At 72.7% G+C, this 56,634-nt stretch carries 48 protein-coding genes and 1 pseudogene (1 of these 49 only partly in view); 27 read left to right on the top strand and 22 right to left on the bottom strand.

Annotated features, from left to right (window positions below):
- Nucleotides 1-1,257 carry the 5' portion of an AMP-binding protein gene (locus ABZX96_RS26915; RefSeq protein ID WP_355549340.1) on the bottom strand. Its footprint begins 711 nt before the window's first position, so the window shows 1,257 of its 1,968 coding nt (coding positions 1-1,257); its start codon is at nt 1,255-1,257; its stop codon lies beyond the left edge, outside the window.
- A complete protein-coding gene (locus ABZX96_RS26910) occupies nt 1,254-2,144 on the bottom strand; it encodes an SDR family NAD(P)-dependent oxidoreductase (protein ID WP_355549338.1) in 891 nt (296 codons plus the stop codon). Before ABZX96_RS26910 ends, ABZX96_RS26915 begins: the two co-directional genes overlap by 4 nt.
- Before the next feature lie 270 nt (nt 2,145-2,414).
- Here ABZX96_RS26910 and ABZX96_RS26905 point away from each other — a divergent pair, with 270 nt between their 5' ends.
- Nucleotides 2,415-3,743, top strand: a complete 1,329-nt coding sequence (locus tag ABZX96_RS26905; protein ID WP_355549336.1) for a DUF1343 domain-containing protein — start codon at nt 2,415-2,417, stop codon at nt 3,741-3,743.
- Nucleotides 3,744-4,167: 424 nt separating this feature from the next.
- Here the strand turns inward: ABZX96_RS26905 and ABZX96_RS26900 are convergent, their stop codons facing one another.
- Complete coding sequence (locus tag ABZX96_RS26900) at nt 4,168-5,154, bottom strand: helix-turn-helix transcriptional regulator (RefSeq protein ID WP_355549334.1); 987 nt, start codon at nt 5,152-5,154, stop codon at nt 4,168-4,170.
- 542 nt (nt 5,155-5,696) lie between these two features.
- On the opposite strand from ABZX96_RS26900, the gene ABZX96_RS26895 reads away from it, so the two are divergent.
- The 8 genes from ABZX96_RS26895 to ABZX96_RS26860 all read left to right on the top strand — a co-directional run bounded on the left by ABZX96_RS26895 (nt 5,697) and on the right by ABZX96_RS26860 (nt 12,589).
- Entirely contained in the window at nt 5,697-6,029 is a 333-nt protein-coding gene (locus ABZX96_RS26895) for a hypothetical protein (protein WP_355549332.1), read from the top strand.
- Nucleotides 6,022-6,708: an SDR family NAD(P)-dependent oxidoreductase gene (locus ABZX96_RS26890; protein ID WP_355549330.1), complete on the top strand. Its 687-nt coding sequence runs from the start codon at nt 6,022-6,024 to the stop codon at nt 6,706-6,708. The genes ABZX96_RS26895 and ABZX96_RS26890 overlap by 8 nt, the downstream gene beginning before the upstream one ends.
- A 356-nt stretch (nt 6,709-7,064) precedes the next feature.
- On the top strand, nt 7,065-7,928 hold the full coding sequence (locus ABZX96_RS26885; RefSeq protein ID WP_355549328.1) for a helix-turn-helix domain-containing protein: 864 nt from the start codon (nt 7,065-7,067) through the stop codon (nt 7,926-7,928).
- 308 nt (nt 7,929-8,236) lie between these two features.
- Nucleotides 8,237-8,410, top strand: coding sequence for a hypothetical protein (locus tag ABZX96_RS26880; RefSeq protein WP_355549326.1), 174 nt, complete (start codon nt 8,237-8,239; stop codon nt 8,408-8,410).
- Nucleotides 8,411-8,590: 180 nt separating this feature from the next.
- Nucleotides 8,591-9,208 carry a MauE/DoxX family redox-associated membrane protein gene (locus ABZX96_RS26875; RefSeq protein ID WP_355549324.1) on the top strand — a complete coding sequence of 206 codons (618 nt, stop codon included), beginning with the start codon at nt 8,591-8,593 and terminating at the stop codon, nt 9,206-9,208.
- Nucleotides 9,209-9,225: 17 nt separating this feature from the next.
- The gene (locus tag ABZX96_RS26870) at nt 9,226-9,795 is read left to right on the top strand and encodes a hypothetical protein (RefSeq protein WP_355549322.1); all 570 of its coding nucleotides are present in this window, start codon (nt 9,226-9,228) and stop codon (nt 9,793-9,795) included.
- A complete protein-coding gene (locus ABZX96_RS26865; protein ID WP_355549321.1) occupies nt 9,792-11,780 on the top strand; it encodes an ABC transporter ATP-binding protein in 1,989 nt (662 codons plus the stop codon). The genes ABZX96_RS26870 and ABZX96_RS26865 overlap by 4 nt, the downstream gene beginning before the upstream one ends.
- Complete coding sequence (locus ABZX96_RS26860) at nt 11,777-12,589, top strand: S26 family signal peptidase (protein ID WP_355549319.1); 813 nt, start codon at nt 11,777-11,779, stop codon at nt 12,587-12,589. Before ABZX96_RS26865 ends, ABZX96_RS26860 begins: the two co-directional genes overlap by 4 nt.
- A 40-nt stretch (nt 12,590-12,629) precedes the next feature.
- On the opposite strand, the gene ABZX96_RS26855 is transcribed toward ABZX96_RS26860, so the two are convergent.
- Together ABZX96_RS26855 and ABZX96_RS26850 are read right to left on the bottom strand one after the other, a co-directional pair.
- Nucleotides 12,630-13,514, bottom strand: a complete 885-nt coding sequence (locus ABZX96_RS26855) for an NAD(P)-binding domain-containing protein (protein WP_355549318.1) — start codon at nt 13,512-13,514, stop codon at nt 12,630-12,632.
- Between the two features lie 245 nt (nt 13,515-13,759).
- Nucleotides 13,760-14,656: an alpha/beta hydrolase gene (locus tag ABZX96_RS26850; RefSeq protein WP_355549316.1), complete on the bottom strand. Its 897-nt coding sequence runs from the start codon at nt 14,654-14,656 to the stop codon at nt 13,760-13,762.
- A gap of 308 nt (nt 14,657-14,964) precedes the next feature.
- On the opposite strand from ABZX96_RS26850, the gene ABZX96_RS26845 reads away from it, so the two are divergent.
- On the top strand, nt 14,965-15,372 hold the full coding sequence (locus tag ABZX96_RS26845; RefSeq protein WP_355549314.1) for a helix-turn-helix domain-containing protein: 408 nt from the start codon (nt 14,965-14,967) through the stop codon (nt 15,370-15,372).
- Nucleotides 15,373-15,483: 111 nt separating this feature from the next.
- Here the strand turns inward: ABZX96_RS26845 and ABZX96_RS26840 are convergent, their stop codons facing one another.
- Both ABZX96_RS26840 and ABZX96_RS26835 read right to left on the bottom strand, forming a co-directional pair.
- Nucleotides 15,484-16,272, bottom strand: a complete 789-nt coding sequence (locus tag ABZX96_RS26840) for a DJ-1/PfpI family protein (RefSeq protein ID WP_355549372.1) — start codon at nt 16,270-16,272, stop codon at nt 15,484-15,486.
- Nucleotides 16,273-16,328: 56 nt separating this feature from the next.
- On the bottom strand, nt 16,329-17,333 hold the full coding sequence (locus ABZX96_RS26835; RefSeq protein WP_355549312.1) for a DJ-1/PfpI family protein: 1,005 nt from the start codon (nt 17,331-17,333) through the stop codon (nt 16,329-16,331).
- A gap of 161 nt (nt 17,334-17,494) precedes the next feature.
- Between ABZX96_RS26835 and ABZX96_RS26830 the strand changes: the two genes are divergently transcribed.
- The 3 genes from ABZX96_RS26830 (at nt 17,495) to ABZX96_RS26820 (ending at nt 19,593) form a co-directional block, all read left to right on the top strand.
- The gene (locus ABZX96_RS26830; protein WP_355549310.1) at nt 17,495-17,944 is read left to right on the top strand and encodes a nuclear transport factor 2 family protein; all 450 of its coding nucleotides are present in this window, start codon (nt 17,495-17,497) and stop codon (nt 17,942-17,944) included.
- Between the two features lie 118 nt (nt 17,945-18,062).
- Nucleotides 18,063-18,356: a DUF2087 domain-containing protein gene (locus tag ABZX96_RS26825; RefSeq protein WP_355549308.1), complete on the top strand. Its 294-nt coding sequence runs from the start codon at nt 18,063-18,065 to the stop codon at nt 18,354-18,356.
- A gap of 250 nt (nt 18,357-18,606) precedes the next feature.
- On the top strand, nt 18,607-19,593 hold the full coding sequence (locus ABZX96_RS26820) for an alpha/beta hydrolase (protein WP_355549306.1): 987 nt from the start codon (nt 18,607-18,609) through the stop codon (nt 19,591-19,593).
- Between the two features lie 142 nt (nt 19,594-19,735).
- Here ABZX96_RS26820 and ABZX96_RS26815 read toward each other — a convergent pair whose 3' ends face one another.
- The 4 genes from ABZX96_RS26815 to ABZX96_RS26800 form a co-directional block, all read right to left on the bottom strand.
- Nucleotides 19,736-20,875: a methyltransferase domain-containing protein gene (locus tag ABZX96_RS26815; RefSeq protein ID WP_355549304.1), complete on the bottom strand. Its 1,140-nt coding sequence runs from the start codon at nt 20,873-20,875 to the stop codon at nt 19,736-19,738.
- Nucleotides 20,876-21,920: 1,045 nt separating this feature from the next.
- Nucleotides 21,921-22,673: a hypothetical protein gene (locus ABZX96_RS26810; protein WP_355549302.1), complete on the bottom strand. Its 753-nt coding sequence runs from the start codon at nt 22,671-22,673 to the stop codon at nt 21,921-21,923.
- Between the two features lie 165 nt (nt 22,674-22,838).
- Nucleotides 22,839-24,116, bottom strand: a complete 1,278-nt coding sequence (locus ABZX96_RS26805; protein ID WP_355549300.1) for a helix-turn-helix transcriptional regulator — start codon at nt 24,114-24,116, stop codon at nt 22,839-22,841.
- A gap of 104 nt (nt 24,117-24,220) precedes the next feature.
- Entirely contained in the window at nt 24,221-25,474 is a 1,254-nt protein-coding gene (locus ABZX96_RS26800) for an MFS transporter (RefSeq protein WP_355549370.1), read from the bottom strand.
- Between the two features lie 560 nt (nt 25,475-26,034).
- Between ABZX96_RS26800 and ABZX96_RS26795 the strand changes: the two genes are divergently transcribed.
- Together ABZX96_RS26795 and ABZX96_RS26790 are read left to right on the top strand one after the other, a co-directional pair.
- Complete coding sequence (locus ABZX96_RS26795; protein ID WP_355549298.1) at nt 26,035-26,535, top strand: YciI family protein; 501 nt, start codon at nt 26,035-26,037, stop codon at nt 26,533-26,535.
- Between the two features lies 1 nt (nt 26,536).
- Entirely contained in the window at nt 26,537-27,265 is a 729-nt protein-coding gene (locus tag ABZX96_RS26790; RefSeq protein ID WP_355549296.1) for an HAD-IA family hydrolase, read from the top strand.
- Here the strand turns inward: ABZX96_RS26790 and ABZX96_RS26785 are convergent.
- The 4 genes from ABZX96_RS26785 to ABZX96_RS26770 are packed head-to-tail and all read right to left on the bottom strand — an operon-like array spanning nt 27,201 to nt 31,426.
- Nucleotides 27,201-28,370, bottom strand: a complete 1,170-nt coding sequence (locus ABZX96_RS26785; RefSeq protein WP_355549294.1) for an alcohol dehydrogenase catalytic domain-containing protein — start codon at nt 28,368-28,370, stop codon at nt 27,201-27,203. The genes ABZX96_RS26790 and ABZX96_RS26785 overlap by 65 nt on opposite strands.
- Nucleotides 28,363-29,058, bottom strand: a complete 696-nt coding sequence (locus ABZX96_RS26780) for a hypothetical protein (protein WP_355549292.1) — start codon at nt 29,056-29,058, stop codon at nt 28,363-28,365. Before ABZX96_RS26780 ends, ABZX96_RS26785 begins: the two co-directional genes overlap by 8 nt.
- Nucleotides 29,058-29,957 carry an FAD binding domain-containing protein gene (locus tag ABZX96_RS26775; protein ID WP_355549290.1) on the bottom strand — a complete coding sequence of 300 codons (900 nt, stop codon included), beginning with the start codon at nt 29,955-29,957 and terminating at the stop codon, nt 29,058-29,060. Before ABZX96_RS26775 ends, ABZX96_RS26780 begins: the two co-directional genes overlap by 1 nt.
- Before the next feature lie 47 nt (nt 29,958-30,004).
- Complete coding sequence (locus ABZX96_RS26770) at nt 30,005-31,426, bottom strand: MFS transporter (RefSeq protein ID WP_355549288.1); 1,422 nt, start codon at nt 31,424-31,426, stop codon at nt 30,005-30,007.
- Between the two features lie 543 nt (nt 31,427-31,969).
- On the opposite strand from ABZX96_RS26770, the gene ABZX96_RS26765 reads away from it, so the two are divergent.
- The 4 genes from ABZX96_RS26765 (at nt 31,970) to ABZX96_RS26750 (ending at nt 37,750) form a co-directional block, all read left to right on the top strand.
- On the top strand, nt 31,970-34,939 hold the full coding sequence (locus ABZX96_RS26765) for a molybdopterin cofactor-binding domain-containing protein (RefSeq protein WP_355549287.1): 2,970 nt from the start codon (nt 31,970-31,972) through the stop codon (nt 34,937-34,939).
- The gene (locus tag ABZX96_RS26760; protein ID WP_355549285.1) at nt 34,936-35,949 is read left to right on the top strand and encodes a thymidylate synthase; all 1,014 of its coding nucleotides are present in this window, start codon (nt 34,936-34,938) and stop codon (nt 35,947-35,949) included. Before ABZX96_RS26765 ends, ABZX96_RS26760 begins: the two co-directional genes overlap by 4 nt.
- Nucleotides 35,950-36,204: 255 nt before the next feature.
- Nucleotides 36,205-36,717 (top strand): nucleoside 2-deoxyribosyltransferase, encoded by a 513-nt coding sequence (locus ABZX96_RS26755; protein WP_355549283.1) that lies wholly within the window; start codon nt 36,205-36,207, stop codon nt 36,715-36,717.
- Nucleotides 36,718-36,889: 172 nt separating this feature from the next.
- Nucleotides 36,890-37,750 (top strand): PfkB family carbohydrate kinase, encoded by an 861-nt coding sequence (locus tag ABZX96_RS26750; protein WP_355549281.1) that lies wholly within the window; start codon nt 36,890-36,892, stop codon nt 37,748-37,750.
- A 29-nt stretch (nt 37,751-37,779) separates the two neighbouring features.
- Here ABZX96_RS26750 and ABZX96_RS26745 read toward each other — a convergent pair whose 3' ends face one another.
- Complete coding sequence (locus tag ABZX96_RS26745; RefSeq protein WP_355549279.1) at nt 37,780-38,250, bottom strand: MerR family transcriptional regulator; 471 nt, start codon at nt 38,248-38,250, stop codon at nt 37,780-37,782.
- 59 nt (nt 38,251-38,309) lie between these two features.
- On the opposite strand from ABZX96_RS26745, the gene ABZX96_RS26740 reads away from it, so the two are divergent.
- Both ABZX96_RS26740 and ABZX96_RS26735 read left to right on the top strand, forming a co-directional pair.
- Nucleotides 38,310-39,212, top strand: coding sequence for an NAD(P)-binding domain-containing protein (locus ABZX96_RS26740; protein WP_355549278.1), 903 nt, complete (start codon nt 38,310-38,312; stop codon nt 39,210-39,212).
- A 370-nt stretch (nt 39,213-39,582) separates the two neighbouring features.
- On the top strand, nt 39,583-39,948 hold the full coding sequence (locus tag ABZX96_RS26735) for a helix-turn-helix domain-containing protein (RefSeq protein WP_355549276.1): 366 nt from the start codon (nt 39,583-39,585) through the stop codon (nt 39,946-39,948).
- Between the two features lie 497 nt (nt 39,949-40,445).
- Here the strand turns inward: ABZX96_RS26735 and ABZX96_RS26730 are convergent, their stop codons facing one another.
- On the bottom strand, nt 40,446-43,193 hold the full coding sequence (locus tag ABZX96_RS26730; protein ID WP_355549274.1) for a glycosyl hydrolase family 65 protein: 2,748 nt from the start codon (nt 43,191-43,193) through the stop codon (nt 40,446-40,448).
- A gap of 329 nt (nt 43,194-43,522) precedes the next feature.
- Here ABZX96_RS26730 and ABZX96_RS26725 point away from each other — a divergent pair, with 329 nt between their 5' ends.
- The 3 genes from ABZX96_RS26725 (at nt 43,523) to ABZX96_RS26715 (ending at nt 47,722) form a co-directional block, all read left to right on the top strand.
- Entirely contained in the window at nt 43,523-44,827 is a 1,305-nt protein-coding gene (locus tag ABZX96_RS26725; protein ID WP_355549272.1) for a serine-threonine protein kinase, read from the top strand.
- 558 nt (nt 44,828-45,385) lie between these two features.
- A complete protein-coding gene (locus ABZX96_RS26720) occupies nt 45,386-46,000 on the top strand; it encodes a hypothetical protein (RefSeq protein WP_355549270.1) in 615 nt (204 codons plus the stop codon).
- 279 nt (nt 46,001-46,279) lie between these two features.
- The gene (locus tag ABZX96_RS26715; protein WP_355549268.1) at nt 46,280-47,722 is read left to right on the top strand and encodes an amidase; all 1,443 of its coding nucleotides are present in this window, start codon (nt 46,280-46,282) and stop codon (nt 47,720-47,722) included.
- 466 nt (nt 47,723-48,188) lie between these two features.
- On the opposite strand, the pseudogene soxR reads toward ABZX96_RS26715, so the two are convergent.
- Nucleotides 48,189-48,641 (bottom strand): annotated as a pseudogene (gene soxR, locus ABZX96_RS26710) (redox-sensitive transcriptional activator SoxR); the annotation flags it as partial.
- A gap of 175 nt (nt 48,642-48,816) precedes the next feature.
- Here soxR and ABZX96_RS26705 point away from each other — a divergent pair.
- A complete protein-coding gene (locus tag ABZX96_RS26705) occupies nt 48,817-49,278 on the top strand; it encodes a MaoC family dehydratase (RefSeq protein WP_355549266.1) in 462 nt (153 codons plus the stop codon).
- A gap of 207 nt (nt 49,279-49,485) precedes the next feature.
- On the opposite strand, the gene ABZX96_RS26700 is transcribed toward ABZX96_RS26705, so the two are convergent.
- Nucleotides 49,486-49,872, bottom strand: a complete 387-nt coding sequence (locus ABZX96_RS26700; protein ID WP_355549264.1) for a hypothetical protein — start codon at nt 49,870-49,872, stop codon at nt 49,486-49,488.
- 110 nt (nt 49,873-49,982) lie between these two features.
- Nucleotides 49,983-50,627: a TetR/AcrR family transcriptional regulator gene (locus ABZX96_RS26695; protein ID WP_355549262.1), complete on the bottom strand. Its 645-nt coding sequence runs from the start codon at nt 50,625-50,627 to the stop codon at nt 49,983-49,985.
- A 318-nt stretch (nt 50,628-50,945) separates the two neighbouring features.
- Here ABZX96_RS26695 and ABZX96_RS26690 point away from each other — a divergent pair, with 318 nt between their 5' ends.
- Both ABZX96_RS26690 and ABZX96_RS26685 read left to right on the top strand, forming a co-directional pair.
- Nucleotides 50,946-51,590 carry a TetR/AcrR family transcriptional regulator C-terminal domain-containing protein gene (locus ABZX96_RS26690; protein ID WP_355549260.1) on the top strand — a complete coding sequence of 215 codons (645 nt, stop codon included), beginning with the start codon at nt 50,946-50,948 and terminating at the stop codon, nt 51,588-51,590.
- A gap of 783 nt (nt 51,591-52,373) precedes the next feature.
- The gene (locus tag ABZX96_RS26685) at nt 52,374-53,333 is read left to right on the top strand and encodes an urea transporter (RefSeq protein ID WP_355549259.1); all 960 of its coding nucleotides are present in this window, start codon (nt 52,374-52,376) and stop codon (nt 53,331-53,333) included.
- A 155-nt stretch (nt 53,334-53,488) separates the two neighbouring features.
- Here ABZX96_RS26685 and ABZX96_RS26680 read toward each other — a convergent pair whose 3' ends face one another.
- Complete coding sequence (locus tag ABZX96_RS26680; RefSeq protein WP_355549257.1) at nt 53,489-54,571, bottom strand: zinc-binding dehydrogenase; 1,083 nt, start codon at nt 54,569-54,571, stop codon at nt 53,489-53,491.
- A gap of 405 nt (nt 54,572-54,976) precedes the next feature.
- Entirely contained in the window at nt 54,977-56,395 is a 1,419-nt protein-coding gene (locus ABZX96_RS26675) for an aldehyde dehydrogenase family protein (RefSeq protein ID WP_355549255.1), read from the bottom strand.
- Between the last annotated feature and the right edge of the window lie 239 nt (nt 56,396-56,634).

The raw sequence follows: 56,634 nt of genomic DNA, 5'->3' as shown, positions 1-56,634 counted from the left end.
GAAGGACGCGAAGTGGTCGCGGCTCGCCTTGGGGTGGGCCATCAGCGCCATGAAGGCGGTGGACGGGCCGACGGTGTAGGCGGGGCGGTGCTCCAGGAAGGCGTCCAGGACCACGCCCGGCTCGAAGCGGTACGCCAGGGCGAGGGTGCCCGCGTTGGCCAGGCAGGAGCTGAACTCGGAGACCATGCCGGTGATGTGGAACAGCGGTGCCAGCACGAAGTACGTGGACCCGTCCGGCAGCCCGAGCCCCACCCGCTGCCGCTCGGCGTTGTGGGTGAGGTTGCCGAACGTGTTCATGGCGCCCTTGGGCCGGCCGCTGGTGCCGGAGGTGTAGCTGATGAGGGCGATGTCGTCGGCGGTGGGGAGGGGGGTAGCGGGGGGCTGGGCGGCGGGTGCCGTCGCGGCGGCGGCGCGGGCTACGGTGAGCAGGTCTTCGTCACCGGCCTGGGCGCGGGCGCCCTTCCTGGCTCTCGTTTCGTCTCGCGCTCCGGCGTTCGCGCCGGTCCTTGCCCCGGCGTTCGCTCCGGGGTGCGCGCCGGTCATCGTTCCGGGTCGCGCTCCGGCGTTCGCTTCGGTCTCCGTTTCGTCGTGCGTCCCGGCGTTCGCTCCGGGGTGCGCGCTGGTCCTCGTTCCGGGTCGCGCGCCGGCGTTCGCTTCGGTCTCCGTTTCGTCGTGCGCCCCGGCGTTCGATCCTGGGTGCGCGCCGGTCCTCGTCCCGGGTTGCGCTCCGGCGCCCGTTGTGTGCCGCGCGCCGGGGAACACCCGGGTGTCGTCGCGTGTCTGGAGCTCCCGTTCGTCCGTCGTCAGGGCGATCCGCACGGAGGGGACGCCGAACGCGGTCTCCCGCAGGAACGCGTCCCAGGTGTCCCGCGCGCAGATGACGGCGGTGGCCTCGGCGTCGGTGAGCAGGTGCGTCATCTCGCCCGACTTGTACATCGGGTTGGCCGGGACCACGATGCCGCCCGCCTTCCACACGCCGAGCACCGCGATCACGAACTGCGGGGTGTTCTGCAGCATCACCGCCGCCCGGTCCCCCCGGGCGAACCCCCGCGCGGCGAGGTGGGCTGCCAGCCCGTCGGAGAGGGCGTCGGTCTCCGCGTAGGTGAGGCGCCCGTCGAAGTAGGCCAGCGCGACGCGCTCCGGGGCGCGGCGCACGGCGTCCCGGAAGGCGTGCAGCACGGAGGGCGGCGGCTGGACGGGGGCCCGCTGGGCCTCGTTGAGCTGGGCGAGCCACGGCCTGTCCTGGTAGGTGGTCATCGGCGTGCGGCCTTCCTCTCCTGCGTGTCCTGCGTGTCGGGGGCAGCGGACGCGTGGGGCGTGCCGGGGGCGTCGGACGCGTCGGACGTGCCGGAGGCGTCAGCCGGGCCGGTGGTCGTCCCCAAGGCCGCTTCGAGTTGCTGCTGGAGGTTGTTGAGCCGTCCGAGCCACCGGTCGGGATCGGTGGCGCGGGCCGCGTAGAACCCGGCCACCTCGGGGTGCGGCAGTACCAGGAAGCGGCCTTCGGCCATCGCCGCGAAGAGCGCGTCGGCGACCGCGTCGGGCTCGACGGCGGTCGGAGCCAGGACCAGGTCGCCGATCGGCCCAGTGCCGGCCAGCATGTCGGTCCTGACGCCCTGCGGGCAGATGGCGTGCACCTCGACGCCCCGGTGGCGGTAGGTCACCGCGAGCCATTCGGCGAACGCGTACGCCGCGTGCTTGGAGACGCTGTACGGGGCGGAGCCGACCATGGTGAGCAGCCCGGCCGCCGAGACGGTGGACACGAACCGGCCCGCGCCCCGCTCCAGCCACTCCGGCAGCAGGTCGCGCGCCGCCCGTACGTGCGCCATCACGTTCACGTCCCACGTCCGCTCCCACACCTCCTCCGCCGCCTCCGGACCGCCGCTCGACGCGATCCCGGCGTTGGCGCAGAAGACGTCGATCGCGCCGCCCAGCGCCTCCCGGGCTGCGGGCACGACGGCCGAGGCGTCGCCGGGCACCGCGACCGCGCCGATCTCCTCGGCGGTGCGGCGCGCCTTCGCGGCGTCCAGGTCGTTGACCGCGACCCGCGCGCCGCCGGCCGCGAACCGGCGGGCCAGCGCCGCGCCGATCCCCCCGCCCGCGCCCGTCACGACCACGGCTTTGTCCCGTATGGATACGGCATCCACGGTGCGTCCCTCCGGTCCTCTCCAGCAGCCCTCGTCCGGCCCGGGCGGTGTCCGGTCCGGCCGTCCGTCCGGCGGCTTCGGACCACCCCGCGTCCCGGCCGCCGCCCGCTCAGCGCCCGGATCACCCGGATCGCCCGGCACGGCAGACTAACCAGTCGGTATGTCGGAGCGAAACCCCGCCGACGCCCGGTCGGGGGCGTTCCTGAGCGGCCCGGTGCGGGTTAGCGTGCGCACCGGAACGCGGACCCCGATCACGGAGGTGTGTGCGGCATGGCCTTGTCGAGACGGAAGCTCCTCACGGCGACGGCGACGGCGACCGTGACCGCTGCGACAGCGGTGACGGCGGCGGCAGGTCCCACCGCGGCGGCGCTCCCCGGGGACGCGCGCCCGGTGTCCCTGCCCGATGACGCGGCGCCGGTGGCCGGCCGTACCGGGCGGCGCGCCGTCCGTACCGGTTTCGACCGCCTGGCCGCCGACGGCTACCGCCTCCTGGACGGGCAGCGCGTCGGCGTCGTCACCAACCCGACCGGCGTCACCCGCGACGTCCGGCACATCGTGGACGTGCTGCACGCCGACGAGAGGGTGCGGCTGACGGCCGTGTTCGGCCCGGAACACGGTTTCCGGGGCACCGCCCAGGCGGGCGGTTCGGAGGGCGACCACAAAGACCCGGCGACCGGTCTGCCGGTGTACGACACGTACGGCAAGAGCGGCCGGGCGCTGGCGGACATCTTCACGAAGGCGGACGTGGACACGGTCGTCTTCGACATCCAGGACGTCGGCGCGCGCTTCTACACCTACATCTGGACCCTGTACGACTGCATGGTGGCGGCCGTCCTGGCGGGCAAACGCTTCGTCGTGCTCGACCGCCCCAATCCCGTCACCGGGCGCGGCGCCCACGGGCCGGTGCTGGACCGCTCCCAGGCGTCCGGCGTCGGGCGGGAACCGATCGCGCAGGCGCACGGCATGACGGTGGCCGAGCTGGCGCTGCTGTTCAACGACGAGTTCGTGCCGCGTGCGGCCGGGCGCGCCGTGGAACTGGAGACCGTCCGGATGAGCGGCTGGCGGCGCCGGGACTTCTTCGACGCGACGGGCCTGCCGTGGGTGCCCCCGAGCCCCAACATGCCCACGCCCGACACCGCCCTGGTCTACTCCGGCACCTGCCTGTTCGAGGGCACCAACCTCTCCGAGGGCCGAGGCACCACCCGGCCCTTCGAACTCCTCGGCGCGGAGGGCGTCGGCCGCGAATGGGCCGCCGCCGCGAACGCGCTCGGCCTGCCGGGCGTCCGCTTCCGGGAGGCGTACTTCGCGCCGTCGTTCTCCAAGTTCCAGGGCAAGACGATCGGTGGCGTGCAGCTCCACGTCCACGACCGGGAGGCGTTCGAACCGGTCCGCACCGGCATCGCGCTCCTGGTGACCGCCAAGCGCGTCTGGCGCGGCTTCGCCTGGCGGCCGGACCGCTGGATCGACAAGCTGACCGGTTCGACGTCGGTCCGCACGCTGATCGACGCGGGCGCGGAGCCGGATGAGGTGGTCGCCGCGTGGTGGGAGGGGCTGAGGGAGTTCCGGGCGGTGCGGTGGGGGTATCTGCGGTACGGGTGATGCGGGTGCGTGGTGTGGCGGGTGGGCTGCCTCGCGCCCGTTCCCTTACGTGGGACCGCCCGTTCCCTCGCACGGGACCGCCGGGGTGCTACGGCCTCCGGCCGGTCGGGGGTGCCGTGCCGATGAGTGCGGGTGGCCTTGTCTGTTTCGCAGTTCCTGGTGTGGGGGTGTTTCGCCTTCGGCGGGGTGGGGTTGTGGGGCGGACGCTTCGTTGTTTTTGGGGTCGGGGCCGCCCCGGGGTACCTCCTCGCGGCAGTTGCGCTTCCCCGACGTCATCTTGTGACGGGGCCGCCGCGCCCCAGTCCGCTGCGGGGGCACCCCGGGACGTCCCCTTCCGTCGGTTGTGCGTCCGCCCCTTTGTGGAGGGTGGAAAAGATTCGGGTCGGCCCGCCACAGGGTCCCTAGGGCAGATCGGCGGCCCGGCCTACACCCACCCAAGCTTTGCCGCCCGTACGCCGAGTTCCAGGCGGCTGGACGCGCCCGTGCGGGCGAGGAGGTCGGCCACCATCCGGCGCTCGGTGCGCACCGACACGCCCAGGGCGCGGGCCACGGCCTCGTCCTTGTCACCTCGGGCCAGCATCCGCAGCAGTTCCCGCTCCTGCGGGGCGGGGGCGTCCAAGGGTGGGGCGACCTCGGGGCCGTCCAGAGGTTCCGCGTCCTTCCAGTACGCCTCGAAGAGCGCCGTCAAGGCAGTGATCAACGGGGCGCTGCGCACTACGAGCGCGGACCGCTCCCCCGTATCGGTGTCGCACGGCAGGACCGCCGTGCCGCCGTCGACGACGAGCAGCCGCATCGGGAGGGTCGGGGCCAGCCGGACCTCGCTGCCGTAGGTGCGGATCTCCCTGACGTACGCGTGGGTGATCCGGTCCTTGGTGACGCTCTGCAAATAGACGCTACGGAACTTCACGCCCCGGCGCATGGCCTGCTCGTTCAGCGGCCGGCCGGCCCGGATGGCCTCGGTGGGCAGCGAGCCGCCGGGCAGGAAGGACAGCACCTCGTCGGTGCACTGGTTGGCCAGCGCCTCCAGGCGGGTGCGGATGGCGTCCAGGCCGCGCAGCACCTCACCCCCGCCGGAGCCGCCGTCGTCGGTGTGGGCGGCGTACTCGGTGGCGAGCAGACGCAGCGTCGCGCGGGTCTGGGCGAGGCGTTCCTGACGGAGCGCCAGTTCGTGCTGCTCGCGTTGCAGCATCATCTCCAGCCCGACTTCCGGGCTGACCGCCCGCACCAGGTCGGGCCGCTCCCAGGAGGGGCGCAGCATCCCCAACGCGGTGAGCCGCTCGATGGCGGACCGCACCCGCTCGGCCGTCGAACCGAGCCGGCCGGCCAGGCGGCCCGGGTCGTGTTCGTGGTGGAGCAGGATGGCCCGGTAGATGGCCAGGGCTTCGGCGTCCAGCACCGGGGGCTCGGTCATGGGGTCTGCGCCTCCTTCCCCGTCCGTCCCGGGAAGGCCCACGGCATCCCCGCGAGCGGCGGGGCGTCGTCCGGGTCCCCGGGCTTTCGGGGCGCGCTCCCGGCCACCGTGGGGCGGATCTTCCCGACAGGACGGGTCATGCTTCCACAGCATCCCCGCCCTCGCCCGGCCGGAATCGGACATCCGTTGGAATCCGTTTCGTGGGGCGTCTGGGAGGCGTCTGGGGGGCGTTCACCAGGCGTCGGCAGACGCCCGTCCGGCTGGTGGTCGCGGTGCGCTCCCTCCCTCGGCGAACGGGCTCGGCCGACCCCACCCGACGCCCCCTCCCCCGACGAACGAAGCACCCGGACCCGCCCGGCCAACGGACGTGACAGGAACGTGCATGGCATCCGGCTGCAACGCCATCGCTCTTACCTCACGCCCACCCCGGTGGTGTGCTTCCCGGGACGGCGCTCCCCGGCTTCCGGGCGGTGCCGGTCAGCCTTCAGGACGGCGCCGTTCGGTCCCCGGGCGGCGCCCCCCATTCCAGACAAGGGGATGTCATGTCAGCCCTCCGCGCCCGCATCGTCCGCTGTTCCGCCGCTACCGGCCTCGCCGCCACGCTCGCGATCGGCACGGGTTACGGGCCTACGGCGTGGTGGCAGGCATCGGGTTCGGCGGCGGCCCCCGGCAGGCACGTGCCCCGTACGGGGTGGGCGACGGGCCGTTCGGCACCACTACCGTCCGACGCATCCAACGCCTCTGGTGCCGCTCCGGCCGGGCTCGCCGGGACGACGGGCGGGCACCTCGTCCGCGCCAACGCCGTGGACTTCACCTGGCCGCACGCCGCCCAGTTCCCCGCCGTGCCGGATGCCGGGCGGTTCGGACGTGTTTGACCTGCCCGGCGAATCCGGCCGGAAAGTGGCCCTGGTGGTCGGCGGTTACGGCTCCGTGGGCCGGATCGTGTGCGGCCGGCTCGCCGAGGACGGCTACACCGTCGCCGTGGCCGGGCGGTCCGCCGAACGGGCCGGACTGTTCAGCACCCGGCTCGCCGGGGGCGCGCCGCGCTCCCTGCCGTACGTGGTGGATCTGGCCCGGTGGGAGAGCATCGACCGGGTCGTCGCGGACGTCGTGGGCGACTTCGGGCGGCTGGACGCCGTGGTGAACCTCGCGGTCGCCACCACGTCCCCCGGCCCGGACGCCGCCGAGTGGACCCGCGTGCTCGGCGTCAACGTGGCCGGCGCGTACCGGCTCGGCCAGGTCGCCCTGCGGACGATGCACGGCACCGGCCTCCCCGGCCGCCTCGTGCTGCTCACCCCCGCCACCCCGGCCGCCGCCCCCGGCGACGGCGCGCGCCCGATCTCCCGGGCGTGCGCAACGGGCGTCATCACGCTCGTGGAGGAGTGGGCGGCCCGCTCGCCCGGCGGCGCGGTGACCGTCAACGCGGTGGTACCACGGGCGGGGGCCGACGCCTCCGGCGTGGCGACGGCCGTGCAGCTCCTCCTCCGCCCGGAGGCACGGCACGTCAGCGGGCATTCGATCGTGGTGAACGGGTCGGCCGCGGCGGGCGAGTGAGCGAGCGGTTTCGCCGCGACGGACGAGTTACGCGATGGACGAGTCGGTGGTGCTGCCGCGACGGGCCGGTGTGCGGTGTCGCCGCGGTGGCGAACGAGCCGTACGGCCGACGGACGGTCGCGGCGGACGAGCCACCAGTAGGGCGCGCAGGACCGATGAAGGGCACCGCGTCGCCGGCCGGTTGGCCCGCACGCATGGCGTGCCCCTGTCGCGGAGGCGCAAGACCGAGAGGAACCGGCGTGCAAGCTCCCCCCTGTCCCCCGCCCCCCTTCCGTGTGCTCCGCCCGCCACGTCCGGCACCCTCCGCGGTGACGACCCCAGTGGCGGCACCGCCCCCAGGAACAGTGCCGCGGACGTTGACGGGACCACCTCCCGGAACGGCGTCCGGCACGCCGCACCCCTCCCTCGGCACGGCCGTGTGGGGCTACCGCGGCTTCCACCTGGTCCGGGACCACCCTCTGCGGCGGCTCGTCCTCCCGACGGCGGGCGCCACGCTGGTGGTGCTCCTCTCCGGGGACGTGCGGCTGACCGGGACCGGGGGCGGCGCACCGTCCGCCTCCTTCACCTCCCTGTTCGCCGGTCCGCGCAGCGAGGCCCTGGTGTACGAGCACGGCGGGCGGCTGCACGGCGTGCAGGTGGCGCTCGCTCCGTGGGCCGCGTACACCCTCCTCGGTACGGCCGTGGACCACCTGGCCAACGCGGTCGTGGACGCGCGGACGGTGCTCGGCGACCGCGTCGGGCAGTTGGCCCGTGCGCTGCGGGCCGCCCCGTCCTGGCCGGGCCGGTTCGGGGTGCTCGACCGTGCGCTGGGGGCGTGGCTGGCGTGCGGCCCGGCCCCGGCGCCCCCGGTGGCACTGGCCTGGAGGCGTCTGGCCGCCTGCGCGGGGGCGGTGTCCGTGGCGGGGCTGGCGGGTGACATCGGCTGGTGCCAGAGCCAGTTGGAACGCCGCTTCCGTGAACAAGTGGGCCTCACGCCCAAGACCGTGGCCAGGGTGTTGCGGCTGCAACGCGGGGTGCGACTGCTCGCGGCCGGACACACCGCGGCCGAGGCAGCGTCGGAGGCCGGCTATCACGACCAGTCCCACCTGAGCCGGGAATTCAAGGCGATGACCGGGTATCCCCCGCGCCGTCTGCTCTCCTCTCGCGGCGCGCCCTTCTCCCGTACGTACGCGGCCCAGGACGCCGACGGCCCCCTCTTCGGCTACGCCTTTCCTTGCTGAGCCGCCCCGCCGTTCCGTTTCCCAACGGAGCACGGACTCCCAACAGATCACGGACTCCCAACGAACAATCCGGTTTTTTACAAGACCACCGCCCGCCGCGTCGACAAAACTATTGCCCGTCGGAAGCACTCGGGGCGAATCGAACTCGAAGCCCCCGAACACCCGCGTCCGCGACAGGAATCACAGGGACCGAAAGCCTAAGGGACCCCGAAAGACGGCACTACTCGGGTAACCCGACGAACCAGAACCGCACAACAAGTCAGGAACCACCTACCAGAAATCACCCACCAAGAAACAAAGGAGTCCCCATGTTCAAGAAGCTGGAGCGTCTCGGTAGCGGCCTGCTGGAGCGGTTCGCGCCCAAGGTCGAAGCCGCCGCCTGTGGCTGGAACTGCTGGAACGACTGCTGGCAGTGCGCCCACTCCGCGTGCAAGGTGAACACCTGCACCGGTCAGCTCGTCTGTCTCTCGGGCCGCTGCTGAGTCCGTCGGTATCTCGTTCGGAATTCCGGTGCGGCGGCCGTGCCAGGCTCGGTCGCCGCACCGGCGATCCGTAACGCGCACAAGCACATGAGCACAGACCGCCATCCGCGAACCGCGCACCGGCAACCCGTCACGGGACCCCTGCCGGGAAAGACGGCAGAACCGGAAGGAGGAAACCCCGTGACCCACGCCCTGACGATCCTGGGAATCCAGTGGCTGCTCGGCACGGTGTTCCTGATATCCGCGGTGAGCAAAATGGCCGGACGGCAGGCATTCGCCGCCTTCGCCGATTCGGTGCGCGCCATGGCGAACATGCCCGCACGCGCACGTTCCGCGCGTCCGGTGTCCGTGGCCGTGGTGACGGCGGAATGCGCGGTCTGCGCCCTGTTCGCGGTCTCGGGTCTGCTCTCCCTGTACGGCCGCGTTTCCTCGTCCCAGTCATCCGCGACCGCCGCCCGCCTCGCGACATCGGCGGGCGCCGCGCTGGCCGCCACGCTGCTCGTAGCGTTCGCCATCGCGATCGTCCGTACCGTGCGGCGGGGCGCACGCACCCCGTGCCGCTGTTTCGGCGCCTCGGCCGCCCCGCTCGGGCCCCGGCACGTCGTACGCAACGCCGTGCTCGCGGGCCTCGCCGTCTACGGCGCGGTCCTCCCGGTCTCCGGCGCGCCGCTGCCGTACGTCCCGCTCGCGCACACCGCCGTGGCCGCCATGGCGGGCCTGCTGCTGGGCGGTTTGGCCGCCCTCCTCGACGAACTCGTCGCGCTCTTCCGCCCCCTCCGGTCCTCCGGGACCGCCTGACACCTCACGGAGCTCCCATGCCCGTCCTCGTCCCCGTCGTCGTGCTCGTCGGAGTGCTCGGCGCGGTGAACCTCGTCCTCGCGCTCGGCATCGTCAAGCGCCTGCGCGAACACGGCGAACTGCTCGCCAACGGCAACACGGCCGTGAACTCGTACACCATCAACGTCGGTGAGTCCGTGGGCGCGTTCCGGGCGACCACGGTGGACGGCGAACCGGTGACCCAGCGGCTCGCCCCGGACGACGAGACCCTCACCCCGGGCGACACGCTCGTCGCGATCCTCTCCCCCACCTGTGGGCCCTGCAAGGAGAAGCTGCCGAAGCTGCTGGACTACATCGCGTACCACGGCATCCCCCGCGAACAGGTGCTGGCCGCCGTGGTCGGCGACCCGGACGAGGCCACCGCCTTCGTCGACGCCCTGCGTCCGTCGGCCCGCGTCGTGGTGGAGGAGAGCGACGGCGCCTTGAGCACCGCGTTCCAGGTCAAGGCCTTCCCGACGCTGCTGCGGGTGTCCTCGGACGGCTCGGGCGGGGCCGTCGTCACCGACAACGACGTACGGCTGGGAGTGCCGGCCACCGCGGCGGCGTGAGGCGGGCCCGCGCCGGACTGCGGCGCTTCGTCCCCACCAGGCCGCGGCGCCTCGTCCCCGCCGGACTGCGGCGCCTCGTCCCCGCGTACGCGCTGGCCGGCCGGTCCGCGCCGCGCGCCCTGGCCGGTTACGCGCTGCTGACGCCGGCGGCCGGGCTCCTCCCGGTGACGGCCGCCTGGCTGACGAAACTCCTGCTGGACCGCCTCGTGAAGAGCGCCCCCACCGCCGAACTCCTGGCGTTCGGTGCGGGGCTGGCCCTGTGCGGCGTGCTCGCCGGAGCCCTCCCCCACCTGACGGTCTACCTCCGCTCGGAACTGGAGCGCGCGGTGGCGCTGCGCGCCCAGGACCGCCTGTTCGCCGCCGTGGACGCCTTCACCGGGCTGCGCCGGTTCGAGGACCCGGTGTTCCTGGACCGGCTGCGGCTCGCCCAGCAGGCGGGGCGGATGTCCCCCAACCAGGCGGTGGACGGCACGCTGGGGGTCCTGCGGTCCGCCGTCACCGTCGGCGGGTTCCTCGGTTCGCTGCTCGTGCTCGGTCCGTGGATGGCGTTGCTGGTGCTGGCGTCGGCGGTGCCGGTCCTGCTCGCGGAGGTCGCGCTGTCCCGGCGGCGGGCCCGGATGTTCTGGGACATTGGCCCGGCCGAGCGCCGCGAGACCTTCTACAGCGAGCTGCTGACGAGCGCGGCGGCGGCCAAGGAGGTACGGCTGTTCGGCATCGGGGGTTTCCTGCGCGCCCGGATGCTGGCGGAGCGCCGTACGGCCAACGCCGCGCGGCGCGCCGTGGACCGGCGCGAGGTCCGTGTGCAGACCGCGCTGGCGCTGCTGGCGGCCGTGGTGTCCGGCGCGGGCCTGATGTGGGCGGTGCGCGCGGCGCAGGGCGGCGGGCTGTCGGTCGGTGACGTCATGGTGTTCGTCGCGGCGGTCGCCGGGGTGCAGAGCGCCCTGGCGGCGATGGCGGGCGAGGTCGCGCGCTCGCACGAGGCGCTGCTGATGTTCGACCACTACGTGGCGGTGACGACGGCGGGTCCCGATCTGCCGCTTCCGCCCCGGCCCGCCGCACTGCCGCCGCTGCGCACCGGCATCGAGTTCCGCGACGTGTGGTTCCGCTACTCCCCCGACCACCCCTGGGCCCTGCGCGGCCTGGACCTCTTCGTCCCGCACGGCGCGGCGCTCGCCGTCGTCGGCCGCAACGGCGCCGGCAAGTCCACCCTCGTCAAACTCCTCTGCCGGTTGTACGACCCCACGCGGGGCGCCATCTACTGGGACGGCGTGGACCTGCGCGACATCCCCGCCGCCGCGCTGCGCGCCCGCGTCGGCGCGGTCTTCCAGGACTACATGACCTACGACCTGACGGCCGCCGAGAACATCGCCCTCGGCGACCTCACCGCCCTCGACGACCGGCCGCGCCTGCGCGCCGCCGCCGAACGCGCCGGCGTGCACGCCCGGATCAGCGCGCTCCCCCGCGCCTACGACACGCTGCTGTCCCGCACGTTCCCCGCCGACCCGGACGAGCCGGGCGCGGGCGTGGAACTCTCCGGCGGCCAGTGGCAGCGCCTCGCCCTCGCCCGCGCCTTCCTCCGCGACAAACGGGACCTGATGATCCTCGACGAGCCCTCGGCCGGACTCGACGCCCACGCCGAGCACGAGATCCACGCCTCGCTCCGCCGCCACCGCGCCGGGCGCACCAGCGTGCTGATCTCCCACCGTCTCGGTTCGGTCCGCGACGCCGACCTGATCGTGGTGCTCGACGGCGGACGCGTCCGCGAACGCGGCGACCACGCCTCGCTGCTGGCCCTCGACGGCGAGTACGCCCGGCTGTTCGCCCTTCAGGCCATCGGCTATCAGGAGGCGCCGCCGCGCCGGGCGGACGGGGACCACGGTGACGCGTCGTCGCCGGGGCGCCCGTCTCAGGACGACGCGTCACCGGCGCGCCCGGCCCAGGACCACACGCCACCGGCGCGCCCGGCCCAGGTGGTGCGGCCATGAGCCCCGCACGCGCCGGGGTCGCCCCCGGTCCCGGGCCGGTGCTGCCGGACCCGCGCGCCGCGCTTCGTCGCCGTCGGCGGTCCCGGCTGCTCCGAGGCGGACCGCTGCTCGCCACCGGGGTGTTGTGGGGCGGTGCGGGCGCGCTCGGGGCGGCGTACGGGGCAGGGTGGGCCGCCCTGTGCGCCGTACCGGCGCTCGTTCTGACCCTCGGCCTGGCCACGGTCGCACTCGTGGGGCGGGCGCTGGCGGTGGTGACCGTCCGAGGGCGCAGCATGGAGCCCGGCTTCCGGGACGGCGATCGGGTCCTCGTACGACGACGGGGGCGGCCTCGGGCCGGACAGGTCGTGGTCGTCGAGAACACCACGGCCACGGTCGTCGAAGGGGACGTGGTTCCCGACGGGGACGTGGTGCGCGAAGGGGACGTGGTTCCTGAAGGGGACGTGGCCGTCGGAGACATCCCGGCCGCCGATGGCACCCCGGCCGCCGGAGGCATCCCGCCCGCCGGGAAAGGCGGCGCGCCCCCACCGCTCCCGTCCCTCGCCGGGCCCGGAGCGGTGTCCGCCCGCCGGTGGATCATCAAACGCGTGGCCGCGGCCCCCGGCGACCCGGTCCCCCGGGCATCGGTGCCCGCCCTGGCCACCGCTCCTGAAGAGCGCGTCCCGCCCGGCCGATTGGTGCTGCTCGGCGACAACCCGGGGGCGAGCCTGGACTCACGCCAGTACGGCTACTTCCCGATCGCCCGCGTCCTGGGCACCGTCCCGAGCGCCCCTCGCGCGCCCCACATCCCCCGCGCCCGGGAGGACGGGTGACCGGCCGAAGGACGGGCCCGCCCCCGGGCGCCCGCCGCGGTCACCCGGCCTGGAGCCGCCGCACCAGGGCCGGGGCGCTCCAGTTCCGGTGGCCGTCGGCGCGCAGGCCGTCGAGGTCGTTCGCGTAGGCCTCCAGCGGGGTGCTGTCCACACCGGCCTCGCGGGAGGCGGTGAGGATGTTGAGGATGCCGGCGCCCAGGACGTCCAGACCCTGGACGATGTTCGGTTCGGCGCCGGATTCCCGGTCGGCGTCCACCTCGGCGGCCAGTACGGGCATGAGCCGGCTGATGTTCGTCAGCCAGGGAACGAGCAGTTCGGTGAAGCCCGCCGCGCTGCCGCCCTTGCGGGAGGTGGCCATGGCCACCGCGTGGTGGAAGCCCTGGAGCATCTGGAAGTGGCCGCTGAGCAGCGCCAGGTCGTACAGGGACGCCAACCCGATGTCGGTTCCGAGGTACTTCGGCGCGCCGAGCACTTCCAGCACCTCCCGGTGCGCCTGGAAGACCTGCTCCGGGCCGCTGTAGAGGATGAACGCCTCGGGAGTGCCCAGTGTGGTCGGTATCGCCATGATGCCGCCGTCCAAGTACTCCACCCCGTTCCGGGCGGCCCACTCGGCCATCTCGTCGGCCTGCGCGGGGGTGCCGTTGGTGAGGTTGACGAGGGTCTTGCCGCGCAGTTGGCCGGCCACCGGGTCGAGGGTCCGGTGCACGGTGTCGTAGTCCAGCAGGCACGCCACCACCAGCGGCCCGGCGGCGACCGCGTCGGCCACCGAGTCGGCCCGTACCGCGCCCTTCGCCACCAGTTCGTCGGCCTTGGAGGCGGTCCGGTTCCACACCGTGGTGGGTCGCCCTGCGGCGAGGAAGGCCGCGGCGATCGGCCGGCCCATCTCACCCAGGCCGAGCAGGGTCACCGGTGTTTGGCTGCTCACGTGAACACTCCTGTCTGTGACGCTTCTTGAAGTCGGTCCGTATGTTCGTCCTCACCTTTCGCCAGGGCCACAAAGGGGTCAAGTACGTACATCAAAGTCACCACTTACCCCCGTGTAAGCCGTCCGGGGCCCGGATGACGTCGCCGTGAGCGGCGGCTGCCGGCGGTGAGCCGAGTCCGCCCGGGCCCACCGGGACGCGCGTCCTGCCGCCACGCGGCCACGTTCAGGCCGGGCGCGCGGGCACATCAACCGCCCACAGGCGCATCGCCGGGTTCCGCCAAGAAGGGCCGCACCAGCGAGAGCAAGGCCCCCGGGCGGTCGAGCGGGATGATGTGGCCGCAGTCCTCGACGACCCGGCCGACCAGGTCGTCCGCGAAGGGCCGGAGCTGGCGTTCGAGCGCGGTGCCGACCGGATGGGCGCCGATCGCGAGGGTGGGCACCGTGAGCCGTCCGGCGTCAACGGCCTCCTGGATCCGCCGGGCGCTACGCGGCAGCGCGCGGTAGTACGCGAAGGCGCAGCGCAGGGCGTCCCGTCCGGTGTAGGCGCGGACGAAGGCGTCGCGGATGTCGGGCCTCACTCCCCGGCCGCGCGTGCCGACGGAGAGGAACCAGTCGACGTACTCCGCCTCGTGCCCCGTCAGAACGGACTCGGCGAGGCCGGGCACGGCGTGGAAGCCGAACCACCAGGGCGGCCCGCCGGCGAGAAAGTCCTCGGCCCCTGGCAACGTGCCCAGCAGGGACTCCATCAGCACCAGCCGCCGGACGAGGCCGGGCCGGCGCATGGCGAGCAGGAAGGCCGGCGGGGTGCCCGCGTCGATCCCGACCACCGCCGCCGAGGTCTCCCCGAGCGCGTGCAGCAGGGCTTCGGCGTCGGCGGCCAGGCTCCCGGCGTCGTACCCGTCCGCCGCCCGCGTGCTGGCACCGAACCCGCGCAGGTCCGGCGCGATGACCCGGTGGCGGTCGGCGAGGCCGTCCAGAACCTCGCTCCAGACCTGCCAGGTGTGCGGGAAACCGTGCAACAGGAGCACGGCGGGCCCGGTACCGGCGAGCGCGACGTTGAGCCTGATGCCGTTGACGTCGATGTGGCGCAGCTCTACGTCAGCCGTGCCGGTGGCGGGCTGCTCAATGTGAGGCGGATCCACGCGGGGCGATTCGACGCGAGGCGATCCGACGCGGGGCGATTCGTCACGAGGCGATGCGACGCGAGGCGATCCGTCACGAGGCGATTCGTCACGAGGCGATTCGATGCCGTACGGCTGACGCGACGCGGCATCAGCGGTGTCGGCGGCGTCGGCGCCGGGCGGCTCGTCGCCAGGCGCGGCGATGTGGGCGGTGACGGACACGGAGCCTCCGAGAGCGGCTAGGCAGTAACCAATGGTGACAACCACACGCTAGGTAACTACCGTGAAGGCTCCAAGACCGTACTTTCCTTTCAGGTGGTGAGCTCCAGGTGACCTCCCGACCGGCACGTGCCCCCGAAGGTGCGCGCGGCGATCTCTTCGATCCGCTGTGCCCAACCCGTCGCCTACTGGACCGGATCGGCACGAAATGGACGTCCATGGCCGTGAAGGTGCTGGCCGAGGCGGCGCCGGAGGAACTGCGGTTCGCCGCGTTGCAGCGCCGGATGCCCGGCGTCTCGCAGAAGATGCTCTCCACGACGCTGCGGAACCTGGTCCGCGACGGCCTGGTCGAGCGCCGGGTAGAGCCGACCGTGCCGCCGCGCGTGCACTACCGGCTGACGGCCCTGGGCCTGTCGCTGGACGGGCCGCTGGCCGCGGTCCGGGCGTGGGCCGAGGAGCACATGGCGGAGATCGACCGCGCCAACCGACTCAGCGACGAACGGGCGGAGGAGGACTGACACCGGGGCCCTCGCCGCCTCGCGGCCCTACGGACTTGCAGCCTTGCGGCCTTCCTCCTGCCCGTCCCCCCACGTTCATCGCCCTCCCTCCCCCCGCAGGAAATCCCGCCCTCACCGCTGGGAATCCGCCAACAACTTCAACGCCAGGTCCTTCAGCTCCTGACTGGCCTCCGCCGCGTTGCCGGAATCGAACGGCGGGCGCGGGTCGTACTCGACGGCGAGCTGGATCGCCTTCGCCGTCGTGTCCCCGGCGATCAGCGAGGCCAGGTAGAGGGACATGTCCAGCCCCGCCGACACCCCCGCCGCAGTAATGATCTTCCCGGAGCGGACCCAGCGCTCCGGCACGTACGTCACGTCGAAGTGCGTCCGCAGGTACTCGGCCGAGGCCCAGTACGTCGTCGCCCGCTGCCCGTCCAGCAGCCCGGCCGCGGCCAGGACGAGCGACCCGGTGCACACCGAAGTCGTCCAGCGGCTGTGCCGGTGGATGTGGCGGATCCATCCCCGCAGCGTCTGGCTCTCCATCGCCGCGATCGTGCCGCGGTTGCCCGCGCCGGGGACGAGCAGCACGTCCAGCCGGTCGACGTCGGCGAGCGCCCGCTCGGCCAGCACCGCCACGTCCCCCGTGTCCGTACGGACCGGGCCCCGCCGCTCGGCGACCATCGTGACGTTGGCACCCGGCAGGCGGGACAGCACCTCGGCGGGGCCGGTGGGGTCCAGCAGGCTGTAGCCGTCGTACAGCAGGATGCCGATCTCCAGGTTGCCGCCCCGGCCCCTGCCCGGTCGCTCGGCGTGCGCGGGGGTGGCCTGGGCGAGCCCGGCGGCGGTGAGCGCGGCGGTGGCGGCGGTGCCGCGCAGCACGGCCCGCCGCGTCGCCGCCCGGCGAACGGCGGCCCCCGACATCGTGGGCGTCTCGTGCGGCGTTTTGTGCGGCATCTCGTGCGGCGTCTTGTGGATTCTCATGCCACGGAAGTGTCGTGACCCGTCCCCGTCCGCGCCCGCGGCATGTCCGGCATCCTGCGAATCCTGTCCCCGCTCATGCCGTAGTGGTCCACGAACGCCTGCCGCAGCGTCTGCGCCGACCGGAAGCCGCACCGGCGGGCGATGGCGGCCAGCGGCAACGCGCTGGAGCGCACCAGGTGCGCCGCCGCCTCCGTACGGGCGACCCGGACGGCCCGGGAGGGGGTGGTGCCCAGGTGCGCGCCGAACAGCCGCGTCAGGTGACGGGCGCTCACCCCGGCGCGGGCCGCCAGCGCCGCGGGGGTCAGGTCCTCGGCCAGGTGACCGGCGATGTATCCGGTGAGGTCCCGCACCAGCCGGTCCCCGGGTGGCGGGGCGGCCAGGAACATGCTGATCTGCGCCTGATCCGCCGGCCGGTGCAGATACGAGACGAGTTCCCGGGCGACGGCGCGGGCCAGCGTCGGCCCGTGGTCGTCCTCGATCAGCGACAGGGTCAGGTCGAGCGCGCTGGTGACCCCGGCGGAGGTGTAGACGTCGCCGTCGCGGATGTAGATCGGTCCCACGTCCACGGCCACGTCCGGGTGGCGGGCGGCCAGCCGTTCGCCGTGCCGCCAGTGCGTGGTCACCCGCCGGTGGTCCAGCAGTCCGGCGGCGGCGAGCACGTACGTGCCCGTGCACACGGACGCGATCCGCCGGCTGCGCGCGGCCAGGCGCCGCACCTGCTCCAGCAGCCGCCCGTCCGCCGCCGCGTCCTCCGCCCCGGCGCCACCCACCACGAACAACGTGTCCAGCCGCCCGGTCACCGCCTCCAGCCCGCGCCCCGCACCGAGCACGATCCCCGTCGAACTCCGCGCCGCGCGCCGCCCCAAGGTGCCCAACTCGACATCGTACGGCGGTTTCGCGCCGTGCCGGTTGGCCATGTCCAGGGCGCCACTGGGACAGGCGATGTCGAGGATCTGCGCGTCGTCGTACGCCACGATCAGCATCCGCCGCTGACGGTCCATGGGCCGATCCCATCACGCGGGGCTCGTGGCCGGACGGCGGGGGTGGACCCCTCCCCCACGTCCATGACCTCGCAGGTAATGGCCCCGCTCCCCCTTCGCCCGGCACCATCTCCTCGTCACCCCGATTCCGGCCCCGCCGCGTCACCCAAGGAGCTACGGCCATGTCCACGACCGCCCCTACTCCCACCCCCACTTCCACCCGCGCCGCCGTCGACGAACTCCTGCGCCGCATCGGCGAGGGCGACCCCGAGCGCATCGCGGAGCTGTACGCCGACCCCTGCGACTGGAAGCTCAACTGGGAGGAGGACGCCTACGACAGCCCCGCCGTCCCGTGGATCCGCCCCCGCTCCACCCGCGCCGACGCCGCCGACCACTACCGCCAACTGGCCGCGCACCACGTACCGGAGAAGGTGGGCACCGAGATCGAACGCGTCCTCGTGGACGGCCCCCACGCCGTCATCCTCGGCGAGATCCGCCAGACCGCCCGCCCCACGGGCCACTCCTACCGCGCCCGCTTCGCCCTGCACCTCACGTTCGAGAACGGGCTGATCACCCGCCACCACGTCTACGAGGACAGCCTCGCGGTGATACGGGCCTTCACGACGGAGTAACCGGACGACGACCACGGAGCGGGCCGCGCGGAACCCGTGGCCCCTCGGAAGCGAAGGCCCCGTCCCACCCACCGAAATTCCGTTGCCCGCCCGGCAGTCGCTTGCGAAGCTTCCGGCCATGCATGACGACGACAGCCCCAGCGGCACCGGTACCGGCACCGCGCAGAGCGTGGCCGCCCTCTTCTCCCACGGGCGGCTGACCGCGATCCCGCGCAAGACGGCCCGCCGCGAGCAGGTGCTCACCCACCTGGCGGAGACCCTGTTCGAACGGGACCGGACCTACAACGAGCGCGAGGTGAACGAGGCGCTGCACACGGTGCACGACGACGCCGCGGCACTGCGCCGCTACCTGGTCATCGGCGGCATGCTGACCCGCACGCGCGACGGCAGCAGCTACCACCGGGCCCGATAACCGGCCACGGCGCTGCCCACATCCCGCGCGGACTTCCCCATCCGCTCCGGAACTGGCGCGGACTTCCCCCATCCGCTCCGGGACCGTGCCGAAGACCCACCCGATTCCCGGTGTCCCGCTCGCCCGGCGGACCCTAGGCTGACGCCGCACGGTGTCCAAGCGGGTCCGGCCCCACGGCCGAGGAAACCTCGGGGCGTACGGGCGGGACCTGGTCCGGGAGGCACGGCCCAGGAACGCAGGAGGACTGCGCATGACAGCCATCGAGCACCGCTTCGTCGAGGTCAACGGCATCCGGCTGCACATCGCCGAGCAGGGGCAGGGACCGCTGGTCGTGCTGCTGCACGGCTTTCCCGAGTGCTGGTATTCGTGGCGGCACCAGTTCGCGCCGCTGGTGGCCGCCGGTTACCGGGTCGTGGCGCCCGACCAGCGCGGCTACGCCCGCAGCGACCGGCCCAAGGACCCCGCGTCCTACACCATCCACCACCTCACCGGCGATCTCATCGGCCTCATCCACGCACTCGGCGAGGAACGCGCGGTGGTCGTCGGGCACGACTGGGGAGCGCCGGTCGCCTGGTGGGCGGCGCGGTTCCGGCCCGACGTGGTGCGCGGCGTCGTCGGGCTGAGCGTGCCGCCTTCGCCGAGGGGGCCGCTGCCGATGGCGGAGGGCCTCCGGCAGGCGCTCGGCGACCGCTTCTACTTCGTCTACTTCCAGGAGCCGGGCCGGGCCGACGCGGAACTGGCCCAGGACATCCGCACCACCTTCCGCCGGCTGCTGGCCGGACACCCGCAGGTGAAGCCCGCCCCGGGGGCGGCGCCGACGTGGATGATCCCGGAAGGCGGCACCCTCCTCGACTCGCTCGCGGACCCTGACCGGTTGCCGGACTGGCTGACCGAGGCGGACATCGACGCCATGGTCGCGGAGTACGCCCCGCACGGCGCCGAGGCGTTCACCGGCGGCCTCAACTGGTACCGCTCCACCGGCCTGACCTGGGAACTGACCGCCGCCTTCGACGACGGCCCGCCGATCTCCGTACCCGCCATGTACCTGGCGGGCGAACAGGACCTCGTCATCGGCATGCCCGGCGTGCGGCAACTGCTCGACGAAGGGCTCCCGCACATCGCACCCCGGCTGTTCCGCAGCGCCCTGCTGCCGGACTGCGGCCACTGGACGCAGCAGGAAAAGCCGGACGAGGTGAACGAGGCGCTGCTGGCGTTCTTGGGGAGCATCAAGGACTGAGGCGGGCGAACAGGGCGGCCGGGCTCCAGCCCCGCTCCGGGGCCCGCCGCCCTTCACCCCATTCCACACCGCCGACTCCGCCCGCACCCCGGAGGAAGAAATCCCGGACGGATTCCCGTCGTATGCCGATCAATTCCCTCACTCATCCCCCGATGACCGGCACCGGCACACGCTCGTCCCCAATCCAGAGGATCTGGGCTTCCGGGCCCACCGTCATGCCGAACTCGGTCAGCGGTGGCTTCCCTCGGTCCGTCCACCAGCGAAGTGCGACCTCCACCTCAGCCAGCAAATTGCGCTCCCCGAACCAGTAGGACGAAGCGTCGGGACGGGCCCACGCCCAAGAAGCGCGGTCGGCTGTCAGGAAGAACCACTCGTCCTGAACTCCTTGCCGGATGAACGAGACGCCAGGCAAGACCACGGCCACCGCGAACCTTGCGTGCACATTGGCCAACTCACGCACGCCCGAGTCATCCGCGCTTTCTTCGGCGAGATCGTGCGTGGCTGACCACAGCGCGGCCACATCGGGTCGCCTCCTTCGCTGTCCTCGGAGAGCCATGAACGTCTCGGCGCTGACGAACCGGCCACGGGCCCGACCCGGTTCCAGCACACGCAGTTTCAGCAACCCGAGCGCTTGGTCGTTCGGCAGCCACGGAGTCACGATTTCACCGTGAACCCGCGTCTGCGCGATCCACGCCATGGGTACTTCGGCCACGGACGCCGTGGAAATCACCCGGTCATACGGAGCCCGCCCGGGGAATCCCCCCTCGCCGTCAGCGCATAAAACCTCTGGGCCGTACCCGGCTCCCGCCAACGCCATCCGTGCTTGAGCGGCAAGCGCCGCGTCTACTTCCACAGTGGTGACGCTCTGCTGTCCGACCCTTTCGCACAACAAGGCGGCGTTGTATCCGCTGCCCGTTCCGATCTCCAATACGCGGTCGCCGGGCTGGGGGTCGAGCACGTGCAGCATGTTCAGCACGGCCCCCGGCGCACTGATCGAGCTCGTGGGAACCAGCCCTGTCCCGTCATCGGCCGGTTTCCCGTCGTCGACCTGCGTTACCAGCGCCTCGTCCAGGTGATAGACCTGCTCCGCCCATGTCCGAGGGGCATCACGACGGTCAAGCGGGTGCCACCGAGAATCACGAAAAACGTACGCCGTATCGGGCGCGAACAGATGCCGAGGAACCTTGTCGAACACCTCGCGCAGCCACGGCCGGGGAAAAAGCCCCGAAACCGCCAGCGACTCGGCGAGCCGCCGGCGGAGGGGACCGAACTCATCGGTCACTCAGTCGTCCTCTTCCTTACGGTGCGACCCGGTGTCGCCGCCGCCAATCGTGGGCGACTCGCCGTCCGTGTCGCCGGGCGGCCCCTGCGGGGGCCCGTCCGGACCCGGCGCACCATGCTGTCCACCAGTCATTGCCTTCTCCATTCGAGGGGTTTCCGGATAGTTCTGGCTTGCAGCCCGTTCTCGACCGGAAATGCACGCGGGGCGCCGGACGAGGACGGACCCACCTCTCCAACCGCTTCGTAGCAGGCGGAGAGGAGCTTCGATGGCCTTCCTGAGTTGCCCCGCCCCGGTGGTTGGGAAGGCCCTTCCGCTGACGCCACCGGGGCGGGTCCTCGCCCCCCTGCGGATTGGCCTTTCGGCACACCAGGGGATGAGGTGGTGTCCTGCCCCTCCGGAGGAATCGATTGCCGCAGAGGAAGGAGTTTCGACACCCGCCCCGGACTCGACCTGTCCAGTGACCGCTCCGAGGCGGGCGAGCTTTTCTGACGCGTCTACGCGGACCGCACACTCGAATGAGGGAAGCAGAACCGGATTGGACTCTCTTCCTCACTCGCTATACCGCCACGCGAGGCGTCTCGGGGGAAGTGTCGGGTCCGGCCCGGCATGGCTCACGGCCACTACCAGGCCGGGGCCCTCCTCCCCTGCTATTCGGTGAGGCTCAAGCGGCTAAGCGACGCGGCGGCCTTCCCTCGTCGGTCGGCACCCGTTTGGCTTCAGGCGGTTTCGGCGGACAGTAGGGGTCGCCCTCGTGTAGCGAGTTGCACCTGAAGCATCTGCTGGACCTGTCGTCCCACAGATAGATGGCTTTGCATTTGGGGCACGTGACGGGCATGCCGCCCGCTTCCGCTGGCATGTGTGCCTTTCTTTCGCCTTCGGGGTCTGGGAAAGCGACGGATGTCGGAGGTCCCGCCCCTGCGCATGGACCGTGCAGGGGCGGAACCTCCATTCACCTCTGCGGCTTGCCAGGGGGAGGCCCGGCCGCAGAGGGGCTTGGAGTGATCAATGCGGTAGTACACCTACACCTGCGGAGGCTTGTCTCCGGTCATCGCCGCGTTCTTTCGGGCTGATGATCGGCATACACAGCGGCGGCCCGCTTCACGAGCACGGAGAGGTCACGCATGTACGTCCAGCAGGAGACCGTGATCGCCCCGTCCTTCGGCCGTCGGCTCAGATCGAGCAGCCGGTGTGCCTGCTTCCGAAGTTCGTTCGCCGAACCGTCATTGGCTCCGAAGGACCACATGACGAACTGATGCAGGTGCCCGATCAGCTTCCCCGTGGCCTGCCTGATGTCCTCGCGCCTGTCCAAGGCGCAGGGCAACCCGTCCGCCAAGACGACCGTGTCCCGCACTTCCTTCAGTCTGACCGGCGCCGTGGAACCGCTTGCGGACGTGGCTCCACCCAACAGAGGCCGGTCGGAGACATCAAGGTAGGTTGCCCATGCCGGAAGCGTCAGGAGCCAATGCCGTAGCTCCTGCTTGCTGTCTTGGTAGAACGCCACCTCGTCTTCATGCGGCACCACGAGGCCCTCGACCTCCCGCGCTTCCAAGAGCCGCTGCACCTCGGGCCACGCCTGCCGGTCAGCGCATGTGCTCGTGATGCTCGTGGTGTCGTACAGAGCGGCGCGCACCACCCAGTCCCGAGCCTCGGCGTACGTCCGCAAGGCTGCCATGACTTCTTCCGGCTTTTGGCCGTCGTGGATGCACGCGTACAGGGCAACCGGGACGCGCTCAGGGAACCCGCTGGCGGCTGCGGCGATGCCGACGCGCCGTAGGTGCGACGCGGAAGTCCGGTTCATGGAGGCAACGATCTCGCCGCTCGGGGCTCCCGTACAGAAACCAGACGTACGACTTCCCCGCTTTATCTACATCCAACTCGGCCGACATGTACGACCGTTGGTGTCGACGAATGGGAAAGTCGTCCGCTGTATACCAGTAAGCGAAGCAGGACGCTGCAATCGCGGTTACAGGGCCGTTTTATTCGTTGCCGGCGGGAAGCCGTCGACACCCGGACGGACTCCGATGAGCTGCGACACCCGGCGCAGGCGAGCTGTCGACGCCCGGCCGATCTTCTGCACGATCACGCCAGGAAGAGCCTGGTGGCGTGCCCATTGCGGCGCCCTCGTCAGGGCCTCTTCCAGCGTGTCGAGGGATGCGTCCCACAATTTGGCGTCCGCCTGGGCCAGGGCCTTGTCCATCGCATACCGATTCCGAGCCGCCTGAGTGAGCTGCGAAACGTCCCGGATATCGTTCACGAGCGCGATGGCCTTGGCCGTCTGCCCTAGGGCGATGTTGATGCCGACGGCCTGCGTCGTCGCTGTCACCGGGCCGAACGAGGTGCCATGCGCCTTGTGCTCCTGTCCCATACGAGCGCCAGTCGCATGGGACTGCGACAGGAAGTCACCGGCTCGGTCCTTGTCTCCCATACGTGATGCGACGACTGCCGCGAAGTTGATGTGTGACCCGTAGACGGTAAGGCGCTCTGGGGTGGCGGTGGAAAACTGCGGCTCGATGTCGAGCGCGGCCTTCTCGGCGAGAGAAAGAGCCTCGGGAAGCCGCGCATCCCTCAGGTAGACCCACGAACGGCCGGAGGAGACCAGCGCGGGGAGCAGTTCATCCGCAGAGCGCTCGGCCGCTGCTTGGGCGTGCCCGATGGCGGCATACGCCAGGTCCCGTGCGCCCATCAAGTTGGCCACGTACGCGGCAAGCCGGTGAGCGTCCGAGAGCAAGGACCACCCCTCAGCTTGTTCACCAACCGACCGCTCACGCAGGTGCACAGATGCCTGAGCGATCAAGGGCCCACACAGGACACCGGCCTGCATGTAGTCACCCGCCCAGTACAGATCCCAGCACCTGTCCACGGCTGTTCGCATGCCGGTCTCGGTGACATCTTCGATCGTGGTCGGCAGGATGCCCGCGGCCGTGTCGTGAACGGCCTGGGAGAGTGCCCGCATCATGGACCGATCGTCATGCTCCATGGCGCGACGGGGGGCTTGTTGCCCAAGGATGACGGACGTGTCGACGCCCAGCGCGTCAGCGATCTTCAGCAGGGTTGGAAGGCTGAGCTGCTTATCCTGCTCTGCCTTCTGAATAGTGACAACTGACAACCCGGTCATTTCGGCGAGGTCGGATTGTCGAACATCCCGCCCTCGTAGAACCTTGATCCGTTCCCCGGTGGTGTAGTCGCTCCACTGCGGCATGTTCGACTCAACTCCATTCTGGAACGTCGTCTCTTCATGCACGGTACCGGCCAGCCTCCTGCGGAGCATCGCCCATCCTGCGAACGAGTAAGACGCCGTCAATCGGTGGGCCGCAGCCGATCAGTGATCAGACAGCTCCCCCACCCTCACCCCAACTCCCGCCCCCGCGTCTCCGGCAACAACAGAACGCACCCCAGAGACACCACCGCCATCGCGCTCACGTACCAGCCCACCGACGCCGAGCCGAAGGCCGACTGGAGGCGGGTGGCGACCAGGGGGGCCACGGCGCCGCCCAGGACGCCGCCGAGGTTGTAGGCGAGGGAGGCGCCGGAGTAGCGGACCTTCGTGCCGAACAGTTCCGGCAGGTAGGCGCCCATGGGGCCGTACACCACGCCCATGCAGAACAGGGCGCCGCCGATGGCCAGGGCCATGAGTACGGGCTGTTCGGTGTCCAGCAGCGGGAAGAGGACCAGTCCCCACACCACCGCCAGTCCCGAGCCGATCAGGACGAGCGTGCGGCGGCCGGCGCCGTCGGAGCGGGTGGCGGCGAGCCAGGTGCCGGCGGCGAGGAAGAGGCAGGCGATGAGGGAGAGGACGAGCATGGTGTTGCGGGAGACACCCAGGGTGCCGGTGGCGTATGCGAGGCAGTAGGTGGTGGCGGTGTAGAAGAGCCCGTACGCGATGATCATGCCGCCCGCGCCCAGCAGCAGTTCGCGCGGGTGGCGCCGCAGCACCTCGGCGGCGGGGACCTTGCTGGCCTCCTGCGCGTCCATCACCTTCGCGAAGACCGGCGTCTCGCTGATCTTCAGGCGGACGAACAGTCCGACGGCCACCAGCAGGAAGGAGAGCAGGAACGGCACCCGCCAGCCCCACGAGCGGAACGCGGTGTCGTCCAATACGGACGAGAGCAGCCAGAAGATGCCGGTCGCCGCGAAGAACCCGACCGAGGGCCCCAGTTGCGGGAAGGCGGCGTACAGCCCCCGGCGTTTCTCGGGCGCGTGCTCGACCGCCAGCAGCGCGGCCCCGCCCCACTCGCCGCCGAGCCCGATGCCCTGCAGGAAGCGCAGCGCGATAAGCAGCAGGGGCGCCCACAGGCCCAGGGTGTCATAGCCGGGGAGCACGCCGACCAGGGCGGTGGACAGGCCCATCAGCAGCAGGGAGGCGACGAGGACGGATTTGCGTCCGACGCGGTCGCCGAAGTGCCCGAAGATCACCGACCCCAGGGGGCGGGCGGCGAACGCGACGGCGTAGGTGGAGAACGAGGCGAGCGTGGCGTTGACCGGGTCGAGGGTCGGGAAGAACGCCTGGTTCAGGACGAGGGCGGCGGCGGTGCCGTAGATGTAGAAGTCGTAGAACTCGATCGCGGTGCCGATGAAGGACGCCACGGCCACACGGCGCAGGCTCTCCCGGCCGCCGGGCGGGGCCGGTTCGCCGTCCGGGGTGGCCTGCCCGCTCGGGGCGGGTGCGCCGTCCGGGGCGGTCCGGGTGTCCGGCGCGGGACGGGTGTCCGGCACGGGTGCGCCGACCGACGGGGCCGTCGTCGCGCCTGCTGCTTCTTCCGGCGTCTGGGCCGAGGTCGGTTCACTGTGCACGGGCCGCACTCTCACCGGAGGGGGCGGGGCGTGTCAATAGGCGGGACAGGCCGTCTCTGATGGTGAGACCCGCGTGAGGTGGTGGCGGGCCGTGCGCCTTTTCGTGCCGCCGCGCGCCGGGAGCGGAATTTCCGTTTCCGGTCCGCGATCCGGTTCTCCGGTGCCTCTTCGGGGAATGCGTGCAGGCGACGATTCAGCAGCGTGGAATTCCGTGTCCCGCCGTGATCGATTTTCCTCGGGAACGGCAACGCCCTTTCACCGGTGGGCGATCCGGTGCCGCGCTCCGGGAGCTTGGAAGTCGTCCGCCGGAGGGTTCCGCAAGTCGTCCACCGGAAGGACCGGTCCGATGAATGCACAAAGGAGTGCGCATGACCTCTCAGGCCTCCCGTCGCCGGGACACCGCCGTCATCTTCCAGCGCATGGGAAGGGTACGGCTGTTCGCCGTTTTCATGCGGCCGACGGCACAGTACGACGTCGAGACCGAACGCGGCCGTGAGCTGATGCTCGACCACCTCGATTGGCTGCTGGATCTGGAGGACGAGGGGCGGCTGTTCGCCGGTGGCCCGTTCCGCGCGGACCGGGACAAGGACGAGGAGCAGCCGGGCTGTTCCGCGTCGGAAGGGCCCGTCATCGACGCCGGCGGGGTCTTCGTCATCGGCGCGGAATCCGTCGAGGAGGCGCGGCTGATCGCCGCGCGGGAGCCCTTTCTGCGGGCGGGGTGGCGGACGTGCACGGTACGCACCTGGTTGCTCAACGAAGGGCGGGCGGTCCCCGTGGGGCGCCAGGTCAGCGAGGACTTCCACGGGGCCGACCCGACGCTCGGCACGGCCTCTTGGGAGCGCGTCGACGAGACGGGGAAAGGGGCCTGACATGCGTGCCGTGCTCTACGACTTCGACGGTCTGCTCATCGACAGCGAAACGGCCGGGCTCCTTTCCTGGAAACGGGTGTACGCCGAGTTCGGTCAGGAACTCGACCTGGCCCACTGGCTTTGCGAGATCGAAGCGGGACGGGGTCCGTGCATGCCCACGGAACGGCTCGCGGAACTCGTCGCGGAGCCCGTCGACTGGGAAGCGGTGGAACGTCGGCGGATCGGCTGGCGGGACGAACTCCTCATCCTCCGGCCGGGTGCCGTGCGGCATCTTGAGGAAGCCCGTCGGCTCGGTTTCGCCACGGCCATCGTCTCCAATGCGCCGGATTGGTGGATCGGGCAGCGGATGGACAGTGCCGGAATCGGTCCGGATTCCTTCGACGTCATCGTCTGCAAGGCGGAGGGGCTCGCCCGTAAACCGGCTCCGGACGCCTATCTCGCGGCGCTGCGGGAACTCGGCTGTGCGGCCGGGGACGCCCTGGCGTACGAGGACAGTCCCGCCGGAATCCGGGCCGCCCTGGCCGCCGGAATCCGGTGTGTGGCGGTGCCGAATATGGTGACCGCGCATTTCGACCTTTCGGCCGCGGATCTGGTGCTGCCGTCCTTGGACGCCCGGCCGCTGGCGGAGGTGGCCGGCGCGCTGCTGGCCGCCGGCCACCCCGGGCTCAGGGGACGATCACCAGGCGGCCGGTCACCGCGCCCCGGGCCAGGCGGTCCAGCGCCTCGTTGATCCGGTCGAGCGGGTACTCCGCGGCGATCAGGCCGCGGAGTTCCCCGGCCGCGGCCAGCCTCACCACCTCCCGCGCGTCGGCGAGCGTGGCCCCCACGGAGCCGAGCACCGCCGTCTCCCGGGAGACCAGCGGGAAGACGTCCAGCGCCACCGGCCGCCCGGTGTACCCGACGACGGCCACCCGACCCTGGAGGTCGGCCAGCAGGACGTCCAGATTGAGGGATTCGGTACTGCCGACGGTGTCCACCACGACGTCGCACCGGTGGATCTCCATGTGGGAGGCGCGCTGCATGGCGCCGACCGGGTGCGGGTCCGAGGGATCGACGGCCGCGAGCGCCCCGTACCGCAGGGCCGCCTCCCGGCCGGCCGGGCGCGGGTCGAAGGCGACGACGCGGGCGCCGCGCGCCACGGCCGCCTGGACGCACGCCAGCCCCACCCCGCCCGCGCCGACGACCGCCACCGCCTCGCCCGGCAGCAGCTTGGCCACCGACCGCACGACGTGCAGCGCGGTGGTTCCCGAGCACCCCAGCACCGCCGCCTCGGCGAGGGAGACCTCCGGGGGGACGGGCACCAGGCAGCGCGCGGCGGCCAGGAAGTATTCGGCGAAGCCGCCGTCGGTGTCGAACCCCCACTTGGCGAGCGGGGTGGGGCAGAGGTTCTCCAGGCCGCGCGCGCAGCGGCGGCAGACGCCGCACCCCTGGTAGTAGTACGCCAGGACGCGGTCCCCGACGGCGAGCCCCGCGCTCCGGGCGGCCCCCTCCCCCAGTTCCACCACCTCGCCCGCGATCTCGTGGCCCAGCACCAGCGGCAGCCGGGGCGCGGTGGGGATCCCCGCCGCGAGGTGCAGGTCGGTGTGGCACAGCCCCGCGGCCCGGACCCGGATCACCGCCTCCCCCGCGCCCGCGACCGGGCGGGGGCGCCGCTCCAGGACCAGCGGCCGGCCGATGTCGTCGAGGACGGCCGCGAGCATGGTGGAGTGCGGTGCTTCCTCGGGGAGGCCCGGACCGGTCAAAAACTCTGGGGCAGGCGGGCCGGTCAGGGCCTTGGGGACGGGTGGAGCGGCCACGGCCCGGGGGACGCCGGACGCGTTCCGGGGGTCACTCATGGCCCTCACCGGGCCAGCGGACGTCGAGGTTCCAGGCCGCGTCGAAGACGTCCACCTGATGCTGCACACTGCGCAGGTACAGGAGTTTCATCCGCTCCCGGCCCGCCTCGTCGGTGCGGGCGGCCTCGGTCTCCATCATCTCGGCGTGCACCTGGGCCATCCGGTGCACGGCGCGCTGCACGTAGATGTCGGCCCACCGCTGGTAGGCGGGCGGCCCGTCGATGCTCACCCCCGCGAACCGCCGCCCGATGACCTCGGTGAACATCGCGCACGGCAGCAGCGCCGAGGCGATGTCCCCGATGCTCCCCTCCAGGGCGGTGCGGACCAGGTGGTTGGCGTACGCCTCGCGGGCCGGGATGTACGCGGCGGGCCCGATGCGCAGCTCCCCCTGGACGCCCAGTTCGGCGAGGATCTTCTCCTTCGCCCGGATCTCGCCGAGCACCCACACGTCGTCCAGGACGGTGGCGGCGGCCTTGGACCAGGACGAGCCGGTGGGGGCCTTCGCCAGCCCCAGGGCGAGCGAACGGTGCAGGTCGGAGATGTAGGGCGCGTCGTTGACCTGGAAGGAGACGAACTTCTCGACCGGGAGGCTGCCCTCGGCCATCGCCTCGATCCACGGATGGTGCTGGTAGGCGTGCCAGGCTCCGGCGGCGTGGCGGCGGCACTGTTCCACGAAGGAGTCGACCATCAAGAGACCTTCTCTCCGGAGGGGTTGACCGTGCGGTCGACGGCCTGTACGAGGGCCCGGCGGACCAGGACACGGACCAGGTGGCGCCGGTAGTCGGCGGAGGCCAGCGCGTCGGACCGGGTGCGTACGGTCCGCGCGGCCAGGTCGGCCACCCGGCGCACCGCCCGCTCGTCCACCGGGTGGGAGCGCAAGGAGGCGCCCGCTTCGGCGAGTTCCGCGCCGTCGTGCCCGGCGACGAACGGCGCGATCCGCACGCCGCGGCAGCGGCCGTCCGGGTGGAGGGCGAGCCGCACGGCCACGCCGCCGAGGTGGGCGCCGACGGTCCGCCGTCCGGCCCGGAGGAAGGACCAGCCCTCCCCGGGGCGCGTGCCGGGGACCTCGACGGCGGTGATCAGCTCGCCGGGCCCGGCGCCCGCGTCGGCGTACAGGTCGCGCGCCGCGCGGTCGTGCGTACCCGAGGCGCGGCGGACGGTGACGCGGATGCCGAGCACCGAGCACAGCGCGGACATCTGGAGCTCCGGCGCCGCGTGCGCGAGGACACCGGCCAGGGTGCCGCGCTGCCGGACGAGTTCGGTGCCCATGGTGCGCAGCGCGGCGGCCAGCAGCGCGTGTTCGGGGCGCCGGTCCGCGACCGCGAGGACGTCCGCCTGGCGGGCGGTGCAGCCGGCGCGCAGCACCGGCCGCGGGCCGCCCGGCCACCCGGGGACGAGGGTGACGCCGCCGAGCCCGGGGACGTGGTTGACGTCCACGAGCAGGGCGGCCCGCCGGCGTCTGGCGCGCAGTTCCGGCACCAGGCTGAGCCCGCCGGCCAGGACGGCGGCGCCCGGTGACGAGCCGAGCGCGTCGAGCGCGTCCGTCAGGTCGTGGGCCGCGTGGAACGCGAAGGGTGCTGCGTGCATGGCCGCCTCCGGCGGTCGAGCGGGCGGTGTCGTACGGCCGCGGGTGGTCAGTCGGCCTCGCCGGCGGCCACCTTGACCCCCGCGGCCGGCGCGTACTCCTCGCCGGTCACCGCCGCGCGCGGCAGCCGCCGTTCCAGCGGCAGCGTCAGGGCGGTGCCGAGCAGCGCGACGGCGCCCAGGACGATCCAAGGCAGCGCGGCGCGCTGACTGAAGAGCACGGTGAACAGGACGGGGGAGACGATGGTGCCGACGGTGAAGGAGTACTGGAAGGCCGCGAGGTAGGAGCCCCGCACGGCCGGGGGCGCGGCGCCCGCGGCCAGGGAGTTGGACGCCGGTTCGTGGATCAGCTCGGCCGCGGTGTAGCAGAGCAGCACCAGCAGCAGGAACACCGGCAGGACGGCGTGCGGCACCAGGAGGGCCGCGGCCGATCCCGCGCACCACAGGGTCCAGAACAGGCCCGACAGCGCCATCGCCCGCACGCGCGTCAGGTGGCGCCGGACGAACCGGCTGACGAGCGCCGGGGTGGTGGCGAGCAGGACGGTGTTGACGGCCAGCAGCGGTCCGACCACCCAGCCGGCCACGTCCAGCCCTCGGGTGACGTACACGGGGAGCGCGGTGGCCAGGAAGGTGCTGCAGATGGCGAAGGCGGTGTTGGCGAGGATCAGCCGGAGGTAGGGCCGGTCGCGCAGCAGGACGCGGTAGCCGGTGGCGGGTTTCGTCTCCTCGCCTGTTTGTCCGGCCGTCCCGCCCTCGTCCGTTGCGGACGCTGAGGACGTCGTGGATGCCGTGGACGCCGCGGACGCCGTGGACGCCGCGGTGGCCTCGCCGGCCTCGGTGGCGGCCGTCGCCGCGTTCGGGGGGTGGGCGCGGGCGGCGGGCCGCACGTGGACGAAGGCCAGGACGAGGAGCCCGGCCACCGCGAAGGACACGCCGTTGGCGAGGATCAGGAGGTGGTACGCGTGCGTCGACTCCCAGGCCAGGGCCGCGCCCGCCAGCATCCCGCCGGCGCCCATGCCCGCGGCCCGGATCATGCTGGCCCTGGCGAACCACCACTCCTTGGCCCGGCCGGTGGTGTCGCCGTCGGCCATCTCCGCGATGAGGGTGAAGATCGAGGACCAGTACACGCGCGCCCCGATCCCTTCCACGAGCACGGCCACCACGAGGGAGACCGGGCCGGAGACCCCGAGGTACAGGAAGAAGCCGGCGGCCTGGACGAGCTGCCCGGTGATGACGACGGGGCGGGCGCCGAACCGGTCGGCGGCGCGGCCGGCCAGCAGGGGGACGGGGAGGGTGAGCGCGGTCGCCGTGCTGACGAGCGTGCCGATGAGGGCCAGCCCGACGTCCGTGGCGTGCAGGAAGTACAGCAGGGACAGCGGCACATACAGGCCGGTGCCCAGCGCGTCCACCGACATCGCCCCGAACAGGGGCCAGGCGGCGGGGGAATTTCTCCGGGTTTCTCTACGGGGCACCTGAGCGGCCTTTCCTCTTGTTGCGTCTGGGTGCCGTACATTGTTCCGGCGCGCGCGGGGAAGGACAAATAAAAATATGAATGCACCACGCCCTGAGGAGCCGCGGTCGGCGGCGGGAGTGACGCTCCGGCAAACAGTGCCCATCTGGCGCGACGTGCCAGATACTCCCTGGTCACAGGCCGTTGGACCTGCAAAACGGTAACCCGCGGTCCGCCGCACCGTCCAGAAAGCGGTCAAAAATTCAATACCTTGATCAATTGAGCCGTTTGATGGGTCCAATTTCTCTAGAAATACGGGCTGGAATGGCCAATATCGAGCAGTCGGGCATGCGGCAGTTTGCCCGGTCCGGCGAGGGGTATTGAGCACCAGTACCGGAACAGGCCGACGGCCTTTTGCCCTTTCTTCTGGCCCGAAGTCGCGTCCGGTGCGAAGCCGCTGTCTGCTCTTGACGCTGCCGGTTCGAAGCCGCCGGCAGGCACTGCTTCCTCACGGGGAGGAACGCGGCGCGGAGCAGGACCGCGGTGCGGTTCTCATGGGGGAAACATGTCTCGATCCGATTCCGGCGCGAGCGCCGGCGCCCGCGCGGAGGTCTCCTGCGAGGTCGACGGGGAAAGCCACGGCCGGCCCGCCGAGCCCCGCGACAGCCTCGCCGCCTGGCTCGCCGGGCTCGGCCGCCCGGTCGGCGCCGGGTGCGACCAGGGCCAGTGCGGGGTCTGCACGGTGCTGCTCGACGACCGGCCGGTCCGCTCCTGCCTCGTCCTGGCCGCCCAGTGCCACGGCGCGAAGATCCGCACCGCGCGCTCCGCCGACCCCGCCCTCGCCGGCGTGCGCGCGTGGCTGAGCGCGGCCTCGGCGCTCCAGTGCGGGTACTGCTCCCCCGCGTTCGTGACGGTGCTGGAGGACGCCGCGCGCCGGGCCGGCGCGAGCGTCGTCCCCGGCGACGACGCCTTCGAGGTACGCCGCCGGATCAGCGAGGTGACCTGCCGCTGCACCGGCTATCCGGGCCTGGCGCGCGCCGCCGGTGGGCTGATGGCGGGCGTGCCTCCTCCCGAGCACGTCCCGCGCCTGGAGGACGAGCGCCTGCTCACCGATCACGGCGACTTCGTCGGCACCCGCGACCTGCCGGGGCAGTTGTGGGCGCGCGTGGTGCGCGGCCCCGTCGCGCACGCCGCCCTCCTGCGGGTCGACACCCGGCGCGCCCTGCGCCACGCCGGAGTCGTCGCCGCGTACACCGCCGACGACCTCCCGGAGGCGATGCGCCACCTCCACCAGGACCTCCCCGGCCCGCCGGAGCCCGTCCTCGCCACCACGGACATCCGGTACGCGGGCCAGCCGGTGGCCGTGGTGCTGGCCGAGACCGCCGCCGCCGCGGAGGACGGCGCGGAACTCGTCGACGTCGTCTGCGCCCCCCGCGCCCCGCTCGCCGGCCCCGAGCACGGGACGGCCCACCTCGCCGAGGACGACCCGCGCTGGAGCGCCACCGTTCACCAAAGCGCGGGCCCCGAGCCCGAGGACGCCCCCGCCGCCGTCGTGCTCACCCGCACGTTCCGCCTCCCCCGGCAGACCGCCATGCCCATGGAGACCCGCGGCCTGCTCGCCGACTGGGATCCGGGCGCGCCCCGCCTCACCGTCCACGGCGTGACCAAGCACCCACCGGTCAACCGGCAGCTGCTCGCCCGCGCCCTGGACCTGGACCCCCGCCGGATCGACCTGCCCGTCGGCGACGTGGGCGGGGCGTTCGGCGTCAAGGGCGAAATCCATCCGGAGGACCTGCTGATCCCCTGGCTCGCGGTGCGCGCCGGGCGGCCGGTCAAGTGGCTGGAGGACCGGGCGGAGCACGCCGTCGCGGCCCACCACTCGCGCGGCATGGTGTGGCGGGCACAGCTGCGGGCCGATCCGGACGGGCGTCTCCTGGGCGCCCGGGTGGAGATCGTCGCGGACGTCGGCGCGTACGTCCGCCCGCTCACCACCCTCCAGCCCCTGCTGGCCACCGCGATGTTCCCGGGCCCGTACCGCGTCCCCCGCTACCGTGCGCGGGCCCGCTGCCTGCTGACCAGCCGGACCCCGGTCGGGCCGCTGCGCGCGCCCGGCAGGCTGGAGGCCAACTTCGTCCGCGAGCGCCTGCTGGACATGCTCGCCGGCGAACTGGGCCTGGACCCGGTGGAGCTGCGCCGCCGCAACCTCCTGACCACCGCCGACATGCCGTACGACGTCGGCACCGTCAACGAGGGCCCGGTGCACTACGACAGCGGCGATTTCCTCGGCGCGTACGAACGCGCCCTCTCCCGGGCCGGTGGGGAACGTCCGGGGGAGACCGCCCGGGACGACGGCGCTCCGGACGGCCCGACAGGCCGCCCGGCAGACGATCCGGCGGGCGATCCGGCGGTCCGCCCGGCGGCGGACGACCCGGCACCCGCTCCCGAGGACGTGCTGCGGCGCGGGACGGCGGTCGTCCCCTTCGTCGAGAAGGCCGGGCTCGGCGGGGACGAGCGCGCCGTCGCCACCCTGCGCCCGGACGGCACCGTACGGATCGACGCCGCCGCCGCGCCCTCCGGGCAGAGCCACCACACGACGCTGGCCCACGTGGCGGCCACCGCCCTGGGCACCACGCGGGACCGCGTCGAGATCGTCCTCGGCGACCACGAATCGGGCGCCATGGGCCCCGGTACCTTCGCCAGCCGCACTCTGACGCACACCGGCAACGCCGTGCGGGCGGCCTGCGTCGCGCTGCGGAGCCGGGTGGCGGAGTGGGACGAGGGGGAGGCCGGGGCCCGCGAGGGGAAGACGGCCCGCACGGGAGGGAAGACCGGCTCGGGAGGACAGGCCCACACGGAAGAGACGGCCGGCGCGGAAGGACGGACCGGCGCGGAAGGGCAGGCCGGTCCGGAAGAGGACGCGGACACCGGGCGCTCGCCCGTTCCGCTCGATCTCGACGGGGTCGCGCGCGGGGGTGGCGCCGGCCTGCGGGCGGTCGGCCGGTACGACGCCGACGCGCACACCTACCCCTACGGCGCCGTGACCTGCTCGGTGGCGGTGGACCCGGAGCTGTACCTGGTCCGGGTCGAGCGGCTGGCCATCTCGTGCGACGCCGGGCGGGTCATGGACGAGCGGGTGGTCCGCGGTCAGCTCGCGGGCGGCCTCGTCCAAGGGGTCGGCGCCGCGCTGCTGGAGGAGATCCGTTACGACGAGCGGGAGATGCCGCTGGTCAAGGGGCTGGAGGAGTACCTGCTCCCGCTGGCGGCCGACGTGCCCGACATCGAGGTGGAGCTGCTGCCCCCGGCTCCCCCCACGGCCAGGACGCCGTACAACCCCCTCGGGGCCAAAGGCATCGGCGAGGCCGGGACCTCCGCCGCCGCGGCGGCGGTGGCCGCCGCCATATGCGCGGCCGTACCGGACTGGACCCCCGCCCTGAACCACCTCCCCCTGTCACCGGAGCACCTGAAAGCCGCCGTGGACGCCTGTGCCCGGCAGCAGGCGCACCGCGACGTTCCCGCACCGAGGAGCACCCCATGAACACGCCCCTGTACCCCGGTTTCCAGGACGCCTACCTCGCCCAGTTGCGGGAGACGTTCGAGAACGCCGAATACCGCAACGCGCCGAGGGGATTCAAGAGCCGCGAGCGCATCGGCGTGGGATTCGGCCTGCGTTCCCCCGTCCAGCGCCACGTCTGCCTGCCCACCCGCAAGGCGAACCTCGTCTTCAACTTCGCCGAGGCGCTCTGGTACCTCTCCGGGACGAACGAGCTGGATTTCATCGGCTATTACGCGTCGAGCATCGCCCATTACTCACAGGACGGCCGCACTTTGCAGGGCACGGCGTACGGCCCCCGCATCTTCCGGCATCCACCGGACGGCCTCGACCAATGGCAGAGCGTACTGCGCACGCTGCGCGAGGACCCGGACAGCAAACGCGCGGTGATGCAGATCTTCACCCCCCGCGAATTGACCGTCCCCGGCAACATCGACGTCGCCTGCACCCTGGCCCTGCAATTCATGATCCGGGAAGGGAAGCTGTGCGCGGTCGGATTCATGCGGGCCAATGACGCCTTCCGGGGCATGGTGAGCGACGTCTTCTCCTTCACCTTCCTCCAAGAGGTGATGGCCCGCGAACTTGGCGTGGACGTCGGCACGTACAGCCACCACGTCGGCTCCGTCCACGTCTACGACTCGGACGTGGAACGGGCCGCCCGGGTGCTGGCCGAGGCGGCGGAAGGCAAGGTGCCGGCCATCCCCTTTCCGGCCATGCCGAAGCGGGACAACTGGCCGTACATCCAGCAGGTCCTGAGCTGGGAGGCCCGGTTGCGCTCCGACTCCGTACGCCTGTCCTCCTCCGCGCTGGAGCGGCTGGACCTGCCGCCTTACTGGCGAGACGTCATCGGGCTCTTCGAGTGCTACCGGCAGGTGCGCCACGGCACCGGACGGGCGCCGGAGGTGGCGGCCGTCCTCCCCGGCCTGCACCGCCGGGCACTGGCCATCCGCTGGCCCCAGCACTTCGCCGAGGTGCTCGCGGACTGCCGGTCCTGAGGCTTTTCCCGCGGCGGCGGGAGGTGGACTGAGCGCGGTATCCGCTTTCCACGACGTGGGTTCTCGCCGTCGGCCCTCCACCGGAATCCCGCCATTCCCACGTCGCCCCTGATTGCCTTCCCCGAAGTCCCGTCCCACCGCTTTCCGCCAACGGCCTTCACCATCGGCCACCGAACCCCCGAACCCCGGCCCTCGAACCCCCGGCCCCGCCCATCCGCCCCATCCCGGCGCGATTTCCACCCAACGGAGGACAGCGTGACCCAGAACAGCCCCATCACCACCCCCACCGCCCTTCGCGAAGTCTTCGTCGGGGGCCCCTTCTTCCAACTCGTCGATCCGAAGACCGGCTTGATGTCGGAATCCGACCGGCTCAAGTTCCACCGGCTCATCGAGCACTTCGAGAAACGCGGCGCCACGGTGCACAACGCGCACCGCCGCGAGGCGTGGGGCGCGGAATTCCTCACCGCGGCCGAGGCCACCAAGCGGGACTACGACGAGATCAGCCGTTCCGACCTGTTCATCGCCTTCCCCGGGGTGCCCGCCTCCCCGGGCACCCACGTCGAGATCGGCTGGGCGAGCGCCCTGCGCAAACCCATGATCCTGATGCTGGAGAAGGAACGGAAACACACCTTCCTCGTCACCGGACTGGAGAACCAGGCGAACGTCGAATTCATCTGGTTCGACGACCCCGCGGAGATCTACGCCCATCTGGACGCGGCGGTCGAGCGGGTCCTCGGACGCAGCGGGGAACGGACCGTCATCGGCTGAGGCAACGGCCGGCCGGGCCCCGGGCCGGGCGGGAGGACGACCCCGCAGCGGCCCCGGCCCGGCTCCGCCCGCCGACAGCCCGCTGATGGCTCGGTGACGGCTCGGTGATGGCCGGTTCCGCCGGTCGATCGACGGGAGCCATGGCACACGACCGCTTCGGAAGGGAGCACGGATGGCAGCCGACGTTCCGGTCTGCCTGACCATCGGTTCCAGCGACTCCAGCGGGGGCGCGGGAATCCAGGGGGACATCAAGGCCTTCGCCTCGGTGGGCTGTTACGCGGCCACCGTCGTGGTCGGGGTCACCGCGCAGAACACCGAGGGGGTGACGGGCCGGTGGACCGTGCCCGTGGAAGCGGTGACGGCCCAGTTGCGCGCCGTCCGCGATGACCTGCCGATCGCCGCGGTCAAGGTGGGGACGACCTGGAGCCCGGAGTTGCTCGCGGCCCTCGCGCCCGAGTTGGCCGCCTTCGCCGCCCGCGGGGTGCCCGTGGTCGTGGATCCGGTCATGGTGACGGCCTCCGGCTCCTGGCTGTCGGCGGGCACCGACATGGTCGAGGCCGTGGCCCGGGACCTGCTCCCGTCCTCGGTGGTGATCACGCCCAACCGCCGCGAGGCGGGACTGCTGGCCGGCGCGGACGAGGCCGGACGTTCGCGGCGCGAGCTGGCCGAGGCGCTCGCGCGGTTGGGGGCCCCGACGGTGGTGATCACCCCGGGGCCCGACGAGAACGGCGACTGGTTCTTCGACGGCCGGCAGCACGCCCACCTGGCCGGCGAGCGCCACGACAACGCGGCCGAACACGGCGTGGGCTGCGCCCATTCCGCCCTTACCGCCGGTCTGCTCGCGCACGGCCGGTCCCTGGACGCGGCCGTCCGGGAGGCCGGGGCTCGGGCCGCCGCGGGCGTCCGCGCCGGGCTCGGACACCTGGGCGCACGGGTGCACCCGGTCGATGTCCTCGGTCTGGCCGGGCGGGCTCCGTGGGCGCGGGACCAGGACGTGATGACGCGCGCGCCGCATCCTCGTACGCATCTGTAGCCGACGAGCCTGCCCGCGCAGGGCCTCCGCTACCGGGACGAGGCCGGGGCGCCCACCGACACCGCGTCCGAGGGCGCCGGGGCGCCCGCCACCGCGCCGTCCGACGGCGCCGCGTCGGGCGGGTCGGCGTGCTGCCGCTCGGTCACCGGCTCAAGGGAGGCGCTGATGATGGCGTCCAGCACCGAGCGCGCCGCCATGAGCTCGTCGATCGACTCGTTGATGCGCTCCCGTTCCTCCACCAGGACCTCCGCCAGCTCCGGGCAGGAAGGCACCTCCGAGGCCTCGACGTCGAGCATGCACGGCAAGATCTCGGCAATGGTGCCGGTGCCCAATCCGGCGGCCAGCAGCGTGCGGATTCGGCGTACGGCGACCATGTCGGTTTCCTCGTACTCGCGATATCCGCTGGGACGCCGACGGGGGCGTAACAATCCCTGTTCTTCGTAGTAACGCAGGGCCCGTTCACTGATCCCGGCTCGGCGGGCGAATTCTCCGATACGCATGTGATCCTCGCCACAGTCAGTTGACTCTTCCGTCAACGTGAAGGTTTAGCGTAACCGGCATGACGAACGCGAATAACGACAACTCCAACTCCCCTGTCACCGTTATCGGATTGGGCCCGATGGGGCAGGCGCTGGCCGGTGCTTTTCTCGCCAACGGTCACCCCACGACCGTGTGGAACCGTTCCGCCGGCAAGGGCGCGGAACTGGTGGAAAAGGGCGCGGTCCGCGCCGGATCCGTCGCCGACGCGGTGGCGGCGAGCCCGCTGATCATCCTGTGCGTGCTCAACTACGACGCGGTGCGGGCGATTTTGGAGCCGGTGGCCGAGAACCTCAAGGGGAAGACCGTGGTCAATCTGACCGCCGACACTCCGGAGCGGTCCCGTGAGGTCGCCGCCTGGGCTTCGGTAAAGGGCATCGACTATCTCGACGGCTCGATCATGACCCCGACCGTCACGATCGGCAGTCCCGCCGCCTCCATCCTCTACAGCGGCCCCGAGGAGGTCTTCCGGGCGCATCAGCCCGCGCTGGCCAGTCTGGGCGGTGCCGCCACCCACCTGGGTACCGACCCGGGGCGGGCGGCGGCGTTCGATGTGGCGCTGCTGGACATCTACTGGACGGCGATGAGCGGTTACGTGCACGCGCTCGCGCTGGCCCGCGCCGAGGGCATCACCGCGACCGACCTGCTGCCGCATGCCAAGGGCGTCGTCGGGATCATCCCCGACATCATGGCCGTCCTGGCTTCCCAGGTGGACGAGCGCCGCTACCCGGGCGACCAGTCCAGCATCCGGTCCAACGCCGCGTCGATGGACCACATCATGCACGCGGCCGAGGGCCGGGGCCTGGACGTGGGCATGCTCAAGGCCGCCAAGGCGACCGCGCAGCGGGCCATCGACGCCGGCCGCGGCGGCGATGGTTTCTCCCTGCTGGTGGACGTGCTCAGCGGCGAGGACATCGCGGAGTAATCCGCTCACCGCGCCTGCCCGCTCCCTCGGCTTCCCCTTCGCCGGACGGCCCCGGCCCGGTCGCCGGGCCGGGGCCGTCCGGTTCCCGCGGACACGCGCGCACGCGGAAGTCCCCGTCCACACGGCCCCGTCGGCCCCGGAGAACGGCGAGGTGTCCGAAAGATCCGGGACGGCGGCTACGGTGGAAGCAGCGTGGTACGTATGTATCATCAAGGCCCTGGCAGGCGACGGCGCCTGACAAGCGACGGACCCGGCGGGCGACGGATCCGGCACGCGAAGGTTCCGGCAGGCGACGGTTCCGGCAGGCGACGGTTCCGAGCGTGCGCGTGCTCCCCGCCGACGCGTGTCGTCGCCGAAGGAGGAAGAAGAGATGGCGAGCCGGCGGTACACCTGCGGACTGGACGCGGCCATGGACGTGGTCGGGGGCAAGTGGAAGTCCCTGATTCTCTGGGCGTTGCACAGCGAGCCACGCCGCTTCGGGCAACTGCGCCAACTCCTCCCCGGCATCAGCGAGAAGGTACTGATCACGCATTTGCGCGAGCTGGTGTCGGCCGGCGTCGTGCACCGCGAGGTCTACCCGCAGACCGTGCTGAAGGTGGAGTACTCCCTCACCCCTTATGGGATGCGCCTTTTCGACAGCCTGCGCCCCCTGGCCTTATGGGGCCAGGAGCACATGAACCGGCAAACGGCGGCGGAAAGCGCGGACGAGAACGACACCGGCCGTCTGTCCGCGTGAACACCGCACCGGCTTGCGGGGACGCGGACGTGCGCGGGGGCGACCCGTCGGAGTAACGGCGCGCGAATTGACCGACCGTACGCGGGAATGACCGAACCGAACGCCGGAATGAGGGCGCACCGGAATCGCGGCGCGCGCGGGAATCGCGGCGTGGTGCGCCGGCATCGGACCCCGGCGACTCCCCCGCCGGTCGCCGGAATTCCGATCGCGATCGACCCGGGTCGGACAACAGGCCCGGGCCGATACGCGTCTTCCCTTACTTCACCCCATACATCGCACACCGTGCGCCCGCGGCCTCAAGGCGTGTTCCCACTCACGCCGGCCGCGGCGGCGGGCCGTTCCCAGCGGCCCTGCACCGGTGCACCTCCCCAGACTCGCTCACCGCATTTCGTCGATCAAGTACGAACTTTTCTCTCACCACTTACTTTCAGGTAAGTGTGACGACGCGTCTGATAAAAGAAATTGAGAGGAGCCCGTACGCTGCCGCTCCCCAAGCCTCAACCACCCGCCGACGACACGTCCGGAGCCGCATCCGGCACCGCGTTCGAATCCGCGTCCGAAGCCGCGTCCGAAGGCACGTCCCCCGCCCCCTCCACCCATCCCACCCCCCGCGCCGCCGACTCCCCCACCAGCCCCACCTCTTCGCTCTCCCCCGGCCGGACCAGCACCGGCCGACCGGTCAGCACCGCGCGGATCGGGCGCTGTTCGGACGACGGGACGGTCAGGCGCAACCGGCCGTCGCCGATGCGCACGCCGACGTCCCAGTGGCCGCGATAGCGGAGCCGGTAGCCGAAGCCGGAGAGCTGGGGCAGCGGGGCGGGGTCGAACCAGAGGGCGTCCTCGCGGGTCTCCAGGCCCGTCAGCCCGCGTTGGACGAGGTCGAGCGTGCCGGCCATGGCGCCGAGGTGGATGCCCTCGGCCGTGGTGCCGCCCTGGACGTCGGCCACGTCGCCGGTCAGCGCCTCCAGGCAGTACCGCCACGCCTCGCGGCGCCGGGCACGGGCCAGTACCCAGCCGTGCACCAGTCCGCTCAGCGTCGAACCGTGGCTGGTGCGCCGCAGGTAGTACTCGACGGTGGCGCGCCACAGGTCGTCGTCCATGGTGTAGCCCAGCCGGTCGAAGAGACCGGCCAGTTCGCGGGGCGAGAAGAGGTAGCCGAGCATCAGGACGTCGGCCTGTTTGGACACCTGGTAGCGGTTGGGGGTGTCGCCCTCGCCCTCCAGGATGCGGTCCAGCCGGCGGATGTCGCCGTAGCGCTCGCGGTACGCGTCCCAGTCCAGCTCGGCCAGGTCCCCGTACCCCTCGAACTGGCTGACCACCCCGGCGTGGAAGGGCACTCGCAGGCCGCGCGACACCGCTTCCCAGCGGTCGAGTTCGTCCGCGTCGAGGCCGATCTGGGCGAAGAGGTCGGCGCGGCGCGGGACGGGGAGGCCGCGGGCCAGGTCGAGCGCCCGGGCCAGCACCCAGGCCGCGGTGACGTTGGTGTACGCGTTGTCGTCCAGCCCGGGCCGGGTCGCGTCCGGGTATGCGTCGTGGTACTCGTCCGGGCCGACGACCCCCGTGATGCGGTAGCGGCCCGTTCCGGGCTCCGGGACGGCGCTGTCCGCCCAGAAGCGGGCGATCTGCGTGAGCATCTCGGCGCCCTTGGTGTGCAGGTACTCCGTGTCGCCGCTGGCCTCGCAGTAGCGCCACACGTTGTAGGCCACCGCGGATCCCACGTGGTGCTGGAGCCGGGTGTGGTCGGGCAGCCAGCGGCCGGAGCGCGGGTTCAGGTGCAGGGTCTGCGTCTCCTCGCGGCCGTCGCTGCCGCTCTGCCACGGGTACATGGCGCCGGCCCGGCCCGCGTCGCGGGCGGCGCGGCAGGCGCGCGGCAGGCGCCGGTACCGGTAGTTCAGCAGGGCGCGGGAGACTTCCGGGAACCGCAGGTTCAGGTACGGCAGGACGAACAGTTCGTCCCAGAAGACGTGTCCCCGGTACGCCTCGCCGTGCAGCCCGCGGGCCGGTACCCCGACGTCCAGTTCGGCGGTGTGCGGGGAGAGCGTCTGCAGGACGTGGAAGATGTGCAGCCGCAGGATGCGGCCCGCCGCGCCGGGGACCTCCAGGTCCGCGCGGCGCCACAGGCGTTCCCAGGCGGCCCGGTGGCCGGCGAGCAGGTCGCCGAAGCCGGGCGCCCGGTCGACCGCGTCCAGGGCGGCCTGGGACGGGTCGCTGATCGCCGGGTCGCGGGAGGTGTGCAGCGCCACGGTCTTGTCCACGACGACCGGTGTGTCCGCTTCCAGGGGCACGGTGAGCCGGTGCACGGCGCTCTTGGGGCGCAGCAGCGTCCGCTGATCGGCGGCCGTGCCGGTGGTGACCCGGGTGCGGGCGGCGAGCGCGATCCGGACGTCGGAGGTGGAGGTGCGGCAGCGCAGCCAGAGGGTGTCGGGGGGCGGGGCCGCGTGCTCCCCGGCGCCGGAGCCGCGTCCCGAGGTCTCCGGGCGAAGGCGAACGGGAGACTCCGGACCGGGGCCACCGGAAGACTCCCGGACCGGCCGAACGCCGGACTCCCTGCCGGGGACGTCGGGAGACTCCGGGCCGGGCCCGTCGGGGGTCTCTGCCGCGGGGTGCACCATTCCGGTGTGCATGCGGACGAGGTGGTGCTTGGCCAGGGCGCTGTAGCGGGCGACGCCGGCGTTGGTGACGTCGCCGTCGAGCGCCGACTCGATCTCCACCGTGCCGGACCACCCCTCGGCGGTGAACTCGGTCGACAGCGCGGCCAGGTGCGGGTCCCCCATGTGCACCAGGCGCGTCTGGCGCACCCGTAGGACGCCGCTCCCCGTCGTCCGGATGCGCAGGTGCCGGGTCAGGGTGCCGCCGCGCAGGTCCAGGACCTGGCGGGAGGAGAGGAGCGAGCCGTCGCCGGGGCGGAACCAGGGGGCGTCCTCCGGTCCGTCCTGCGATGCGGCCTCCGGCCCGTCCTGCGATCCGTCCTTCGGTCCGTCCCCCGTGCGGACGCGGAAGCGGAAGGGGAGCCAGTTGGGGAGGTTGACCAGGTCCTCGTTCTCCACCCGGCGGCCGGACACCTCCGAGCGCAGGCGGTTGTAGCAGCCGGCGACGTAGGTGCCGGGGTAGTGCACCGGCCCGGCCGTGGTCTCGGGCGCCGCGCCCCGGGTGGCCAGATAGCCGTTGCCCAGGGTGCACAGGGCCTCGCGCAGGCGCTCGCGGTCCGGGTCGTACCCCTCGTACTCCCAGGTCCACTCCGTCATCGGTCCGGCCTTTCGCGTCGTCACCGGGCCGTACGCCACCGGGCGCGCGGCGGTGGGGGCGGGCTGCGACAGCTTTCCGTCGGGTGACGATACGCAGCGCGGTGCGGGGCGCGCGCCTGCCGCGCCGGTCGGGTCGCCCTCCCAGCGGTGTGCCGCGGCGCAAGGGGTTTCCGAGGTGACGGGGCGGGGTCCGTCCAGTTTCCGGAGTGATGGGACGGGCTCCGTCCCCCTCCCGAAATGGCTCGCGCGTCGTATGGCCGGTCCGGGTCCCCCGCAGGACGATGCGGCTGCGGGAGCGCCCGCAGGACGCAGCGGCCCGAGGGGATGTCATGGCGGACAGCACGAGCCCGACCGGCAAGGACGCCGCGGACGTCGGCGTACAGCCGTACTGGGAGCTGACCTTCGACGCGGACGGCGACGCCGACGCGCGGCAGCGGGACGAGATGGTGCGACAGGTGCCGCAGCAGCGGCTCACCGACCTCGTGGTCTTCGCACACGGCTGGAACAACGACCGGTCCATGGCCACCCGGCTCTACAAGCGGTTCTTCGCGCCGTTCCCCGGCCTCCTGGGGGCGGACGTGCGCCTGGGCTATGTGGGCGTCATCTGGCCCGCACTGCGGTTCACGGACGAGCCGATCCCGGACTTCCCGTCGTCCGCCCGGGCCGTGGACGACGAGGCGTTCCTGGACGACGCCATGAAGCAGGCGCTCGCCCGCGTCTTCCCGGGGCGGGAGCTGACGCTCGAACGGCTCGGGCAACTGCTGCGCGATCGGCCGGCGGCCCACTCCCCCTTCGACGAGTACGCCCGCCTGGTACGCGACCTGGTCTCCGTCCGGCAGAACAGCGCGGCCCAGCGGCTGGCCGAGGACACCGGCGACCGCACCCCCGCGATGCTCACCGACGACCCGGAGAAGGTGTACGAGGTCTTCACCAGCGCGCTGGAGCGGCTGGAGGGCAGGCAGGAACTGTTCGGTGACGGGCTCAAGCGGCTCTGGAACGGCGCCAAGGAAGTGCTGCGGCAGGCCAGTTACTACGGCATGAAGCGCCGGGCGGGGGTCGTGGGGCAGTTGGGCCTGGGTCCGGTGCTGGGTCGGCTGGCGGCCGACGCGCCCGCGCTGCGGGTGCACCTGGTGGGGCACAGTTTCGGCGGGCGCCTGGTGTCGTACGCGCTGCGCGGGCTGCCCGAGGGCGTGACGACGGTGAAGTCCGTGACCCTGCTGCAAGGGGCGTTCTCGCACTACGCGTTCGCGTCGAAGCTGCCGCACGACCAGGACCGCGGGGGCGCGCTGAGCGGCGTCCAGCGCCGGATCGACGGCCCGCTGGTGGCCTGCCACTCCGAGCACGACATGGCGCTGAGCACGATGTACCCGCTGGCGTCGAAGCTGGCGGGGGACTCGTCGAGCTTCCTGGGGCTGTTCGACCGCTGGGGCGCCGTCGGCTTCAGCGGCATCCAGGCGGTGGACGGCACGCAGCGGATCGAGCTGGGTGCCGCCGTGCCGGGCTCCGGGTGCGTGAGCGTGGACGCCTCCTCGGTCGTCCGGCGCGGCGTACCCCCCGCCGGGGCGCACAGCGACATCTGCCACGAGGAACTGGCCCGCGTCGTCCTGTCGGCGGGGCGGGTGGCCATGGCGTGAGGTGGGTCGGCTCCGCCCGTTTCAGGACGCGGTGGTCCTGATCGGCCGTCGGCGGCCCTTGTCCGTCCGAGTGGGAGCGGGGCCGGTGCCGACGGCCCCATGGCTCCGACGTCGCCCGGCGCCCGGCCCCGCAGGGCCGTCGTCATCCGGCGCCCGGCCTCGCGCGGGCTCCGCACGGACGTGCGCGAGGCGTGCCCCCGGAGGGCGCGCACGGCAGGGCGCACCCCCGCACGCGATCCGGCGGGCGTACGCACGCGCCGGGGCCCTCCTCCGCGCCGGAGCGTACGCGTCCGGTTCGCGCTGGACCGGCGCACACGCGTACCGCGACGCGCACCACTGGAGTGCCTGACTTCGGGTAGGCGGGTAACTCGGGGCGGATGGACCGCCGCAAGGATCCGGACGGGGTGAGGTGGCGCGGTGGGCACGTCGCCGGCCTGGTGGGCCGCGGGGGCGAGGAGCACTCCCGCCGGTCCGCAAGACAGTTCGATGGATCCGGGCGGCGGTCCGCTACGTCCATTCCATGTCCAGTCGTGTTCCTCCCCACGGAGGTGGGATGAATTGGCCGGTTTCAGAGCTCTCGCACAACAGGTCCGCAATCCCCGTCTCGTCGCCACCCAGCGGCGGACGGCCCTGCGCAAATGCCTCGAACGCTTCGCGCCCTACGGGCACCGGGCCACGTGGCACCACCTGTGCACCCGAGCGGGTATCGCGACCCAAGACCGCGACCCGGATCCGGAGCGGCTGATGGCCGCCCTCGACGAGTTGGAGGAAGCGCGGGCCGTGTGGCTCGCCTACGAGGAGGAGTTCGCCGCCCGCCGCCGGCGTGAGAAGCACGACGGCATCCGGCAGCCCAGCGCGCTCGACGACTGGCACCGCCGGACGTGGGGCGGCTGCGACATCGTGCCCTGCGAGGCGCCGGACCGGCATCCGTCCGCGCCCCTGCCGATGGTGCTGCGCAGCATGATCGAGGCCATGGAGGCGGGCGGGTGCCGCTCCGACTGCCCGGTCTGCGGCGGGACGCGGTTCGTCTGGCGCGAGGAGCTGGAGCGCTACCCGATGGCCGGACCGGTGTGCCAGGACTGCGGGATCGTGGCCCCCGTCTCCATCCTCACGTCCGAGGCCCTGCGAGCCGCGCGGGGAGTCCGTACCGGACGCGTCTACGCGGCGGCGTGAGCGACCGGGGGCGAGGGAGCGGCCACCCGGGGCCGCCCACGACGGGCCGGCCCGGCCGCCCCTCGCCCTTCCGCGTACCCGCCGCCGCTTCCGGCGGCCGGCCGGATGCCCGCCTCCGGTGACCGGTCGCACCCCCGCCCCCCTGTGGCCGGTCGGTTCTTCGTCCCCCGGCGCCGGTCCCGTCGGCGTCCGCCCTTTACGCGCCCGCCCACCGCCTGAAACAACTGTTCCCGAACTCTCAAGAGCAGCAGGGAACGGCGAACCGAGAGGCGGACATCCATGGCCCAGTTGCACGACCTTTCCGCGCTGGAACAGGCCGAGGGCATCCGGTCCGGGGAGATCTCCCCCGTGGAACTGACCGAGCACTACCTGACGCGGATCGATCGGCTGGACGGCACGCTCGGCGCGTTCCTCACCGTCACCCCCGAGATCGCGCGCAAGCAGGCCGAGGCGGCGGAGGACGAGGCCGCCGCCGCCCGCCGCACGGGCCGCGCGCTGCCCGCCCTGCACGGCGTTCCCGTACCGGTCAAGGACCTCCACAACGTCGCGGGCGTGCGCTGCACCATGGGGTCGCGGATGCTGGCCGAGTCCATCGCGCTGGTGGACGACCACGTCGTCACCAAGCTGCGCGAGGCCGGCACGATCCTGCTCGGCAAGACCAACACCCCCGAGTTCGGCCTGCCCTGTTACACCGAGAACGCCCTCGCGCCGCCCGCCCGCACCCCCTGGGACCTGGAGCTTTCGGCCGGCGGGTCCAGCGGTGGGGCCGCCGCCGCGGTCGCGGGCGGGCTGGCGCCGATCGCCCACGCCAGCGACGGCGGCGGGTCGATCCGCATCCCCGCCTCGGTGTGCGGCCTGTTCGGCATCAAGCCGAGCCGCGGCCGGGTCAGCGGTGGTCCACTCCTGCACGACATCACGGGCCTGGTCACCTCGGGGCCGCTCGCCCGCACGGTCGCGGACGCCGCCGCGCTCCTGGACGCGATGGCCGGTCCGATGCCCGGGGACGCGTACGCCGCGCCCGCGCTGCCGCCCGGCGAAACGTTCGTCTCCTACGCCCGGCGCGCCCCCGGCCGGCTGCGCGTCGCCTGCGTCACGAACGCGCCGGTGCCCGGCATCGAGGTACACCCCGACTGCCGCGCCGCCGTCCAGGAGACCGCCGCGCTGCTGACCGAGCTGGGCCACAAGGTGGAGGAGCCGGCGCTGCCCGCCACCGACGGCGTCCGCTACGCCTTCACCCGTGTCTGGTCGGTGATGGCCGCCCTCCGCCCGCTGCCGCCGGAGGCCGAGGCACAGCTCATGCCGCTGACCCGCTACCTGCGGACCCGGGGCGCCCAAGTGCCGGGCACGGACGTCGCGCGCTCGCTGTACGAGTTCCGGGCGCTGGCGCAACTGATCGCGGACGGGCTGATGCCGCACGGCACCGGGTACGACGTGATCCTCTCGCCGACCGTGGCCACGCCCCCGCCGGCGGTGGGCGCGTTGCGCGATGACGCCGATCCGCGCGCCGAATTCGCCGCGGTCGGGGCGTTCACGCCGTTCACCCCGCTCTACAACGCGACCGGCCAGCCCGCCGTCAACGTCCCGCTGCACTGGAACGACGCCGGGTTGCCGATCGGCGTGATGCTGGCCGGGCGGTACGGCGAGGAGGGCACCCTGATCTCGCTCTCCGCCCAGTTGGAGGAGGCGCGGCCCTGGGCGGGGCGCAAGCCGGCCGTGTGGTGAGGCAGGCGGCGCCGCGGGGCATGGCGCGCGGTGGGGCGGACGGGCACACCGCTCCACCTGCCGCGGAGTGAGGCGGACGGCCTACGGGTGCGTCGCCCCACCGGCCCCGTGTGACGAGGCGGGCGGCCACACCGGCACGTCACTCAAGGCGCCCATACGGCACGACGGGTACGCGGCCTTACTCGTCGCCCCCGGAGCCGGCGCCTTACTCGTCACACCCGGGGTCGGCGCCCACCGGGACGCAGCCGTCGGTGTCCCCGCAGCAGGGCTCCGCCGCCTCCGGCGTCTTCTCCGGCGCTCGGCGCCCACCGGCGTCCCGCGCGCGGGCGGTCGTACGGCGGGGCCGCCCCACACCCTGGGCGTTCACCACCCTGGCCGCGTCCGCCCCGGCCTTCCCCGCGCCCGTGTCGTCACCGTCCGCGGGCCGTCCGGCGTCCCCGGCATCCCCGGCCTCCTGCGCGCCGCAGTCCACGCGCAGTTTGCGGGCGCCCGGTCCCTGGAGGCCGAGCCGGTCGTACGGGTTGGTGAGCGCGCAGGTGCTCAGCGACAGGCAGCCGCAGCCGATGCACTCGGTCAGCTTGTCGCGCAGTTCGAGGAGCTGGTCGATGCGCTCCTCCAGCTCCGCGCGCCAGACCTCGGAGAGCCGGGCCCAGTCGTCGCGGGTGGGGGTGCGTTCCTCGGGGAGTTCGGCCAGCGCCTCGCGGATGACGGCGAGCGGGATGCCGACCCGCTGGGCGGCCCGCACGAAGGCGACCCGGCGCAGCGCGTCCCGGGTGTAGCGGCGCTGGTTGCCCGCCGTCCGGGTGCTGCTGATCAGCCCCTTGGACTCGTAGAAGTGCAGCGCGGAGACCGCGGCGCCGCTGCGGGCGGAGAGCTGGCCGACCGTGAGTTCGTGGACCTTGTACGGAAGCTGAGGCACGCCAGTCAGCCTAACCGGACGGGTGTCGGACACGCGTTGACAGGCGGTGGTGCGCTCCGCATCCTGAGCAAGCGCTTAGTCTGCCCCTGCGGGAGGACGCTCGCCGGGACGCGGCGCGGGCGGTGGCCGCGTGCCTCCGCCCAGGGAACCGCCGTCATCAAGGGAGGCAACGGACATGGCAGAGCCCCGGGTGTTCGCTTCGCCCGACGACCTGCGGGACGCGGTGGGCGAGGAACTCGGCCCCGGCGACTGGTTCGAGATCGACCAGCGACGGATCGACCGGTTCGCCGACGCCACCGGCGACCACCAGTGGATCCACGTCGACCCGGAGAAGGCCGCCACCGGGCCGTTCGGCACGACCATCGCGCACGGCTACCTCACGCTGTCCCTGCTGCCCGCGCTGGTGCCCCGGCTGGTGCGGGTCGAGAACGTCGCGATGGGTGTCAACTACGGACTGGACCGGGTCCGCTTCCCCGCTCCCGTCCCGGTCGGCTCGCGGCTGCGCGCCACGGTCCGGATAGCCGAGGTCACCGAGGTGGCCGACGGCGTCCAACTGGCGGCGGAGGTGACCGTCGAGCGGGCGGGCGGCGAGAAGCCGGTGTGCGTCGCGCGGACGCTCACCCGCTATTACCGGTGACCGGCCGCGATGACCCGCGTAACCGGTAATCCCGGGAAGCGCGGAACACGCCGGACGCCCGAAACCCGGTAAGCGCGGAAGGCGTCGACGACTGATACCCGGGGGGCTCGGAACACGTCGGGCGGCTGAAACCCGGGGGGCCCGGAACGCGTCGGACGGGTGAATTCCGGGTGCGCCGGGGCGGATTCCACCGCCCCGGCGCCGCGCTCACGGATTCACGAAGAAGTAATCGACGACCAGGCCGATGGGCTGCGGCCAGTCGACGAAGACGCGAATCGACACCACGCCGTTGTCCGGCGCGACGTTGTAGACGGAATAGCGCGCGTTCCCGATGAACTTCCCGCCGCTGCCGGTCGGCCCCTCGCTGATGGCCACGAAAGCACGGGTGTTGGCGGTGAAGCTGTTCGAGGTGAGGTTGAGGACCCACCAGCCGTTGCGCAGGCCCCAGTTGTGGCGGTACGTGTAGCCGAATCCCTGCAGGTCCTGAGCGGTGACACCCTCGGGCTGCCGCTCGCCGATGACGTGGAGCTGCGATTCTTCGAGTTTCGCCTCTTCGTACTGGACTTCGCCGTGTCCGGAAGTGGAAGCGCTCATGACGGTTCCTCTCAGACGGTACTCGGGACCCTCTCAGGCGGTACTCCGAGAGCCGTCCCAATGGACGACAGCGCCAACGTCCACCCGCCCCGGTAAATCGTCAAGGGCCCTTAACGGCCACTCGTACCGGCCCATTCCGCGCCGACCATACGCAGTACGAGATCGGCGTAAAGGGCGCCCACTTCATCCGGCGTACGCGCACCGTCGGCCGAGAACCACCGGGCCACGTCCACGCACAGCGACAGCACAGCGAGGGTCGTTCCCGGAACGTCGGCCACATGGAATTCCCCGGCGTCCACACCATCCTGAACGATCTGCCGGAGCAGCCGGTCGGTGCGCCGCCGCAGGGCGGTGATCTCGGCGTAGTGCTCCTCGCCGAGCGCCTGGAGCTCGTACTGGATGACCCGGGCGGTGGTGTGGTGCTCGGCGTGCCAGCGCACGAAGGTCCGCACCGCGCCGCTCAGCCGCTCGGTGGCGGTGCCGCCGGCCGCCGCCGCGTCCTCCATGATCCGCAGGGCCTTCTCGTGGCCGATGCCGCTGATGCGGTAGAGCAGTTCTTCCTTGGTCTTGTAGTGGATGTAGAGCGCGGCGGGGCTCATGCCGGCCCGGCCGGCGATGTCCCGCGTGGTGGTGGCGTGGTAGCCGCGCTCGGCGAACGCCTGGACGGCGGCGCCGACCAGCCGCCGGGCCGCGTCCGGCGCGATGTCGGCCCACTCCTCGGCCTCCGGCACCGCCCGCTCCGCCTCCGCGCCCATCGCCTCACCCCGATCACCGGCCCGCCGCGGCCGGTCCGGGGCGGATCGACCACGATACCGCGCGACTGAGCGGGCGCTTAGGAACAGGTTGGGCGCTGCCGGGGCTCGTCCGGGCGCGTGCCGGCCCGAAGCGCTCTGCCGTGAGCCGTGCACGCGTCCCGGAAGAGGCGCACCGGAAGACCCGCGCCCTGGGCCCTATGGCTGCGGCGAATTGCCACACGGCCGCCCGTTCCGCGCCGGGCTCACCAGGGCCCTCGTCGACGAGCACCGCCGAATCAGCGGCGCTGGTTCCGGGGCCGCGGTCCTACCATGTGCGGCATGGCCCGACCCCGTAAGCCCCTGCTGAGCCGAGAGCGCATCGTCACCGCGGCGCTCGCGCTCATCGACGCCGAAGGGCTCCCGGCGCTCTCCACCCGCCGCCTCGCCGCCGAGCTGGGCGTCAGCGGGCCGTCCCTCTACAACCACTTCACGACGAAGGACGAGATCCTCGACGCGGTCGCCGACGCGGTCATCGCCGAGGTCGACGTGTCGGCCTTCGGCCCCGGCGCCGACTGGCGCACCGGCCTGCTCGACTGGGCCCGCTCCTACCGCGCGGCGCTGGCCGCGCACCCGCACATCGTCCCCGTCCTCGCCCAGGGACCGGGCCGCCGCCCGGCCGGGCTGAGGATGGCGGACGCGGCGTTCGGCGGCATGGTGGCGGCGGGCTGGCCTCCCGCGCAGGCGACCAAGGTGTGCGCCATGGTCCGCTACTTCGTGGCGGGTTCCGCGCTGGGCTCCTTCGCCCGCGGCTTCGTGGCCGACCCGAACGCGTACGACCCCGCCGCCTACCCCCACCTCGGCCAGGCCCACCTGCTCCCGGAACACCAGCAGCGGGTGGACGACGGCGCCTTCGAAGCGGGCCTGCGGGCGCTGGTGGACGGGCTGGCGCTGCACCATCCGGACCTCGTGCCGCCGGGCGACTGAGCAACGGATGTATCGTGCATCCGTTCGGTCGTCCCTCGGTGCGGGCGGTTCGTCCGTGCGCGCGGTTCAGCCGTGCGCGCGGGTTGATGTGCCCGCGATGGTGGAACACACAGACTTTTGACTTTTGACAGCCTCTCAGGCTGGCGGTGGCTTCGACGGCTCGTGCGCGGGCGCGGGCGCGGACATCGCCGACCTGATGGGCCCGATGGGACGCGGACGACAGCGGCACGTCCGGACGGGGATGGCGACGACCGTCCGGGGCATGGCGACGACCGTTCGGACGCGGACGAGGACGGCGCGCGGACGAGGACGGCGCGCGCACAGCCGCGAACGCGCCCCGACCGCGCCCGCGCACGGGAGCCCGCGCAGGACGCCCGGCCGATCGCCCCTCCGGTCGCGGCGGACGGGGACCAACAGACGACGTGACAGGGCGTCACGGCACGGGCGCCGGCTACCGCAGGGCGTCACAGGAAAGGGGAGGACGGCGTGGCAGAACCGACCGCGGCCGAGCCGGTGCGCTCGGCTCCGAACGGCTCACAGGCGCAGGAGGACGGAAAGCCGACGCGCGCTAAGCCGGAGGGGGACGGAGAGTCCGAGCGCGCGAAGCCGGAAGGCGACGGAGAGCCCGAGCGCGCGAGACCGGAAGGCAGCGGAGAGCCGGAAGGCACCGATTCCCGAACCGGCACCGCGTCGGGCGCGCCGGGGGCGCCGGAGGCGGCGCCGCTCCGGACTCCCGCGCGCGCTTCCCGAACGCGTTCCGTCCCCGCCCTCGCGAAGACCGCCATGACGACCGTCCTGAAGGGTCAGGCACAGGTCGACTTCATGCCGAGCGCTCTCACCGGCGTCCTCTTCTCCGTGGCGCTGTTCCTGGCCGGCTGGGAGTACGCGCTGTACGGGCTCGCCGGTACGGCCGTCGGCACGGCCACCGCCCACCTGCTGGGCGTGGAGCGGGGGCGGATCGCCGCCGGACTGGAGGGGTTCAACGCCTGCCTGGTGGCGCTCGGCAGCGCCGTCCTCCTCGGGCCGGACCGGCCGGCCACGGTGGTGGTGGCGCTGGTGGCGTGCGTCCTGGTCACCGTCGTCACCGGGGCGGTCGCCCGCGTCCTGGGCACTTGGGCGCTGCCGACCCTCACCCTTCCGTTCTGCCTGACGGCCACCGGGATCGCCCTGGCCGCCCCCGGCCTCCCGCGGGTCTGGCCGCACGGCGCGGAGGTCGCCGCGCTCCCCCGGCCGGTGGGCGGCGGCGCCGCGCCGGACCTCACCGACCTGTGGCACGCCTTCTTCGCCAACGTCGGCCAGATCTTCTTCATGCCGCAGTGGTACGTGGGCTTGGTCTTCCTCGTCGGCATCTTCGCCGCCGACCGGCGGGCGGGCGCGCTGGCCTGCGTCGGCAGCGTCACCGGGACCCTCACGGCCTGGGCCCTGGGCGTCCCCGCCGACCAGATCGCCTCCGGGGTGCCGGGCTACAACAGCGTGCTGGTCGCGATGGCGCTGTGCGGCGTCTTCCTGATCGCCGACCGGTGGAGCCTGGCGTACGCGGTCCTGGGCTCCGCCGCGGCCACCGCCGCCACCCCGGCACTGGGTTCCTTCTTCGCGCCGTCGGGCGGGCACGCCTTCACCTGGCCGTTCGTCCTGGTGACGCTGCTGTTCCTGGCCGCGGCCCCGGCGTTCCCCCGGCTCCGCACACCGCTGCCCGCCCCGGCGCCGAGCGACACGCACCCGGACGGCGCGGCAGCGCCATGAGCCGGGGCGCGCGCCGGATGCCGGGCCTCACGACCGGAGCGCGCGCCGGATGACAGACCCCAGAACCGGAGCGCGCGCCGGACACCAGGCCTGACGTCCGGAGCGCGCCCCGGACGTCAGGCCCCGGAACCGGAGCGCACACCGAGCGATGGCCCTCAGAAGACAACCAACGCCCGGCCGCCCTTCCCCGCCACCATGGCATCGAAGGCGGCCGGGATGCCCTCCAGCCCGATGCGTTCGGTGACCATGCCGCCCAGGTCGAGCGCCCCCGCCCGGACATGCCCGGCGATGACGGGGAGGTCCTTGGCGGGGTCGCTGTTGCCGTACACGCAGCCCGAGAGCGTCCGGCCGAAGTAGAAGAGCTCCAGGGCGGAGAACGTCACCTGCTGGTCCTGGCCGCCGATGCCGACGACGGTGGTCCGGCCGCCGCGGCGGGTCGCGGACCAGGCCGTGCGGATGGTGTCGGCCCGGCCCACGCACTCGACGGCGACGTCCGCGCCGTGTCCGCCGGTGAGCTTCCGCACGCGCTTGGCCGTGTCCTCCCCGGCGACCAGGAACTCCGTGGCCCCGGCCGCGCGGGCCAGTTCCTCCTTCTCCGGCGAGATGTCCACGGCGACGATCGGCCCGGCCCCCGCGATCCGCGCTGCCTGGAGCGTGGCCAGCCCCACCCCTCCGACGCCGAAGACCACGACCGACTCGCCGGCCCGCACACGGGCGGAGTGGTGCACCGCGCCCCAGCCGGTCAGCACCGCACAGCCCAGCAGCGCCGCGTCCACGAGCGGGACGCCCTCCGGCAGCGGCAGCGCCGCGTGCGCCGGGACCACGGTCTCCTCGGCGAAGACCGCCGTCCCCAGACCCGGGTAGAGCTCGCTGCCGTCGGCGGCGAGGCGGGCGTACGGAGTGCTCGCGGCGGCTCCCGCGTGCGCGCACAGCCAGGGTTCGTCCAGGCCGCAGAAGTGGCAGGCGCCGCACGACGGCGCCCAGTTCAGCACCACCCGGTCGCCAGGGGCGACGGAGTCCACCCCCGCGCCGACGGCGGTGACGGTGCCCGCACCCTCGTGCCCGAGGACGGCGGGGACGGGCTGCCGCAACGTCCCGTTGGACAGCGAGAGGTCCGAGTGACACACGCCCGCCGCCGCGAGTCGCACCCGCACCTGCCCGGGCCCAGGATCCGACAGCACGATCTCGGCGATCTCCAGCGGGGCGCCCACGGCGGGCAGGACGGCGGCACGGGTCATGGCGGGGTTCCGTTCTGTGGCGGGGTGGGTGGGGTGGGGTGGGGTGGGGGTTAGGAGGCGGGGGGCGGCCGGGGGCGCGCGGGGCCCGGCAGGGGCCCAACGAGGAGCCCTCCAGGAATGGGCGGGGACTGGTCCGTACGAGGCGAGGCGAGGCGACGGTCAGAGTGGCACGGGTCCGTCAAAGGCCAATGAGGAGCGCGTCCGGCGCCGATGAGGGGCCCGTAAGGAACCAATGGGAACCGGTCCGTACGAGGCAGGCGGGGCGACGACCGTCGAGAGTGACGCGGGGCCCGTCCGAAACCGGTAAAGACAGCAGCTCCCGAACCCGTCGAACGAGCCCCCACGCCTCGAAACCAACCGGATCAGCACCGCCCCCGCTCCCGTCCCCCGCCCCCGGACGACGCATCAGAACTGCAACGACTTCGTCTGCAGATACTCCGCCAGCCCGTGCGGGCCCAGTTCGCGGCCCACCCCGGACTGCTTGTAGCCACCGAACGGCGCGAGGAGGTTGAACTTCCCCCCGTTGATATCCACCTGCCCCGTCTCCAGCCGGCGCGCGAACGCCACGGCCGTCTCCTCGTCGGCCGCCCACACGCCGCCCGCCAGGCCGTACACCGTGCCGTTGGCGATGCGCACGGCGTCGTCCTCGTCCTCGTACCGCAGGACCGACAGCACCGGGCCGAAGATCTCCTCCTGGGCGATGGTCATGTCCGGAGTGACGTCCGCGAAGAGCGTCGGGCGGACGTAGTAGCCCTGCTCACGGCCCTCCGGTGCCTCGGGACCACCAGCGACCAGCCGGGCGCCCTCCGCCACGCCGCGCTCGATGTAGCCGCGGACGCGGTCGCGCTGGGCGGCGCTGACGAGGGGACCGAGGCGGGTGGTCTCGTCCGTCGGGTCGCCCGGCACGTACGCGGCGATCGCCTCGGCGGCGCGGGCGACGGCCTCGTCGTACCGGTCGGCGTGGACCAGCATCCGCGTCCAGGCGCTGCACGTCTGGCCGGAGTTGGCCATCACGTTGGCGACGTTGGTCTTGACCGCCCGCGCGAGATCGGCGCCGGGGAGGATGACGTTGGCGGACTTGCCGCCCAGCTCCAGGGCGACCCGCTTGATCGCGGCACCCGCTATGGCGCCGATCTTCTTCCCGACGGCGGTAGATCCGGTGAAGGAGACCAGGTCTACCCCGTCGTGCTCGGCCAGCGCCTGCCCGGCGACCGGGCCCAGCCCCGTCACCAGGTTGAACACGCCCGCCGGGATCCCCGCCGCCGCCACGCACTCCGCGAACAGCTGGGCCACCAGCGGGGTGTTCTCGGCCGGTTTGAGCACCACCGTGCACCCGGCCGCCAGCGCCGGGGCGACCTTGGCGACGATCTGGTGCAGCGGATAGTTCCACGGCGTGATGGCGCCGACCACGCCGACCGGTTCGAGCAGCACGGTCGACGTGCCGAGCTTCTCCTCGAAGGCGTACGAGGCGGCCAGCTCGGCGTACGAACCGGCGACCGCGACCGGGCTCCCCGCGTGCACCCGCGTACTGAACGTCAGCGGCGCACCCAGTTCGGCGGTGACGGTCTCGGCGATCTCACCGATCCGGGCGGCCATCCGGTCGCGCAGCGCGGCCAGGCGGGCGGCGCGTTCGGCGGGCGGAGTGGCGGACCAGCCGGGCAGGGCGGCGCGGGCGGCGCGCACCGCGTCGTCCACGTCCTGGGCGGTCCCCGCCGGAACGGTGGCGATGACCTGCCCGTCCGCGGGGTTGCGGACCTCGATGGCTTCGGCACCGGCGGCGGGCCGCCAGCCTCCGTCGATGAACATCGCGTCGTGCGGCTTCACGTCCTCGTCCTCCCCAGGCGGTTGCGGTAGCGCGCGACCTCCGGTGCCGATCGCGACGCGCCCCCAAACTAGCGTCGGTAGTTTTCAGACGCCAGGGAGCCAGGGGATGCCAGGGGCTCCAACGAGAAGGGCCGCAGGCGCCCGCCCCCACCGGCGATCAGCCGCCAAACCGACGGAAGGGGACGTCCCGGGGTGCCCCCGCAGCGGACTGGGGCGCGGCGGCCGGTGACCTACATCGC

This window comes from Streptomyces sp. NPDC003077 (assembly GCF_040611095.1).
Classification (GTDB): Bacteria; Actinomycetota; Actinomycetes; order Streptomycetales; family Streptomycetaceae; genus Streptomyces.
This window is presented reverse-complemented; position numbering and strand designations above follow the sequence as displayed.

Excerpts from the sequence above, each read along its gene's own strand:
- ABZX96_RS26905 (WP_355549336.1), top strand. The coding sequence starts at position 2,415 with ATGGCCTTGTCGAGACGGAAGCTCCTCACGGCGACGGCGACGGCGACC.
- ABZX96_RS26900 (WP_355549334.1), bottom strand. The coding sequence starts at position 5,154 with ATGACCGAGCCCCCGGTGCTGGACGCCGAAGCCCTGGCCATCTACCGG.
- ABZX96_RS26895 (WP_355549332.1), top strand. The coding sequence starts at position 5,697 with ATGTCAGCCCTCCGCGCCCGCATCGTCCGCTGTTCCGCCGCTACCGGC.
- ABZX96_RS26880 (WP_355549326.1), top strand. The coding sequence starts at position 8,237 with ATGTTCAAGAAGCTGGAGCGTCTCGGTAGCGGCCTGCTGGAGCGGTTC.
- ABZX96_RS26870 (WP_355549322.1), top strand. The coding sequence starts at position 9,226 with ATGCCCGTCCTCGTCCCCGTCGTCGTGCTCGTCGGAGTGCTCGGCGCG.
- ABZX96_RS26860 (WP_355549319.1), top strand. The coding sequence starts at position 11,777 with ATGAGCCCCGCACGCGCCGGGGTCGCCCCCGGTCCCGGGCCGGTGCTG.
- ABZX96_RS26840 (WP_355549372.1), bottom strand. The coding sequence starts at position 16,272 with ATGTCGGGGGCCGCCGTTCGCCGGGCGGCGACGCGGCGGGCCGTGCTG.
- ABZX96_RS26835 (WP_355549312.1), bottom strand. The coding sequence starts at position 17,333 with ATGGACCGTCAGCGGCGGATGCTGATCGTGGCGTACGACGACGCGCAG.
- ABZX96_RS26830 (WP_355549310.1), top strand. The coding sequence starts at position 17,495 with ATGTCCACGACCGCCCCTACTCCCACCCCCACTTCCACCCGCGCCGCC.
- ABZX96_RS26825 (WP_355549308.1), top strand. The coding sequence starts at position 18,063 with ATGCATGACGACGACAGCCCCAGCGGCACCGGTACCGGCACCGCGCAG.
- ABZX96_RS26820 (WP_355549306.1), top strand. The coding sequence starts at position 18,607 with ATGACAGCCATCGAGCACCGCTTCGTCGAGGTCAACGGCATCCGGCTG.
- ABZX96_RS26810 (WP_355549302.1), bottom strand. The coding sequence starts at position 22,673 with ATGAACCGGACTTCCGCGTCGCACCTACGGCGCGTCGGCATCGCCGCA.
- ABZX96_RS26795 (WP_355549298.1), top strand. The coding sequence starts at position 26,035 with ATGACCTCTCAGGCCTCCCGTCGCCGGGACACCGCCGTCATCTTCCAG.
- ABZX96_RS26790 (WP_355549296.1), top strand. The coding sequence starts at position 26,537 with ATGCGTGCCGTGCTCTACGACTTCGACGGTCTGCTCATCGACAGCGAA.
- ABZX96_RS26785 (WP_355549294.1), bottom strand. The coding sequence starts at position 28,370 with ATGAGTGACCCCCGGAACGCGTCCGGCGTCCCCCGGGCCGTGGCCGCT.
- ABZX96_RS26780 (WP_355549292.1), bottom strand. The coding sequence starts at position 29,058 with ATGGTCGACTCCTTCGTGGAACAGTGCCGCCGCCACGCCGCCGGAGCC.
- ABZX96_RS26775 (WP_355549290.1), bottom strand. The coding sequence starts at position 29,957 with ATGCACGCAGCACCCTTCGCGTTCCACGCGGCCCACGACCTGACGGAC.
- ABZX96_RS26765 (WP_355549287.1), top strand. The coding sequence starts at position 31,970 with ATGTCTCGATCCGATTCCGGCGCGAGCGCCGGCGCCCGCGCGGAGGTC.
- ABZX96_RS26760 (WP_355549285.1), top strand. The coding sequence starts at position 34,936 with ATGAACACGCCCCTGTACCCCGGTTTCCAGGACGCCTACCTCGCCCAG.
- ABZX96_RS26750 (WP_355549281.1), top strand. The coding sequence starts at position 36,890 with ATGGCAGCCGACGTTCCGGTCTGCCTGACCATCGGTTCCAGCGACTCC.
- ABZX96_RS26745 (WP_355549279.1), bottom strand. The coding sequence starts at position 38,250 with ATGCGTATCGGAGAATTCGCCCGCCGAGCCGGGATCAGTGAACGGGCC.
- ABZX96_RS26740 (WP_355549278.1), top strand. The coding sequence starts at position 38,310 with ATGACGAACGCGAATAACGACAACTCCAACTCCCCTGTCACCGTTATC.
- ABZX96_RS26735 (WP_355549276.1), top strand. The coding sequence starts at position 39,583 with ATGGCGAGCCGGCGGTACACCTGCGGACTGGACGCGGCCATGGACGTG.
- ABZX96_RS26730 (WP_355549274.1), bottom strand. The coding sequence starts at position 43,193 with ATGACGGAGTGGACCTGGGAGTACGAGGGGTACGACCCGGACCGCGAG.
- ABZX96_RS26725 (WP_355549272.1), top strand. The coding sequence starts at position 43,523 with ATGGCGGACAGCACGAGCCCGACCGGCAAGGACGCCGCGGACGTCGGC.
- ABZX96_RS26715 (WP_355549268.1), top strand. The coding sequence starts at position 46,280 with ATGGCCCAGTTGCACGACCTTTCCGCGCTGGAACAGGCCGAGGGCATC.
- ABZX96_RS26705 (WP_355549266.1), top strand. The coding sequence starts at position 48,817 with ATGGCAGAGCCCCGGGTGTTCGCTTCGCCCGACGACCTGCGGGACGCG.
- ABZX96_RS26700 (WP_355549264.1), bottom strand. The coding sequence starts at position 49,872 with ATGAGCGCTTCCACTTCCGGACACGGCGAAGTCCAGTACGAAGAGGCG.
- ABZX96_RS26695 (WP_355549262.1), bottom strand. The coding sequence starts at position 50,627 with ATGGGCGCGGAGGCGGAGCGGGCGGTGCCGGAGGCCGAGGAGTGGGCC.
- ABZX96_RS26690 (WP_355549260.1), top strand. The coding sequence starts at position 50,946 with ATGGCCCGACCCCGTAAGCCCCTGCTGAGCCGAGAGCGCATCGTCACC.
- ABZX96_RS26685 (WP_355549259.1), top strand. The coding sequence starts at position 52,374 with ATGACGACCGTCCTGAAGGGTCAGGCACAGGTCGACTTCATGCCGAGC.
- ABZX96_RS26680 (WP_355549257.1), bottom strand. The coding sequence starts at position 54,571 with ATGACCCGTGCCGCCGTCCTGCCCGCCGTGGGCGCCCCGCTGGAGATC.